The sequence below is a fragment of the Rhizobium sp. AP16 genome, assembly GCF_000281735.1.
Lineage (GTDB): Bacteria > Pseudomonadota > Alphaproteobacteria > Rhizobiales > Rhizobiaceae > Rhizobium > Rhizobium rhizogenes.
Genome location: NZ_AJVM01000063.1, coordinates 111,681 through 165,704, shown reverse-complemented (window position 1 = coordinate 165,704; position 54,024 = coordinate 111,681). Strand labels below are relative to the sequence as shown.

Genomic DNA, 54,024 nt, shown 5'->3' with positions numbered 1-54,024 from the left:
AAACGATTGGCCGGCACGAGGATCGCCTTTGACGGCTCGTCCATGCGGTGATTGGCGCGGCCGATGCGCTGTGCAAGGCGGCTTGCGCCCTTCGGTGCGCCGACATGGATGACGAGATCGACATCGCCCCAGTCGATACCGAGATCGAGCGTCGACGTGGCGACGACGGCGCGCAGCCTGTTGGCGGCCATGGCGGCCTCGACCTTGCGGCGCTGACCGACATCGAGCGAGCCGTGATGCAGTGCGATCGGCAGATTATCGTCATTGGCCGACCATAGCTCCTGAAACAGCATTTCCGCCTGCGAGCGCGTGTTGACGAAGAGCAGCGTGGTCCGATGCTCCTTCAGCTCACGATAGATATCGGGAATGGCGTATTTGGCGGAATGGCCGGACCAGGGGATGCGTTCGTCCGTCGCAAGGATCGAAATATCAGGCTTGGCACCGCCCTCGACCATCACCAGTCCGGCATGCCGCTCCGCCCCCTCCTGCTGCGCCACCAGCCATTTCTGCAGATCCATCGGCACTGCGACCGTGGCGGAAAGGCCGATGGTCTGCACGCGCGGGGCAAGCTCGCGGATGCGGGCAAGGCCAAGGGAGAGCATGTGGCCACGCTTCGACGTCACCAGCGAATGCAGCTCGTCGAGGACGATGTATTTCAGGTCCTTGAAGAAGCGCTCAGCCTCACGATTGGCGAGCAGCAGCGCCACCTGCTCCGGCGTCGTCAGCAGGATATCGGGCGGATTGAGCTTCTGGCGTTGCCGCTTGCTGCTCGGCGTATCGCCGGTCCGGTTTTCGACTGAGACCGGCAGGCCCATCTCGGTAACCGGCTTCATCAGGTTGCGCTCGATATCGACGGCGAGCGCCTTCAGCGGCGAGATGTAGAGCGTGTGGATGCCGGTGAAAGCGGAGCCCGGCGGGATTTTGCCCCGGCGTGTCAGGTCGGTGAGCGACGGCAAGAAGCCGGCCAGCGTCTTGCCGGCTCCCGTCGGCGCAATCAGCAAGGTGCTTTCGCCGGCCTCGGCGCGCGCCAGCAATTCCAACTGATGCGCGCGCGGCTGCCAGCCCTTTTCCGCGAACCAGCGGATAAAAGGGGCAGGCAAGGCAAGATGGCTCTCGGAATCGATCTGGTCCACGTTGCGAAAGTAGCGAGAAATCCACGAAAAAGAAGAGGTATTGACTCCTCAGATAATCGCGGATAAAAAATATCCACGATACAAAAAGGACAAACCAATGAAACTCGGCGAGGGCGTAGAGCAAGCCATACACAGCGTTGCAGTGCTGGCCGGACTGTCCGAAGGCGGTGTGCTTTCGGCGGCGGCGATTGCCGAGTTTCATGGTGTGTCGGTGAGCTATCTCCTGAAGCATCTGCAGGCGCTTTCCGGTGCCGGCATTCTCGACACCGTGCCCGGCCCCAAAGGCGGCTACCGGCTGGCACGACTGCCGAAGGACATCAGCCTGCTCGATATCGTGCTGGCGGTCGAAGGGCCGGCGCCCGCCTTTCGCTGTGCCGAGATCCGCCAGCGCGGGCCGAACCCGCTGCCGGGCAAATATTTCACGAAACCCTGCGGCATCAGCGCGGCGATGCTGGCCGCCGAAAGGGTCTACCGCGCCGAACTGGCGAAAACCGCCATCGCCGACATTTTGGCCGACCTCGCCGAAAGCGACGACGGCTCCATCGCGGCAAGAGGCTGCGCCTTCCTTGCCCTCAATGAACGCAGAACCAACCGATAGATCGAAAACCCAAGGAGAGAACCATGCAAGCTCGTTTCAATTTCGCAAAAGCATCGCCCGAAGCCTACAAGGCCGTTGCCGCCCTCGAGAACTATGTCCAGACCTCGGGCCTGGAACGCCGCTTCATCCACCTGATCAAGCTGCGCGCCTCGCAGATCAATGGCTGCGCCTATTGCGTCGACATGCATGTCAAGGAATCCCGCCACGACGGTCTGAGCGAGCAATGGATCAACCTGATGTGCGTCTGGCGAGAATCGCCGGTTTATGACGCCCGCGAACGCGCCCTGCTCGGCTGGGTTGATGCGGTGACGAAGATTGCCGAAACCGGCGCGCCGGATGCGGATTTCGAGGTGCTGAAGCAGCATTTCAGCGAGGAGGAGATCGTCAAGATCACCGTGGCGATCGGCACGATCAACGTCTGGAACCGGCTCGCCGTAGGTTTCCGCTCGCAGCATCCGATCGATGCGGCAAGCAAGGCGGCCTGAAGGCCTTCTTTCCGGTAAGCTCTCGGCTCGTTGTGTGTCTCCGCGTCCTCCTGAACTCCGTCATCCTCGGGCTTGACCCGAGGATCCAGGCACAGGCGCGTCAGCACGGCAAAAATGTAGCCGGCGAGCGTTGGCGAGAGTGCATCTTTTGAACGCTGCACCCGAAAACCTCTCGTATAGCCCGCAGCTTGGGCGTGGATCCTCGGGTCAAGCCCGAGGATGACGGAGTTTTGGGGGTGGCGGCATGAAGCAGACGAGAGTCTGGGCGATAGTCGCCATTGATGGCCTCAGAGCGAGCCCTAAATTAAAAAGGCGCGGGACCGAAATCCCGCGCCTTTTTTAGCTATCCGGATAAGCCGGCGACTGAAAACACTTAGGCTGCAGCCGAAGCGAAGCCTTCCGTCGGGACTTCCGAGATGGTCTTCAGAACCTGCGAAGCGATCTGGTAGGGGTCGCCCTGCGAGTTCGGACGACGATCTTCGAGGTAGCCCTTGTAGTCGTTCTTGACGAAGGAATGCGGAACGCGGATCGAAGCACCGCGGTCGGCAACGCCGTAGCTGAACTTGTTCCACGGAGCCGTTTCGTGCTTGCCGGTCAGACGCTTGTCGTTGTCCGGGCCGTAGACAGCGATGTGAGCGTCGAGGTTCTTGTCGAACTGAGCCATCAACGCTTCGAAATAGGCCTTGCCGCCAACTTCGCGCATGAACTTGGTCGAGAAGTTGCAGTGCATGCCCGAGCCGTTCCAGTCGGTGTCGCCGAGCGGCTTGCAATGGAACTCGATGTCGATGCCGTACTTTTCCGTCAGGCGCTGCAGCAGGTAGCGAGCCATCCAGATCTGGTCGGCGGCGCGCTTGGAGCCCTTGCCGAAAATCTGGAATTCCCACTGGCCCTTGGCCACTTCGGCGTTGATGCCTTCGTGGTTGATGCCGGCTTCGAGGCAAAGGTCAAGATGCTCTTCGACGATTTCGCGGGCAACGTCACCAACATTGCTGTAGCCGACGCCGGTGTAGTACGGACCCTGCGGAGCCGGGTAACCAGCTTCCGGGAAGCCGAGCGGACGGCCGTCCTTGTAGAAGAAGTATTCCTGCTCGAAGCCGAACCATGCGTCTTCATCGTCAAGGATGGTCGCGCGGCTGTTGGACGGATGCGGCGTAACGCCATCCGGCATCATGACTTCGCACATGACGAGTGCGCCGTTAGTGCGGGCCGGGTCCGGGTAAATGGCAACAGGCTTCAGCACGCAATCCGAGCTGCGGCCTTCGGCCTGCAGCGTCGACGAACCGTCGAAGCCCCAGAGCGGGAGCTGCTCGAGCGTCGGGAAATCGTTGAATTCCTTGATCTGCGTCTTGCCACGCAGGTTCGGTACTGGGGTGTACCCGTCGAGCCAGATATACTCGAGCTTAAATTTAGTCATTACGCACCTCATAGAGTTAATCAGGCGAAGCAGAAAAATTAGAAGGCGCGCCCGCCCAAAAACTTTCACTACAAACGGCTGACCAACACCATGCATGTGACATGCCAGATTCTGCTGGCGCGGCGCTCAATTCGAGAAAACGTGCAGTTCCGAGTCATATCGGGCCGACTTTCGACTGCTATGCGTCTGATTTTCTCAAAATCCTGAGCTATTTGCGGGCAAATCACTGACAACTTGTCGCAGCGCACCAGATTCGAAGCAGCGCAGCAATTCATCATCCAAACGCCGTGATTTACCGGCTCAAAACATCAAAATTGCCTATAATTTCAACCTTTTGCATTTTTTTTATGCAAACACCTGAAAAATGGGCTCCAACTCTGCTATATATAAGCTGTCTCTTGAAGCGCACCCGCTTGAGCATCAAAAGGGAGAGACATCGTAATGGCCATCAGTCCACTGCATGAAACGGCAAAGATTTTTCAGTTTCCCATCAAGGCCCGGACCATTCCCGCTGGTCAGCGTAGCCATGTGAACCTTAATCCGGACATTGGCCCGCGCGTCGCCGTGGTCGATTTCGATAGCTGGTATCACGAAGCCGCCATCGCGGACTCCGACACAACCCGCAAACAATAAGCCCACGCCGCCCTAAAAGGCGATGTAGCGATCCGACCGATGGTTGATCGCGACGAAGAGATTGAGCGCGACTGCGCCCAGCACCGAGCAGATGACCACGAACGGCGTGGTCACCGTAAAGGCGACTGCGAGCACGCACATGTCGACCGCAAGCTGGACAAGTCCGGCACGTATCCCGAAACGTTCCTGAAGATAGATGCCCAATATGCCGACGCCGCCCAGGCTGGCGCGGTGGCGATAGAGTGCGAGCAGCCCGAAGCCGAGCAGGACGCCGCCAAGCAGCGCCGACCAGAAGGCGTTGATATGGGCGATTTCGAACAGTTGCGGCTGCAGGTTCGTCAGCAGCGAGGTCAGCGCGATGGCGATGAAGGTCTTGATGGTGAAGGCGCGGCCAAGCTGCTTCCAGGACAGATAGAAGAACGGCAGGTTGACGACGAAGAAGGCCACGCCGAAATTCACGCCGATCGCGTAATGCAGCAGAAAGGCGATGCCCGCCGTGCTGCCCGTCAAGAGGCCGGCGCTCGACAGGCAAAATAGCCCGAGCGACGATATCAGGCTGCCGGACAATATCCCCTGGATATCCTCGACCAGCGAATGCCGCGTAGCGGAGGTGTTCCAGACGCCAAAAGCGCTCTTCAGGCTCGCCATGATACTTTCCCTTTGTTTTCGGGATTCTGCCAAAAAACGGAAACGACAATCAAGCGGAATATGTAAGGAATGCTGACCTATTTAAACTTTGCAAGATTCGATCCGTCAGGCGGTTTTCCGCGTAACGAACAGAATGCCATGCACCGGTTTTCCGCCATCCATGCGAATGACGCTGCGGGCCAGATTGTGGACGACAAAGCCATGGTCGGCCAGAAGCGCCCTGACATAGGCTTCCGAATGGGCGAAACGCAGCGAATCCCGCAAGAGATAGCCTTCCGCCTCCTGCGCATCCTCGACTGAAAAAGCAAAAACGGCTTCGGGAGCGGCCAGCTCCGCGACGATCGCCATGACGCCCTGGAGATTGCCGAGATACATCAGCACGTCGGCGGCGGTGATTAGGTCCGCGCGGGCCGGCACAAGCCCGTTATCGAACACGCCGGACAGGGATGGCGCCAGCGACAGGTCAGCCTGACCGAGATGGTCGTAGACGCCCTTTTCCGCTGCCTTGGTAAGCATGCCCTTCGACAGATCGAACCCCTCCAGCCGATCGACCCGCGCGCGGATTTCCGGGCCGAAGAGGCCAGTACCGCAACCGAGATCGACAGCAAGATAGAAGCGCGCCGGGATGTCGGCTGTGTCGGCGATCAGCGCCGCGAGCTTTTGCGGTACCGTGTAGCCAAGCTTCTCGACCAGCGATGTCTCGAACCGGTCGGCATAATCGTCAAACAGCCGCTCGACATAGCGGCTCGGCGGTTGTTCGGGCAACTCGGCAGCGCCCAGAACGGCAAGCTTCAGCCGCGCGCCGAAGACATCGCCTTCATCGAGCGTCAAAACCTCGTTCAGCGCCGCGACGGCGCCCTCAACATTGCCCGCCTTTTCGCGATAGATCGCGAGATTGAACCAGCCGGCGGCCCAGGACGGCGCCAGCTCCAGCGCCTGTTCCATCAGCTCGGCAGCGCTGGCCGGTTCGCCGCTTTCGGCAAGCATCTTCGCATAGTCGGCGCGACGGTCGGCAATGACGTCGCCGGAGGAAAGCTGGCTCGGCAGCATGATCAGGGTCCTGTTTGACCTCCGCCTTTGGACGTGGCCACAAAAAAACTCAAGTCCTATTTCAGGCAGGCACCTGTTTCAGGTGAGCGCTGCGGCAAAAGAGCTTGCGAGTCACGGGTCGCAGCCCTATCTCAGGACCGCTCTACAGGCATTATGGAGACGTCAGCATGTCCGATCAGATGAACAAGTTCCTCGGCGACTCGCCCGGCCGCACGCTGGTGAAGCTTATCATCGTGTCGCTGATCGTCGGCTTCACGATGAAGTTTTTCGGTTGGCGTCCGCTCGACTTCCTTTATGGCGTCCGCCGCTTCCTGCTGGATCTCTGGCACAGCGGCTTTGCAGCGCTCGGCGAGTTCGGCGATTACCTGGTGCTTGGCGCCACGCTCGTCATTCCACTCTTCATCCTCCTGCGCCTCTTCAATTACCGTCGTTGATATGATCTCCCCAAACACGTCTTTCGCGCGGCGCCATGCACTGCGTCTCACCGGCCTTGCGCTCGCCGCCATCGTCACGAGCTGCGCGACGGCGCCGAGCCATCTCTCCAACATACCGGCCAGCGACCAGACCGCCTCCGCGCTGCCGCTCGTCAATGCCCTGCGCGCCAAGAACGGACTACCGCCGTTGCAGATCGATACCGCCGCCAGCTCGGCAGCGATTTACCAGGCCAGGCGCATGGCGGATGCCGGCAAGATGGAGCATCTGATCGGCATCGGCGATAATTTCGGCACGCGCGTCAAATCAAGCGGCGTTAAGCTGCCGGCCGCCGAGAATATCGCCGAGGGACAGAAGAGTGTAGACGCCGCAGTAACCGCCTGGATCAACTCTCCGAAGCATTTGCACAACATGCTCGGCAAATATGATGGTCTTGGCGTCGCTCTCGCCTATACCCCCTCTTCCGGCGGCAGGCCTTATTGGTCCATGGTGCTCTCCTCGAACTGAGGAGAGGCCGACCGGAGATGGATCAACAAGCACGCGGCGGCAAAGTCCTGCCCTTTGACGTGACGCACCGGCTGGTGCTGTCCATCGCCCTTCCGATGACGCTCGGCTTCATCACGACACCATTGCTCGGCATTGTCGGCACCGCTGTCGTCGGGCAACTCGGCCAGCCGGACGCGTTGGCGGGCCTGGCGATCGGCGCCATGCTCTTCGATCTTATCTTCTCGAGCTTCAACTTCCTGCGTGCTTCGACCACCGGCCTCACGGCGCAGGCCTATGGCCGCCACGACCGGCACGAGCAGCAGGCGATTTTCTGGCGGGCGCTGCTCTCGGCGCTTGCATGCGGCATCCTGATCGTCCTGTTGTCGCCCGTCCTGCTCTGGCTCGGTATCAAGCTGATGGGGCCGGAGGGCGGCGTTGCCGAGGCGACACGCACCTATTTCTCGATCCGCATGCTGGCCGGCCCGATGGCACTCGCCAACTACGCCATTCTCGGTTTCGTGCTCGGGCGCGGCCAGGGCCGCATCGGCCTGCTGCTGCAGACGGTGATCAACGGCGTCAACATCGTCCTCGCCCTGGTGCTCGGCCTCTGGCTTAGCTGGGGTGTAGCAGGCGTTGCCTGGGGCACGCTGATCGGCGAGGCGGCCGGCACGCTTACTGGCCTTGCCATCGTACTCAAAAGCTTCTCGGGCGAGCCACGGCCCAGCCGCGCCGAGCTACTGTCGCCGGCCAAGCTCAAACAGCTCTTCGCGCTCAACCGCGATATCCTTATCCGCACCTTCGTGCTGCTCGGCGCCTTCACGCTGATGACCCGCATCGGCAACAGCTTTGGCGCGGTGACGCTTGCCGCCAATGCGGTGGTGATGAACTTCCTGTTGCTGTCCGCCTATTATCTTGACGGGCTCGCGAATGCCGCAGAGCAGATCACCGGGCGCTCGATCGGTGCCAACTATCGCCCCGCCTTCGAGCGCGGGCTGAAGCTGACCGGTCTCTGGTCCTTCGGACTGGCCCTTGCCGCCGCCCTGTTCTTCTTTGCGGCCGGCCCGGCGCTGATCCGCCTGCTAACCACGTCCGAAGACGTGCGCGCTGCCGCCGGAGCCTACCTGCCCTGGGCCGCCATATCTGGGCTGACGGGTGCGCTCGCCTTCCTGATGGACGGCGTGTACATCGGTGCCACCTGGTCGAGCGCGATGCGCAACCGCATGCTGCTATCCTTTGCCGGCTATCTGATTACCCTTGCTATCCTCGTGCCGACGCTGCGCAATCACGGCCTGTGGATGGCGATCAACGCCTTCCTGCTGTTCCGTGGCCTTCTCCTGATCATTGGTCTGAAAAAGCGGGTCGATCAGACCTTCCGGTCCGCCCAGTAATCGAGCCTGCTGTCACGCAACTCGCGGATCGAGGCGACGCGCTCGCGGTCGAGCAGTTTCGACAGGCCGGCAACGACGCGACCCGGCAGGCCCGGCCCCTCATAGACCATGCAGGAATAGAGCTGCACCAGATCGGCGCCCGCCCTGATCTTCTCCAGAGCGGTCTCCGCCGAGGAAACGCCACCGACGCCGATGATCGGCAGGGCGGCACCAACGCGGCGGCGCATCTTGGCAAGCACGACCGTTGACCTTTCGAACACCGGCTTGCCGGAGAGGCCGCCGGCTTCCTTCGCCTGCACCTGATCCTTCAACCCGTCGCGCGAAAGCGTGGTGTTGGAAACGATCAGCCCGTCGAGCGCATGCGCCAAAACTTCGGCCGCGATGTCGTCCATGCCCTCTTCGGTCAGGTCCGGTGCGATCTTCAGGAAGACCGGGATCTTCTTGCCAGCCTTGGCGGCTTCGTCGTCGCGCGCGGCAAGCACGGCCGAAAGCAGTGCCGACAGGCTTTCGCGTGCCTGCAGGTCGCGCAGGCCCGGCGTGTTGGGCGAGGAGATATTCGCGGTGAAATAGCGCGCCACGGAATAGAAGCGGCGGATGCCGGCGACATAATCGGCGATACGGTCGGCGCTATCCTTGTTGGCGCCGATATTGACGCCGATAATGCCATTCCCGCGGATCGGCTGGAGGCGCCGGAGTGCGGCTTCGTGGCCTTCATTGTTGAAGCCGAGGCGGTTGATGACGCCTTCATCCTCGACCAGGCGGAAGATGCGCGGACGCGGATTGCCGGGTTGCGGCTTCGGGGTCACCGTGCCGATCTCGGTAAAGCCGAAGCCGAGCTTCAAAAGCGCCTCGGGTACTTCGGCATTCTTGTCATAACCGGCGGCCATGCCGAGCGGATTGGCAAAATCCAGCCCGGCCACGATCTGACGCAAGCGGGGATCGTTGCTCACCCGGCATGTAGGCACTAGGCCAGACTTCAGAGCGGCAATCGACATGCCATGCGCCGTTTCCGGATCGAGAAGGAAGAGGCCACGCCGGCCAAGGTCTCGAAAAGAGCCGATCATTCTGAGATCTCCGGAAAGACATGTGCGCCATCGGGGCCAAGCGGCAGCGGCTTTGCCCAGAGCACGGCCGAAAGCGGCAGCGGCGCATAAAGATGCGGGAAGAGAGCACCGCCGCGCGAAGGTTCGAATACCAGCCTGTCGCCGAGCGCATCGCCGTCGATCGCTACCAGCAGCAGGCCTTGCTGGCCGGCAAAGTATCGCGCCGCCGTCTCTTTCGATTGCTTCGCCGTCGACAAATGGATGAAACCGTCGGTCAGGTCGATCGATGCGCCATGAAAAACGCCGGTTTGTCTGGCTTGCTGCCAGAGCGTATCCGGCACGATCTTGTAAACCACTGGCATAGCGGTCATCATCCCCGTGTAAACATGTCCTGATAGGGCTTTGCACGAAAACCGACGCCGATGTCCACGGTTTCCGTGGTGGATTTAGGGTTTTAACGCAGAAAATCCGGAGGATGACATGACGAAGGAAATCGTAACGGGCCTCACAGCCCTGCTCCTGCCCGCCACTCTTCTTCTTAGCGTACCAAGCCAGGCGGCCGAGCCGGACGCAACACGCTTCCAACTCGAGCGCAGCGGCGATCATTTCATCCGCCTCGACAAGCAGACGGGCGCGATGTCGATCTGCCAGGATCAAAGCGGCAATCTCGTCTGCCGTATGGCCGCAGACGAACGCGCCGCCTATGACGACGAACTCGACCGCCTATCCGACCGCGTCACCAAGCTGGAAAAGACCGCGAGCGCCGGCGGTGGATCGACCCTGCCCAGCGACGCTGATGTCGACCGCACGCTCGGCATCATGCAGAAATTCATGCGCGGCTTCATGGGCATGGCCAAGGAGTTCCAGAACGAGGAACCCGACAACAAGGCGCTGCCGCAGAAAACCTGACGCCTTGGGAACCAGGAGCGAAAGCAAGGGGATTAAAGGACCTTATTCCTACCCCGCCCTTTACTCGCAAAAAAGCCTCGGTTAACCTTTCCTTAAAGGTCAAACGCCGGATATCCGGCTTCCGGGTGCTGAGCGGCGATGCTGTCACATGAGCAGATATGGAGCGCGATCGACAAACTTGCCGAACGCTATGCCTTGACGCCATCGGGCCTTGCCCGGCGCGCCGGCCTCGATCCCACCTCCTTCAACAAGTCGAAGCGGCTGGGCCAGGACGGACGTCTGCGCTGGCCATCGACGGAATCGATCGCCAAGGTGTTGGGCGCGACCGGGGCCAGTATGGAGCAGTTTCTCGGCATCCTGCGTCCAGTGGAGAGAGGCGATGGCAATGCGGATCATGCCTCTTCACCACCCGCAAGCTCCATTCCGCTGCTTGGTTTCGCGCAAGCCGGCTCAGGCGGCTTTTTCGACGATGGCGGCTTTCCGGCCGGCCAGGGCTGGGACATGGTGGAGTTTCCCGCAGCACCAGGACAGAAGGGCGGCGTCTATGCGCTCGAGGTTCAGGGCGAAAGCATGCTGCCGCTCTATCGCGACGGCGACGTGCTGATCGTCGAGCCGGGCGCGCAGATCCGACGCAGCGACCGCGTGGTGGTCAAGACCCGCGAGGGCGAAGTCATGGCCAAGGTGCTGCTGCGGCAGAGCGCAAAGTCGATCGAACTGCTGTCGCTCAACCCAGAACATCCCAATCGCAGCTTCGATCTTGCGGATGTGGAATGGATCGCCCGGATCATCTGGGCCAGCCAATAGGAAAGTTTTCCCGCTATGCGTCGTAATGTTTGGCTTGCAGGTGTGGCAGGTGTCGTGGTCGGTTCATGGCTGACTTTGGTTGCGGTGCAGGTGAACGAACATGGTTTCCATCTGCCGGGTCGCGCAGCGAGCAAGGCCGAAGCTGAAAACCACTCGGCCACAGCGGCTGCGCCGATCGAGGTAGCGCAAGCCGATGTCGCGCCGGCGCAGACGCTTACCGATACAGCACCCAAAAAGACGTTGCCGATAACAGCCGGCACCGTCATTGCGGCAGCGACTGTCATGGCAGATAGCGCCACGGCGCAGACAACGGTCCCGGCCGCCACGAAGAGCGAGCCGCCCGCCGCAACCTTGACATCCGCGCCTGCCGTGGCGCCGGTCGTGGCAGCCGAAGATACCGCTAAAGACGCGGTCATAGTGCCGGCCGATCAAGACAAATCGTCCACAGCGAAGCCAGCGATGGAGTTGCAAGGCACATCGCCCGCCCAGCTAACACAGTCGGAAACGGCGCCGGCAACCGCACCAGAGGCTCAGCCTGCCCCAAAGAATACGACCGATGCCGACGGGACTAAGACCGAAGCGCCCGAGATAAAGAAGGCTGAACCGGAGCAGGCGGCACCGTTCCCCGCACCCGCCGACCAGGCCGACAGGGCAGCGGCGGCTGCAGCCCGCCGGACCGTGCCCATGACGCCATCCACTCAGCAGGCGTCGCCCGGCGACAGCCAGACGCCAAGCGACGACCAGAAGCAAGCTGGGGGGACGGAGCCCGTGGAGCTGGTGCGGCCGTCTTCCGACCGCGCCGGCATGCTGACCGTCGGCAACAGGAGCGTGCAGCTTTCCGGCATCATACCGACCGATATCGGCCGGATGTGCGCCGGGTCTGATGGCAAGAGCTGGCCGTGCGGGACAGCGGCACGTACCGCGTTCCGCATGTATCTGCGCGGCCGGATCATCGATTGCGACCTGCCGAGCGCGACCTGGCAGGGCACGATGACGGGACACTGCCGCTATGTTCGCATCGACCTTAGCGAATGGCTCGTCCGTTTCGGTTGGGCCGAGCCGGAGGCCGGATCGCCGCTGGAGGCCGCTGCGGAACAGGCGAAGCAACAGAAGCGCGGCATCTATGGCGACGACCCGCGCAAGGGCCGGAAATCGACGCTCGCGCCGGCTCCGGCCAAGGAAGATCCGCTTAATCCGATCTGACGCCACGCTTCCGCCACCGGCTCTTGTCATGAGAGACATGACTTTCTAGTCTGCCGCCAGTTTCAAAGGATTTTGTTTCGTTATGAATAAGCCGCTTTCCGCCCAAGAGGCCCTGATCTACGTCATGGTCATGGCATCCGCTGTCGACCGGACGATGAACGACCGCGAAATGACCCGGATCGGTGAACTCATCCATGCCCTGCCGGTCTTCAAGGGCTTCGATGACGAAAAGCTGATCGATGTTTCGCGCGACTGCGCCAGGCTTCTGGCCGGCAGCGAAGGGCTCGACATCGTGCTGGAAACCGTGCGCGACACCCTGCCACCACGGCTCTACGACACCGCCTATGCACTTGCCGTCGAGGTCGCTTCCGCCGACTTGTCGGTCAAGGCCGAGGAGCTGCGCCTGCTGAGCTTGCTGCGCGACCGCCTCGATCTCGGCAAGCTGACCTGCGCCGCCATCGAGCGCAGCGCCATTGCCCGTTACCGCAAGGGCTGAAAAGCCCGCTCAATACAATCCGTAAGGAAAATAGCGCAGATAGATTTCCTGCAGCCGGCCGTTGCGCGACAGGGTCGCCAGGGCATGGTTGATCGCGGCCGTCAGATCGGCATCCTGCTCGCGCAGCATGATGGTCATGCCTTCGCCGAGGAATTGCTGCGAGAGGTAGGGGCCGTCGAACAAGGCGCAGCACTTTTCCGCCGACGGCGACGACACCCAAAAAGAAAGCTGCAATCCGTCGGCAAAGCCGGCATCGACCTTACCGTCCTTCACGGCCGCCAGAAGCGCGTCCTTGTCGTCGAATGGCACCAGCTTGATCGCCGGGAAGAAGGCTGCCAGCATCGCCTCATGCGTTGTGCCCTTGACCACCCCTACCGAATGGCCGGCAAGGGCTGCCGCCGTCCGACCATCAATCGGCGCCTTGAGATTGCGCACGAAGCGAGCGGGCAACATCAGGAAGGGGCGCGAGAAGGCGAAACTCTTGCGTAGCTCCGGCGTCACCGCGACGCCGGCGATCACCGCATCCCCCTGCGACGCCGAAAGCGCGCCCTGCAATTCCTCGAAGGGCAGCGCCTGGATCTGGCACTTGTCCGATATGCCGAGCTCGTCGCAGATTTCGCGGGCGAGATCGACATGGAAGCCTGAGAGCTTGCCGTTCTGATCGGCGAAATTGAAGGGCGGGAAGTCGACGGAGGTCAGGAAGCGTAGCCTGACCAGAGTGGAAAGATCCGGCTTCGGCAGCCGTTCGCGCGCATCGAAGAGAACCGGCAGGCCGGACGGCGGCGCCTGCTGCGCGACGACAGGCATAGCGCAGGAGGCAGCCATCAACACTGCGCCTGTCAAGGATCTCGCCACGGATATCAACGACGAAAGACAAACGCGCATGACGATGACTAAGCCTCCTGTCAGGTGGTCAGCTTCCTGATTTCAGGATCGGTGTAACAGAGTCATGCCGAAGGGGGAATATCGCGCCGAGCCACGAACCGGAAACTCCCGGTCCGGCATAGCAACATGATCGAGCGCAAAGGCAGCGTTGCCTAACGACCTGCTATCCGTTTTGGGGGCGGAAGCAGTTCGAGTTTTGCAGGCCTGACGTCGCCCTGGTCCCCTCGCCGCCTGACCAGTTTCGCGGGGGCGCCGACATAGATGCCGTAGGGCACGGTCTTTCCCTTGACGACGGCATTGGCGCCGATGACGCAGCCCTTGGCGATATGGGAGCCGCCGAGAATCTTCGCTCCGGCGCCGATCCAGACATCGTCCTCGATAACGACAGGCTTCTTGGTCACACCCTGCATGCGGATCGGCTGCGTGACATCATCGAAATTGTGATCGAACGACACGACCATGGCATGGGCGGCGATCCGCACATCATTGCCGATGGTGATGCCGCCGCGTCCGAGCAAAATCGCATAGTCGTTGAGGGAGACGTGATCCCCGATCTCGATGCTGCCACGCTGCGCATCGATGACGACACCTCTGCGGATAAAGGCCCTCGCGCCGATACTGACGCGGCCATCCTTCCAGATGATCGTCGTGCCGCGCGGCACCTTCGTACGGCGGGAAATCCGCAGCACGCCGCGCGTGAAGATCGCCTTCAGTCTGTAAAATGACGCAAAGCTAAGCATCTGGTCCGTTCCGGTTAGGGACGACTTTCTGTCATGCTTGTCTGTCAGCAGCCTGAACAAACAAAGGTTTTATTGCGGCAATGTCCGATACTGATGCGCGCGGCTCTGCTCAAGGAGTTGAAATCGGACGTTCCCTGCCTGGCATGAGCATGGAGCGAAGGAAAAGTGGAGCGGGTGAAGGGAATCGAACCCTCGTATTCAGCTTGGGAAGCTGCTGCTCTACCATTGAGCTACACCCGCCTGATATCCGGAGATGTCCAACAGTTGCCGGCCTCTGTCAAGGCCGGAAGCTGAGTGATCAAAGCCGGAAATGCTTCGACAGCTTTAGGCCTTGCGCCTGATAGTTCGAGCCGAGGCCGGAGCCGTAGAGGCTCGTGGGTTGCTCCAGCATGTGTTCATAGACCAGGCGGCCGACGATCTGGCCGTCTTCGAGGATAAAGGGCACTTCATGACTGCGCACCTCCAGCACGGCGCGGCTGCCGCGGCCGCCGGCGGGGGCATGGCCGAAGCCTGGGTCGAAGAAGCCGGCATAGTGGACGCGGAATTCACCGACCAAGGGATCGAAAGGCGTCATCTCGGCAGCATAGTGCGGCGGTACGTGCACGGCTTCGCGCGAAACGAGGATATAGAACTCGTCCGGATCGAGGATCAGCTCGGTGCGGCCACGGCTATAGAGCGGCTCCCAGAAATCGTAGATATCGTGCTGCGCCTTCTTGTCGACATCGACGACGGCGGTGTGGTGCTTGCCGCGATAGCCGATCAGGCCCTCCTTGTCGCCGGCAAGATCGATCGACAGCGCGATGCCGCCGCCATTGACGTTCGGCTGCTTGCTCGCGACCAGCGTTTCGTTGGCATGCAGCGCCATCAGTTCCGGCTCGTTCAGCAGTGCCTGGCCAACACGAAAACGGATCTGCGACAGGCGCGAGCCGCGGCGAACGACGATCGGGAAGGTGCGCGGGCTGATCTCCAGATAGAGCGGACCGGAATAGCCGGCCGGGATCTTGTCGAACTCCTGCGCCCGGTCGGTGATGACGCGGGTGAAGATGTCCAGGCGACCGGTCGAGCTTTTCGGATTGGCCGAGGCCGACATGTCGGCCGGCAGGTCGAGGCGCTCCATCAAGGGCACGATGTAGACGCAGCCGGTTTCCAGCACGGCACCTTCGGAAAGGTCGATCACATGCAGCTTCAGCCGATCGAGCTTGTCGGCGACGAGATGCGACGGGCCTGGCATGAAGCTGGCGCGGACGCGGAAAGCATGCGCGCCGAGGCGAAGGTCAAGGCTCGCCGGCTGGATCTGATCGTCGTCCAGTTCCCGTTCGCTCGTCAGCCGCCCCGCTTCGAAGAGCGTGGCAATGGCGCGATCGGCCAAAATTCCAGTGTTGCGAGCCATTCTGCCTTTTCCATAATTTGCCGCAGACAAAACCAAACTCAGGGAATTGACGCAAGCGGTCAACAGCAGTATTGCAACTTATCCCGTGGTGATTTGGCCGGTCGGCTTGCAGCCACGTTAAATAAGTGGCTAAAAAGACCGGGTTGAAAACCGGTCTGCAATTGCGGCCGGTTTTTTTGTTTTGAAAGTGGTGATGGCATGAGCAAGACTTGGCGCCCCGCAACCCAACTCGTTCACAGCGGAACGCTCCGCTCGCAATTCGGCGAAACATCCGAAGCGATCTATCTGACCCAGGGCTTCGTCTACGACACATCGGAAGCCGCCGAGGCGCGCTTCAAGGGCGAGACCGACGGGTTCATCTATGCCCGTTACGGCAGCCCGACCAATGACATGTTCGAAAAGCGCATGTGCGCGCTGGAAGGCGCGGAAGATGCTCGCGCCACGGCATCGGGCATGGCCGCCGTCACCGCCGCAATCCTTTGCCAGCTGACGGCCGGCGATCACATCGTTGCCGCCCGCGCGCTCTTCGGCTCCTGCCGCTGGGTCGTCGAGACGCTGGCGCCGAAATACGGCATCGAATGCACGCTGGTCGACGGCCGCTTCGCCGAGAACTGGGAAAAGGCCATCCGGCCGACAACCAAGGTCTTCTTCCTGGAAAGCCCGACCAATCCGACGCTGGAAGTGGTGGATATCGCCGCCGTTGCCAAGCTCGCCAACCAGATCGGCGCCAAGGTCGTGGTCGACAACGTCTTCGCGACGCCGCTCTTCCAGAAGCCTCTCGAACTCGGCGCCCATATCGTCGTCTATTCCGCCACTAAGCATATCGACGGCCAGGGCCGCTCGCTCGGTGGCGTCATTCTCTCCGACAAACAGTGGATCGACGAGAACCTGCAGGATTATTTCCGTCACACCGGCCCGGCCATGTCGCCGTTTACCGCCTGGACGTTGTTGAAGGGCATCGAGACGCTGCCGCTGCGCGTGGCGCAGCAGACGGCGAACGCCGCCAAGATCGCCGATTTCCTCGCCGAGCAGGGCAAGGTCGCCAAGGTGATCTATCCCGGCCGCAAGGACCACCCGCAGGCCGACATCATCGCAAAGCAGATGACCGGCGGCTCGACGCTGGTGGCCTTCGAGCTGAAGGGCGGCAAGGAAGCGGCCTTCAAGCTGCAGAACGCGCTGGAGATCGTCAGGATTTCCAACAATCTCGGCGACTCGAAGAGCCTGATCACCCATCCGGCCACCACCACGCACAAGAACCTCACCGACGAGGCTCGCGCCGAACTCGGCATTTCGCCGGGCACCGTGCGCTTCTCCGCCGGCATCGAGGATGGCGACGATCTGGTCGAGGATTTCGCCCGCGCGCTGGCGCAGGTTTCGGCCTGAGTTTTGTCATGCAAACCCGCCCGGATCTTGTTCGGGCGGGACGGCTCGCCTTGACAACAGGCGCGCCGGATAGCTTCAGCCAAGGCGATTGCCCCTTGGAACTAGCCTTAGTCCCTGAAAAGCCGTATGATTTACCCGCTATAGGGGTTTTCACCAATCCGTTCCTTGACGGGGCAGGTTGTGTATAGGATACCGCTAGATGTCCCGCTTTCGTGGGATCATGGAAAGCGGAGCAGATGCCCTAGACTTAAAATGCTGGAGCGTCCGGTGTGCGTTTATTGGAACGCACGACGTTTCGGAGTAATGACCAAGGTGTCAGGCATGTATCGCGCTCTAACACGGGATATCGAAGTCGTCGTCGAACCTTTTTATCTGGAGGAGCAATCCGACCCGGATGACGACCGCTATGTCTGGGGTTATCGCATTATCATTTCCAACCATTCCACCCTCAATGTCCGGCTGGTGACGCGCTATTGGCACATCACCGATCAGAACGGGCTGGTGGACGAGGTGACCGGGCCTGGCGTCGTCGGCGAGCAGCCGCGGCTTGGCCCCGGCGACACCTACGAATATTCGTCAGGCTGCCCGCTCGATACGCCATCGGGCATGATGTTCGGCCATTATCAGATGGAGACGGACGACGGGGAGCTCTTTCACGTCAAGATCCCCGCCTTTTCTCTCGATACGCCCAATCTGCTGCGGACGCTGAACTGAGCCCGATCAGGCGTCCCTTACCTCGGAGACTTCGAAGCGGTAGGTGGTCGAGCAGAACTCGCAGGTGACGGCGATTTCGCCATTCTCCTGGCTCACCTCGATTTCCTCGGCGGAAAAGCCCTGCAATACGCCCTTCAGCTTGTCGCGCGAACAGGTGCAACGGTCGAAGACTGCCTTCGGCTCATAGACGCGCACGCCACGCTCGTGGAAGAGACGGAACAGCAAACGTTCCGTTCCGACCTGCGGATCGGTCAGCTCGTCGGCATCGATCGTCTCGACCAGTGACCGGGCTTCCTCCCAGGCGTCGTCCTCGACATGATGACGCGGGTTGCTATCGCCATCACCGCCATGGAGATCCGGCTGGCGCATGCGCTCCAGTGCTTCCGGCAGGAACTGTGCGATCAACCCGCCCGCCCGCCAGCGATGGCGCGGCTTGCCGGCCTCGTCGCGGTCGAACAGTTCGGCAGCGCCCAGACGAACGCGGGTCGGGATCTGCTCCGACTGGCGGAAATAGGTCCCCGCGATCTCTTCGAGCGAGGCACCGTCGAGCGCCACGATACCCTGATAGGGCTGGCTGTAGCGACCCTGATCGATGGTGAAGGCGAGCACGCCCTTGCCGAGCAACTGTTCCGGCTCGGTCTCGCCGGCGGCCACGGCCTTTGCCAGCGCCTCTTCATCGAAGCGGGCATAGGCGCGGACATTTTCCGGCGTCGCGAAATCGGCGACCAGAAGATCGACCGGTCCGTCGCCCTTGGTCTGCACGGTGAACTTGCCCTCGAACTTCAGCGAGGTGCCGAGCAACACGGTCAGCACCACGGCCTCGGCCAACAGCCGGGCAACGGGGGCCGGATAATTGTGCCGGGCGAGAATTGTGTCCAGCAGAGGTCCGAGCTGCACGGCGCGGCCGCGCACATCAAGACCTTCGACCTGGAAGGGAACGACATGATCGTCGCCGGCAAAATCGAATTGACCCAGCGAGGCTGCACTTTCCGCCATTGCTTTACTCCTACTGCGCCCGCGGCATCAAACGCGCGGTTCTATATCCTCAGATCGCGCCCAGGCACCAAGCAAGAATCGACTTTTGCGCATGAAGGCGGTTTTCCGCCTCATCGAAAACAACGGATTGCGGACCATCGATCACTTCGTCCGTCACTTCCTCCCCGCGATGGGCGGGCAGGCAATGCATGAACAAGGCGTCCTTGCCGGCCTGTGCCATCAAAGCCTGATTGACCTGATAGGGCTGGAAGACGTTGTGACCGCGGGCCCGGTGTTCCTGATTCATGGAAACCCAGGTATCGGTTACCACGCAATCAACGCCAGCGACCGCACGGTCGGCATCATGCGAGAGCATGATTTCGGCGCCCTGATTACGGGCCCAGTTCAAATAGTGATCCTTTGGCTCGGAACCAAGGGGTACGGCCATGTTCATGCGGTAGTCGAAGCGTGCGGCCCCTTCGATCAGCGAATGCAGCACATTGTTGCCGTCGCCGGTCCAAGCAATCGTCTTGCCCTTGATCGGGCCGCGATGCTCCTCGAAGGTCATGATGTCGGCCATGATCTGGCAGGGGTGCGTGTCGTCGGTCAGCGCATTGATGACCGGCACGGTCGCGTGTTCGGCGAGCTCCAGCAGGCGCGAATGCTCCGTCGTGCGGATCATGATGGCGTCGACATAGCGCGACAGCACTTTCGCCGTATCGCCGATCGTCTCGGCGCGGCCGAGCTGCATCTCGGTGCCCGACAGGAACAGCGTCTCGCCGCCAAGCTGGCGCATGCCGACATCGAAGGAGACGCGGGTTCGGGTGGAGGGCTTCTCGAAGATCATCGCCAGCATCTTGCCGGCAAGCGGCTTGTCGGCCGTACCGGCCTTCAGCGCCCGCTTGCGCACGATGGCGTCGTCGATGATGCTGCGCAGATCGGCAGCAGCAACAGCCGAGAGATCGAGAAAGTGTTTCGGAGAAGCCATGTTCCTACCTGTACTCTAGAAAACAATAACGCCCGCGTGGGGCGCGCATAACCCCTTAAATCGGACCCGATTTAAGGGGTTATGCGCCATTCTAAGTGTTACTGCGCTGACAGCGGGCGCTGAATTCAAGCCGACTTCTTGATGCGAGCCGCACGCACGCTTTCGGCGGCGCGTTCGATGCGGGCAATACCTTCGCGCGCTTCCTCGGCGGTCACCACCAGCGGCGGCAGCAGACGGATGACGTTGTCGCCAGCCGGCACGCCCAGAAGATACTCGGCGCGGATCGCCTGCAACAGCTCCGCCTGCGGAATGGCGGCCTTGATGCCGAGCATCAGGCCCTCGCCGCGAATATCCTCGATGATATCGGGGAAACGATCCTGAAGCGAAGCAAGGCCCTGGCGGAAGACTAGGGCGATATCGCGCACATGATCGAGGAAACCGTCTGCCAGCACGATATCGAGCACGGCATTGCCGACTGCCATGGCGAGCGGATTGCCGCCATAGGTCGAGCCATGCGTACCGGCCTTCATGCCCGAAGCGGCTTCCGCCGTCGCAAGGCACGCGCCAAGCGGGAAGCCGCCGCCGATACCCTTGGCCACGGCCATGATGTCGGGCGTGACGCCGGACCATTCATGAGCAAAGAGCTTGCCGGTACGGCCGACGCCGCACTGGACCTCGTCAAGGATCAGAAGAAGGCCGTGCTCGTCGCAGATCTGGCGCAGGCCGCGCAGGAACTCGTTGGTCGCAGGCCGAATGCCGCCCTCGCCCTGCACGGGCTCGATGAGAATCCCGGCCGTCGCATCGGTAACGGCGGCGCGCACGGCATCGAGATCGCCGAAGGGTACCTGGTCGAAGCCCGGCGCCTTGGGGCCGAAACCTTCGAGATACTTTTCCTGGCCGCCGGCGGCGATCGTCGCGATCGTGCGGCCGTGGAAGGCGCCTTCAAAGGTGATGATATGGAACTTCTCGGGATGGCCCTTGGAGAACTGGTAGCGCCGCGCCGTCTTGATCGCACATTCCAGCGCCTCAGCGCCGGAATTGGTGAAGAACACCTTGTCGGCAAAGGTGGCTTCCGTCAGGCGCTTCGACAGCTTCTCCTGGCCCGGCACCTCATAAAGGTTCGACAGGTGCCAGACCTTGTCGGCCTGCGCCTTCAGTTCCGCGACCAGATGGGGATGTGCATGGCCAAGCGAATTCACTGCAACACCGGCGGCGAAATCGAGATAGCGCTCGCCTGTCTCCGTGAACAGCCATACGCCCTCTCCTCGCTCAAACCGCAGCGGGGCACGCATATAGGTGTCGTAAAGCGGCGCGGTTTCAGCCATGGCCCGTATCTCCTCGATCACAACCTTTAGGGCCAATCGTTTCCTTCAAGTGAAACGGGCCCGGAAAAATCAAAAATGCCGCCTTGCGGCGGCTGAGGCACTATTGATGTTTTGCACCGCAATGTCAACAAAACAGGCGATTTAGCAGGCGCGGCAGAGCATCTCGCGACGAGAGGTATGTCTTCAGTTGCTAATATTGCAAAAATGCCACGCTTGGACAAGCAAGTTGGGGAAAACCCCGAAATCGATTCCCCAGGAATCATGCGACTCTTGTCACGGAGTCAGCCTCACACTAGGTTAAACCTCAATTACTAGACTGCATGCGGCGGAACTAGTCACCACAATTTTTAAGCGTTTCGCGCCTCGCCCTAATGCGAGGCAATGGTGAAGGATTCTGCCATCGGAAACGCGACAGCGGAGACAGGGCATGAATTGGACAGACGAACGCGTCGAGAAGCTGAAAAAGCTGTGGTCCGAGGGTTTGAGCGCGAGCCAGATCGCGGCGCAGCTCGGTGGTGTCAGTCGTAATGCCGTCATCGGCAAGGTGCATCGCTTGAGCCTGCCGGGCCGAGCGAAGGCCGGCGGCACGGCGACGGCCGCCCGAGCACAGAAGCGCAACACTTCGGCGCCGCGCGCACCGAACTACGCCTCGCGCGTTGCAACCCGCACGGTTACCCGTCAGCAGGGCGCGACGATGCTCAAGGAAGAAGTCGAGATCGATACGGTCAACGAGATCGAATATCGTCCGGCCGCCAATGTGGTCGTTCCGATTTCGCGTCGCCTCGGCCTGACGGAACTCACCGAGCGCACCTGCAAATGGCCGGTCGGCGATCCGCTGAAGGATGACTTCCACTTCTGCGGCAATGACAGCCCGGATGCATCGCCCTATTGCGGCTACCATCAGCGCCTGGCCTACCAGCCGGTGCATGAACGACGCCGGCCGGCGGCTCAACCGCGCGGCTGAGATGCCCCATAGCTGAATGAAAGAAACGGGCCGAAAGGCCCGTTTTCTGTTTCCGCCGCTATGTTGGGTGACTGACCGGTTTCCCGATCAGGCTTCCATGGAATAACCCGCGCCGCGAACGGTGCGGATGACATCCTGCATATTGGAGAAGTTCAGCGCCTTGCGCAGACGTCCGACATGGACGTCGACGGTGCGTTCGTCGACATAGATGTCATGTCCCCAGACACCGTCGAGGAGCTGCGACCGCGAGAAGACGCGGCTCGGCGAAGCCATCAGGAATTCCAGCAGGCGGAATTCCGTCGGTCCCAACCGCACTTCACGGCTCTTGCGGTGAACGCGATGGGTCTCGCGGTCCAGTTCGATGTCGCCACAGCGCAGCACGGTGGAGAGAACCTCCGGACGGGCACGGCGCAGCATCGCCTTGACGCGAGCCATCAGCTCCGGCGTCGAGAACGGCTTGACGACATAATCGTCCGCGCCGGTGGAAAGGCCGCGCACGCGCTCGCTTTCCTCGCCGCGGGCGGTGAGCATGATGATCGGCAGGCGTTCGGTCTCCGGCCGCATGCGCAGCCGGCGGCAGAGTTCGATGCCGGACACGCCGGGGAGCATCCAATCGAGGATCAGAAGATCGGGAATGCGCTCCTGGAGGCGAAGCTCTGCTTCATCGCCTCTCAGAATGGTGTCGACCTCGAAGCCTTCAGCCTCGAGATTATAGCGCAGCAGAACGCTGAGCGCTTCTTCGTCTTCTACAACAGCAACTCTCGGAACCATGCGTCTCTGGTCTCCTTTTCCTGGCGTCTTCGTTATTCCGTCACCGCACCGACGGTGTTGGCGGTATCGTCTTTCGGGCGCTCGCCTTCGGGCTGGCTACCGGTCGCCATGTAATAGATCGTCTCGGCGATGTTGGTGGCATGGTCGCCGATGCGCTCGATATTCTTGGCGCAAAAGAGAAGATGCGTGCAGGTGGTGATGTTGCGCGGATCTTCCATCATGTAGGTCAGCATCTCGCGGAAGAGCGAGGTGTACATCGCGTCGATTTCCTCGTCGCGCTCACGGATCGAGACGGCCTTGTCGGGCGAACGGGTCGTATAGACGTCGAGCACTTCCTTGAGCTGGCTGAGCGCCAGTTCGGAAAGATGCTCGATGCCGCGCGCCAGGCGGCGCGGAACGCCGTGGCCCTGCACGGCGATGACGCGCTTGGCGGTATTCTTGCCAAGGTCGCCAACGCGCTCCAGATCGGCGGCGATGCGAATGGAACCCATGATTTCGCGCAGGTCGGCGGCCATCGGCTGGCGGCGAGCGATGGTGACGATCGCCTTGTCGCCGACTTCGCGTTCGGCGTGGTCGAGAACGACGTCGTCGGAGATGACCTTCTGTGCAAGGGCGGCATCGCCGTGCACCAGTGCACGAACGCTGTCGCTGACCATCTGCTCCGCCAGACCGCCCATTTCAGCAATGCGGCGCGTCAGGAACTTCAGGTCTTCGTCATAGGCAGAGAGAATGTGAGTGGAGACCATTTTTCTATCCTCAGGGTGAAACGTGTGAAGGGAGCCGCGCGCGGGATATCATCAACCAAAACGGCCCATGATGTAATCCTGCGTGCGGAAATCGTCGGGATTGGTGAACATCTTATCGGTATCGTTCTCCTCGACCAAATGGCCGAGATGAAACATTGCGGTGCGTTGGGAAACGCGGGCGGCCTGCTGCATGGAATGCGTCACGATGACGATCGTGAAGTTTTCCCGCAGCTCATGAATCAGTTCCTCGACCTTGGCCGTGGCGATGGGATCGAGCGCCGAGCACGGCTCGTCCATGAGAATGACTTCCGGGCTGACGGCAACGGCGCGGGCGATGCAGAGGCGCTGCTGCTGGCCGCCCGACAGGCTGGTGCCGGCTTCCAGCAGCCGATCCTTCACCTCGCCCCAGAGACCGGCCTTCTGCAGGCTGGTTTCGACAATATGGTCGAGATCGGCCTTGGAGCGATGCAGCCCGTGAATACGCGGGCCATAGGCGACGTTCTCGTAGATCGACTTCGGGAAGGGATTGGGCTTCTGGAACACCATGCCGACGCGGGCACGCAGCTCCACGACATCGATGGCGCTGTCATAGACATCCTGATCGTCGAGCGTGATCTTGCCGGTGACGCGGCAGGTGTCGATCGTATCGTTCATGCGGTTTAGGCAGCGCAGAAAGGTGGACTTGCCACAGCCTGAAGGACCGATCAACGCCGTGACCGTATTGACACGGATGTTCAGGTCCACACCGAACAGGGCGCGCTTGTCACCATAATAGACCGAGACGTCCTGGCCGATCATCTTGTAGGGGATCGTCGTCATCTTCCTGGCCAGTGCCTTCTCGCCTGCGGCTTCCGTCATCATGTTCATTCCGTCTTCTCCCTCTACCAACGCCGCTCGAAGCGACGGCGCAGCAGGATGGCCCCGATGTTCATCGCAACAAGGAAGAAGAGCAGGACGATAATGGCCCCGGAGGTTCGCTCGACAAAGGCACGCTCGGCTTCGCTCGCCCACATGTAAATCTGCACCGGCAGGGCGGTCGCGGGATCGAGTGGCGACGTCGGATAATTGGCGACGAAGGCGACCATGCCGATCAACAGCAGCGGCGCGGTCTCGCCGAGCGCATGCGCCAGCCCGAGGATCGTACCGGTCAGGATGCCCGGCATGGCGAGCGGCAGGACATGGTGGAACACCACCTGCATCCGCGAGGCACCAAGACCAAGCGCAGCGCTTCGGATCGACGGCGGCACCGCCCGCAGCGCCGAGCGCGTGGCGATGATGATCATCGGCAGCGTCATCAGGCTGAGCACCAGCCCGCCGACCAGCGAGGCCGAGCGCGGCAGGCCCATGACATTGATGAAGACGGAGAGGCCAAGCAGGCCGTAGACGATCGACGGCACGGCGGCGAGATTGTTGATGTTGACTTCGATCAGGTCCGTCAGCCGGTTCTTCGGCGCGAATTCCTCGAGATAGATCGAGGCGGCGACGCCGACCGGTAATGCCAGAACCAGCACGGTCAGCATCAGATAAAGCGAACCGATCAGCGCGACGCCGAGGCCTGCGGCTTCCGGACGGCTGGAATTGCCCGACAGGAACAGGCCGCTGTTGAACGCCTTGTGGAGCGCGCCGCTGGCGGCAAGCTGCCTCATCCAGCCGAGCTGTCGGTCGGAGACCTTGCGGTCCGCCTCATTCGCCGTCAGATCGATCTGCCCCTTGTTGGCGGAATCGATATTGGCGCCGGCAAGCAGCGTGATCTTCACCGTTTTCCCGATGATGGAGGGGTCGGCCATGACCTTGTCGCGCAGCATGCTTCGCGCACTGTCCGAGACCATCGCCGTCGCCTCACGCACAAGCGCGCGATCGGCGGGATCGATGCCCAGCGCCTTTACCAGGGCATCGCGGACGAGAAGAGGATAATTGGCCGCGATCAGCACCTTCGGATCGCTGGCACGCTTGCCAGTGGGATCGATTACCTTCTCGGCAAACTCGATCGGCAGGGTGATCGAGGTCTGCACGAAGGCGGTATAGCCATGACGCACCACCGACGAGACCAGAGCGATGAGGAAGACAAGGCCGAAGGTGACGGCGGCGATGCCATAGGCGCGGAACCGGCGCTCGGCGGCGTAACGGCGCTTGATGCCGATATCGCGCCGCGCCGGTGCGCCGGGCGTCAGCCCGCGCGGGATCGGCGGCTTTGCGGAGAATACGAGATCGCTCATTCGTATTGCTCCCTATAGCGACGGACGATGTAGAGCGCGTAGACGTTAAGGCAGAGCGTCAAGCAGAAGAGCGTGATGCCAAGCGCAAAGGCGACCAATGTCTGCGGCGAGGTGAATTCGAGATCGCCGGTCAACTGGTTGACGATCTTCACGGTGACCGTCGTCATCGGCTCGAAGGGATCGAACTGCATGCGGGCGGCGACGCCGGCGGCCAGCACGACGATCATCGTCTCGCCGAGCGCCCGGGAAGCCGTCATCAGCAGCGCACCGACAATGCCCGGAAGGGCTGCCGGCAAGAGGACGCGCTTGACCGTTTCCGATCGCGTCGCGCCAAGGCCGAGCGAGCCGTCGCGCAGCGAGCGCGGCACCGCCATGATGATATCGTCGGAAAGCGAGGAGACGTAGGGGATCAGCATGACGCCCATGACGAAGCCGGCGGTCAGGACGCTCTGCGCCTCGACGAAGCTCGCATAATTGCCCGTCAGCAGGCCGTTGATATCAGCGGAGATGTCACGCAGAAAAGGCCCGACGGTCACAAGCGCGAAGAAGCCGTAGACGATGGTCGGAATGCCGGCCAGCACTTCGAGCATCGGCTTGGCGAGGGAGCGCACGCGGGCCGAGGCATATTCGGCCATGTAGATGGCGGCGAAAAGCCCGACGGGAACCGCGACAAGCATGGCGACAAAGCTGATATAGAGCGTGCCGGCCAGGAGCGGGATAAGGCCAAAGGTGCCAGACGTTTGCGCGCCGGCGCCGGTAAAGCGCGGATCCCAGACGGTGCCGAAGAAGAATTCGGCGGCAGGCACCATGTTGAAGAAACGGGCAGCCTCCGACAGCATCGAGGCCGCAATGCCGAGCGTCGTCAGCACGGCAATCGACGAGGCGACGATCAGGCCACCGAGAACGACCTGCTCCACCCGATTGCGGGCGCGAAAACGTGGCGCGATGGCGCGCAGTCCATGAATGGCGCACAGAACAGAGAGGATGATGGCCGCGGCCGACATGACGACACGGCTCACATGGCGCATGCCGTTATATTTGTTGGCGGCGTCGACCATGTAGCCGGTCGGCCGGACCGCGAGCGGCACGCCCTTCTGCGCCAGCATCAGCTGGAGATCGACCGAGCCGACGGCGACGGCGGCAAGTTCCTGATTGTCGAGCAGGCGCATGCCGTGGGCGATGCTGCGCACCACACCGTAGCTGAGGTTAAGTTCGGCTTCCGGCAAGGTTTTCACTTCCTCGGGAAAGGATTTGACCACGAGGTCGTCGATCACCTGCGGGCTGATCACGAGCCAGGCGCAGATCAGCGCCAGCGCCGGCAAGACCGCCCATATGGCGACATAAGCACCGTGATAACCGAGCCGCGAATGCAGGACCGAGGACCTGCCGCCCGACAGCGCAGCCGCTCTCGTCCGCCCCAGCACGAAGGCGGAGGCGCCGATGATCGACAGGCATGACAGCAGCAGTGACACACTCATTCCCATTCCCTGGCCCATTTCCCGGCCTATTTCCCGACAAACGCCGGCGCGAGTGACCGCGCCGGCGGGCAGTCTCTTATGCGATCACATGATCTTCCCGTCCGCGACGTCCTTGCGGATCTGGTCGCGCTCGGCATCCGGCGCCGGCACCAGGCCATATTCGGCCAAGGGGCTGTCCGGTCCGATCATCTGATCGCTGGTGAAGAAGTCGACATATTCCTTCAGGCCTGGAATGACGCCGAGATGCGCCTTCTTGACGTAGAAGAACAGCGGCCGCGACACTGGATAGGTGCCGTCGGCAATGGTCTGACCCGACGGCACGATGCCACCAACGGTCGCGACCTTCAGCTTGTCGGCATTATTCTGATAGAAATAGAGGCCGAAGACGCCGACGCCATGCTTGTTGGCATTGATGCGGGCGAGCGTCTCAGGATAGTCGCCATCGATATCGACCGCGGCGCCATCCTTGCGCACCGCGATGCATTTTTCAGCCTGCTTGCCGGCATCCGGCACCGCCGCCTTGATGACATCGAGCGCCCCGGAGTCCTTACAGCCGGCGGCGAGCACCTTTTCTTCAAAGACCTCGCGTGTGCCGTGCTTTTCGCCCGGAATATATGCGGCGATCTCGAAATCCGGCAGGGCCGGATTGATCTCGGACCACTTCTTATAGGGATTGGCAACCAGCTTGCCGTTGACGACGACTTCGGCGGCGAGCGCCTTGTAGAGGTCGGTCGGCACGAATCTGATGTCGGGATTGCTCTTATCGTAAGCGAAGACGATACCGTCGTAACCGATCTTGACCTGCTGGATATCGGCGACGCCCGCCGCCTTGCAGGCGTCGACCTCGCTGCCCTTGATCGGGCGCGAGGAATTGGCAATGTCGATGGAGTCGGGACCGACGCCCTTGCAGAACTCCTTCAGGCCGGCGCCGGAACCGCCGGATTCGACGACGGGCGTCTTGTAGTTCGTAAAGGTCTCGCCGAAGGTCTCGGCAACGATCTTGGCATAGGGGAACACCGTGGAAGAACCGGAAATCTGAATCTGATCGCGGGCCATGGCGGCCCCGGCGAAGGCGACCGAAGCAACCAACGCTGCGATAGACAATTTCAACGCATTCATGGTGAATCCTCCCTGACGGACTTTGAAGAGCGCGACGGCGAACGGAACGTCCGCCTGTTTCAGCATCTCTTTTTTAGCTGTCAAAGCACCGCCCTTTTATGTCAGGCGAGTGAAACAATTATGACAGTATAATCCCTTGAAATTTATAGGTTATACTGCGGTCAAAATTGTCGGTTCACAGAGGCTTTCAGAAGCGGACGGTAAAGTCCGTTCCTTTTCCGACTTCGGACTTGACGATCAGCCGCGCACGATGACGGGTCAGAATGTGCTTGACGATGGCAAGCCCGAGACCGGTGCCTTTTTTCGAGCGGCTGTCCTCGACATTGACGCGATAGAAGCGCTCGGTCAGGCGCGGCACATGTTCGGCCGGAATGCCCGGCCCCCTGTCGGAGACGATGACCTCGACGGCCTGGCCCGGCTCGTTCAAGAGCGAGACCTCGACCACCTTGCCTTCCTGACCGTATTTGCAGGCGTTCTCGATCAAGTTTTCGAAGACCTGCACCAGCTCGTCGCGATCGCCCAGCACCTCCACCTTGCCGGGCGGCAGATGCAGGTTGATGGTGACGTCGAGATCGCCGGCGAGCGGCAGCAGCGCATCGCGGACATGGCCGAGCAAGGGCACGAGATCAACCTTCTGGTCCGGCGCGATATGGGATTTCAGCTCCAGCCGCGACAAAGACAGGAGATCGTCGACCAGCCGGCTCATACGCGTCGTCTGGTCGAACATGATGCCGAGGAAGCGCTGCTGCGCCTTCAGATCCGCCTTGGCCGGACCCTGGATGGTCTCGATGAAACCGCGAAGCGAAGCGAGCGGCGTGCGCAGCTCGTGGCTGGCATTGGCGACGAAGTCGGAGCGCATGCGGTCAATATGGCGAAGCTCCGAAATATCGCGGAAGGACAACACGAAGAACGTGCCCGGCTCGATCTCGGTCTCCGGCAGGTCGATCGGGGCGATGCGGACGATATAGACGCGTTCGGACGGCAGCCGCTCGGAATGTTCGATCTGGTTCGGCGCATTGGTAGCGATCGTCTCGCGCACCATGTCGAGCACGCCGGGGGAGCGCAGCTTGGCGGAGATATGGGCGTTGAGCGGAAAGGCGCCGAACGCCTTATCGGCGGCGGAATTCTGCGCCACGACGGAGGCCTCGCGGTCGACGATCAGCACCGGCATGTCGAGCGCGGAAAGACCGGCGGAGACCATGCTCAGCAGGGCATCCGGATCGGTCGGCGCCGGCCCGGCAGGCGATTGCGGCTCAATCTTCTCGATCAGCGGCGCGCGGGTCAACGCCACGATCACGGCAATCATCCAGATCCAAAAGACGACGGCGGTGTTGATGCCCTCGATGAGTGCCAGAATAGCGATCAGCGTCGCCAAAATCAGGATGGCGGCCTCCTGCCGCAGCCGCGCCGCCAGCTTTCTGAGGAATGACCATTCGTCTTGCAAGTGCGCCTGTCCCTTTGCCTGCCATCATGGAAACCAAGACTCTGCGTCTTAGCGGGGATTCATGACAGAAGTTTACGGCTCTATCCACAGAAGCCGGCAGCTTACGATAATAAATGTAGCCGGCGAAGGAGGCCATCGGCAAAAGGCTTGAAAAGGCTGGATAAATGCCCCACCTTGCCCATGAGGTTTTTTGCCGTGCCGGCAAGTACGGCTCAGGCGATGTCAATTGCGGAGGAGCGGAACGCATGGCAGAGGAAGTGGAAAGCCGCGCGGTGGAATTGGACGTCCACGGCAAGATGCGCATCTTCGACGTCGACGACCCCGTCCTGCCAGCCTGGATCGAAGACGAGGCGCTTGGCTCCGACGGCTATCCCTACAAGAAGAAGCTGAAGGACGAAGAGTATCTGGAAGAGCTTGAGAAGCTGCAGATAGAGCTCATCAAGGTGCAATTCTGGCTACAGTCGACCGGCAAGCGGGTGATGGCGCTGTTCGAGGGGCGCGACGCTGCCGGCAAGGGTGGCTCGATCGCGGCGACCTCGGCGCATATGAACCCTCGCCTTGCGCGCGTCGTGGCGCTGACCAAACCGACCGACCGCGAGGCGGGCCAATGGTATTTCCAGCGCTATGTCGCCCAGTTCCCGACGGCGGGCGAGTTCGTCCTCTTCGACCGCTCCTGGTACAACCGTGCCGGGGTAGAGCCGGTTATGGGCTTCTGCACGCCGAAGCAATACGAGCAGTTCCTGAAGCAGGCACCGCGGATGGAGAGGCTGATCGTTCAGGACGGCATCCTGTTCTTCAAATTCTATCTCGATATCGGCCGGGAAATGCAGCTCAAGCGCTTTCACGACCGGCGCCACGACCCGCGCGCGGTCTGGAAGCTTTCCTCCATGGACATCGCCGCCCTGACGAAATGGAAAGACTACAGCGAAAAGCGCGACCGCATGCTGAAGGACACGCATACGGACTATGCGCCCTGGACGGTCATCCGCGCCAACGACAAGCGCCGCGCCCGCCTCAACCTCATCCGTTATATCCTGCTGACGCTCGACTATGACGGCAAGGACGCAAAGGCGATCGGCGAGATCGACGGCAAGATCCTCGGCTCTGGCGCGCAGGTCCTCAAATAGAGGATCGCGGCACTTATTGTCCCGGAAGGACTCGGATCGCGTAGACGTTGACGCCGCGCGCCTTGCCGTCGAGATCGCTGTTGATGATCAGATGGCCTGATGCCGTGGGCGCCAGCGACCGGTCGTAACGAACCTGGAACAGAGCATCGGTCTTCTGCCGGGTGACGTTGAAGCGATGACGTCCGCAATTGCCGAGCGAGCCGAAGTCGCATTCGACGGTGATCTGCGTCGGCGTGTCGGAGGTCGATTGCAGCGTCAGCGCGACGGTCGACGACTTGCCGGCCAATTGCTGCAACACGCTGGCCGGCACCTCGACGGTGACATCACCGTCCGAGCCATTGCTCGCGGAGGTCAGCCGCACTGCCGGGCCTTCATTTTCCGAGACGTTCTCAGCCTTGGCCTGCGCGCCGCTGACGACTTTCGCCGCGTCGGTCGGCTTCAGGATCTCGATCCACTCCTCGGAGAAGCTGTTCTGCGGATCGATCACCGCCAGGCCCGGATTGACGGGGCCGCTATTGTCATCGTCGCTGGACGCGTCCTCGTCATTGCTGCTGCCGTCGAAATCCTGGGAATCGACATGTGCCGGCGGATTGCGGACGCTGGTATCGCGCTGCGCCGCCGTCATGAAGACGCCCGAGGTCTTGACCCACCAGGCGCCGACGCCGAGGCAGGCGAGCAGGATGCAGAAGACCAGCAGGCGCGAGAAGAACTTGCGCGGCTTGCGGCGAACGGCGGCGCGCTCCGGCTTGAAATTCATCGACCGTGTTGTCGCTGGCGCGGGTGCTGCCTGCCGCGCATCGCTGTCGGCGCCGAGATGATCGGCCGGGCCTGCACCCATGTCACCAAAATCGCCTTCGGGCGCGCGGGGTTCAGCGGCAACGGGGGCCGGCGCGGCAACCGGATGATGATCGCGCGTGTCGCCACGCACGCTCATCGCAGGCTCCTGCTGCATCGGCTGTTGCTGGGCATGCTGCGGCGACGTCACTGAGGGGATGTGGGGTGCTTCCGGCTCGATCGGCGCCGGCGTCTGCGGCGGGTGGGCGCGCTCCTCGCTCTCGATCGCCCGGATCGTCTCCTCCAGGCGCTGGCGCTGAGCCGAAATGACGTTGATGTCAGTAATATCCTGCTTGCGAAGCCCGGCTTCCAGCGCCTGTCGCGCCGACTGATAGACACGGGCCCGAGTTTCCGGATTGGCGCGATCGGATCGCTCCAAGGCGTTTCTGATAGCCGCTTCTAGTCCGCTCACATCCGGTCCTTTACTCTCACTCGCGATACGCCCGCATACTCTACTGGCAAGACGACCATTCTCTTTACCATTGGCTAACCAGAATCGGTAACGCCCCGCTTGGCAATGTGCAAGTCTCCGCAAATCACCCGCGGACACTCCGGCGGGGATAAATGGCAAAGACGACACAAATGGGGTGGCGGTAGGCAGTAGAGGGGAAACTATTGCCCACTGCCTCCCGGCATCTTTCCCTCCAACCGGACATCTGTTATCTGTTTGACGTTTTCGTAAACGTCAAAGATGGATGATGTTCATGGCTCTTCCTGCAATCCTGACCGAGCGCCTGCGGCTGCCGGTCGTGGCCTCACCCCTCTTCATCATCTCGCATCCGGCGCTGACGCTGGCGCAATGCAAGGCCGGCGTCGTCGGCGCGTTTCCGGCGCTGAATGCGCGGCCGGAAAGCCAGCTCGACGAATGGCTGGCGATGATCACCGAGGATCTCGCCGCCCATGACGCCGCCCATCCGGAGCGGCCATCTGCGCCTTTCGCAGTCAACCAGATCGTCCACACGTCCAACAAGCGGCTGGAGCACGATCTGATGCTCTGCGTGAAATACAAGGTGCCGATCGTCATCTCGTCGCTTGGCGCGGTGCCGGAGGTCAATGCGGCCGTGCATTCCTATGGCGGCGTCGTGCTGCATGACATCATCAACAACCGCCATGCCAATTCGGCGATCCGCAAGGGTGCGGACGGGCTGATCGCGGTGGCGACCGGCGCCGGCGGCCATGCCGGTCAGCTCTCGCCCTTCGCGCTCGTCCAGGAAATCCGCGAATGGTTCGACGGGCCGCTGCTGCTTGCCGGCGCCATCGCCAATGGCGGCGCGATCCTGGCGGCGCAGGCGATGGGCGCTGACATGGCCTATATCGGCTCGCCCTTCATCGCCACCGAAGAGGCCCGCGCGGCGGACGCCTACAAGCAGGCAATCGTCGAAAGTGCCGCCGCCGACATCGTCTATTCCAACTTCTTCACCGGCATACACGGCAATTATCTCAAGCCCTCGATCCTCGCCGCCGGCATGGATCCCGACAACCTGCCCGAGGCCGATCCCTCGAAAATGGATTTCGAAACGGCAACGACCGGCGCCAAGGCCTGGAAGGACATCTGGGGCTCCGGCCAGGGCATCGGCGCGGTCAAGGCCGTCGAACCGGTGGCAGCACTCGTCGACCGGCTGGAGGCCGAATATCGCCAGGCACGCATCCGACTGGCACTCTGAGATCATCACGAATGCGGCCGGCTTTTCACAGGCCGTCCGCATTTTTTGCCAATCGGCAATTTGAGCGCTTGAAATCTGATCGCATTGACTGTATCAGCGCCATGCAAATCGCGGGGCCGAACCGAACGCCCCTTGAATGCCGCTTTAGCTCAGGTGGTAGAGCACATCATTCGTAATGATGGGGTCGCAGGTTCGAGTCCTGCAAGCGGCACCATTTTTTCTAATATTATCAATCAGATAACCTGACGATCACCCACCAATATAAATTGGCATTGCCCTGCGGAACCATGGCGGAACCGCGCGATGCGGAACGCGACATGTTCTGCGCGAACGTTGCTAGCGGAAAGGGCCTCCTGCACCACGTAACGCTAATCGTCCAATGCCTCCTCAAATGGATGAAACCTTAAAACACCTCCGAGTGCCCCTGCCGCCTTATGGATGGCCTTGAAGTTGGGGTATTTGGTCCGGTAGCCGCGTGTCTGAAAGTAGCGTCCAGTTTTGCTCGCTTCATCAAGCTCTCTCATCACCATATTTGAATCGTAGCAATAGGAGCGGAGTTGGTCATTCGCCACGATGCCAGTTCTCTTATAAGGCTTCTTTTTCCGATAGTATTTATACCGGTTGGCGGCAGCCCGTATGTTGACCAGCTCTACGCCTGGGAATGCGGCATACAGTTCTTCATGGGTCGCTTCAGGATACATTTTTCGAAGCTTCTGCTTCTTCAAAGGCCCCCACTCGTGCCGCTTTCGAGCAAATCCCAGTTTCCGACAGCGAGCCTGGATTGCAGAAGGGGAGCGGTGCGGCAACATATGCCGCAGCGCAAACTGATCGGAATGAAGAAGACGGCAGAGTTCGTCTTCGAGTGGTGTCCAGAGCCGATGGCCGCCGGGCGTAAAGCCCGACCGCTCCATCCTGGCTCTCATTCGCTGGGCCGCCGCTGCCTGTTTTGCGAAATATGCGAGCGTCAACTGTCCAATCCGCTAGGCCTTCTTCACTTTCATCGTCCGGTAGGTATTGAAAGTCCCGGCCTTGTCGGTGAAAGCGTCAATGACGGCATTAGGAAGCGCGCCCAATTCTCTGAGTTTGTACGCAAGTTCTGCGAATTCAAATTTCAGTCTGTCAACTTCACCCACCATGACTTCCTGAATTCTCGCCTCGAGCTCAGCTTTTTGCCTAAGAAGATCATCAAGTTCTGACATTCGCTTTTCCTTCGAAAGGGGCCGACTTCGGCCGATGAACGGGCCGATAAGGTTCTAAAGCGATGCCGCGGAATCTGTCCAATCGCGACGGCGTTTAGGCTTTCGGATTTTCTAACAGGTGCCACTCTTGGATGATTTTGATCCAGGGACCTTCACGAGGAAGCCATATGACGGGAAGCATTGCCGATCTTGTCCAGGACTGGAAACGCTCCAAGGACGCACTTCAAGATCAAGTAAATCTAATGGACCGGGATCCAGTCTTTCCCGACGCTACGCTTTCCCCTGCTCAGCGAAATAGTCTTCGAAGTGAGATCGAACTAATCATCCACCGTTACGATCAACTCATATTGCAACACAGTCGTCATTAAGCTGACAGCCGCAAATTTGGCTTTCTGTAACCCATAGGCGAATTCTCGCCATCGACATTCGCGCGATTCCCCATGATTATATCTTAGTGACGCACACCCGCGAGGATACGATGGCTTTAAAGCTCACGCTAACAGGCGCCGTAGTTAACGAAGATGCTTCTAATATTAAGCTCGTCGGAGTTGATGAAGTCGGAGAGGTCACCGAGATAGAGTTTTCTCCGGATAATGGCGAGCAGCTTCTAGCAGCGTTGGTTAGCGTGCTTGGTCAAAGCGCCCGCCAACGCACGGGAGATAAGACCCTAAAGAAGGTCTTGCCTGTGGAATGGTGGGAGATAAATCCAAGTCCTGACAAGGCTTCAGTTCTGTTTTCATTTCGTATGCCTGGTGGAATGGAAGTGACGTTTGGCCTGCCAGTCGAGGCGTCCCGGCGGCTTTCAGAAGTCTTGCTGGTGGTACTTGGAATTGCACCCAGCCAGTCTCACAAGGGCTCAATCCAATAGTTTTGGGAAACATATTAGGTATCTCACTCTGTTGCTGATTAAGCCGCCTTCGCCATCCGCATATACCGCAGGACCATACCAGTCCGGTACCCACTGGTCTTTCAGGTCAGTGTAAGCGAGCAGCGGTAAGGTTGGGTTGTGCGAATACTCGCGCCCCAAAACCGAGGTTCGCACAGGGAGGTCCTTTCAATGGGCCTTTGCAGCTCTGCCTCAACGCCCCGAGGCAGGGCTGTTTCAATTTGCCACCCGCATGCAGCTTGATAAGATCCTATGACGCCGGAACCCGAGGCAACCCCTCAGGTATTTATTTGTCGATCTGCCGATGCGATAGTCGGAAAAACAGTAGCGTGAGGGATGTTATGCAGGAAGGCTGGAAAACTGTCGCATCAAAATCGCTGGTGAAAGATCGCTGGATTGATCTTCGCGCTGATCAATGCGTCACGCCGAATGGTCAGGAAATCAGTCCGTATTACGTCCTTACATATTCGGATTGGATCAATGTTGTAGCGATCACGCCCGACGAACAAGTATTGCTGACAAGGCAATATCGACATGCTGCGGGCCAGGCATTCTGGGAGATTCCCGGCGGTGGCATCGACCCTAATGATCCTGACCCGTGTTCAGCCGCTGGCCGGGAGCTTGAGGAAGAGACCGGCTACCGCGCCGAAAAAATCGAACTCGTCACGACCCTTTTCCCTAACCCTGCCTCGCATACCAACCGACTCCATACGTTCCTTGCGAGCAACGTAACTCCAATTGGAACGCAGCAGCTTGAGGTCGGCGAAGAGGGGCTGACGGTACACAAGATGCCAATTCGGGAGCTTGTTGAACGACTTCACGATGGTTTTCTTGGCCAAGCCCTCCATACGTCGTCCGTCCTTATGGCCCTTCTGGTGTCAGGCCGGATAAAAGCGGCGCTTCCCTGAAATGGAACTGAACCGTTCCGTAGCAGGATGACCGCATCGGGCGGAAAGATGTTTTAGTCGCGAGGGGGAAAGACCATCTTCCAAGGAGGATTGCGGCAATCCGTTTGAGCGCACCTGCAAAGGATACCGCAAGCGCCATGCCACCGAATCCGATTACGTCGAGGGCTCCTGCATGGTAAACAGGGTATCCGGGCCTTCTCCAAGATCGAGAGGACGAGAGCGGCGTTACGGCCGCCCTGCTGCGTGTCACTTGCAACCCTTTGCCTTCATCGTGTTCTGGATTGCGAGTACCTTGCCCTTCGACACCGAAATCACGCCTTCTTTGTCACCACCTGTCAGACTGGACGCCGGCACGCCGATGAGGAAAACGCCGACGGCGTCGCCTGTCGCTGCACTGTTCTGCTGCTTTGAGAGCGACGCGAGATTATTTTGTTCTTTCAGGAGCTCGGTTGTCAGCTCGGGACAATTGAGGTTGCTATAAGCAGCCATTGGAATATCCGTCGGCACGATGGCATCAGGACGCTTGGCGCATGCGGCTAGCGGTAGCAGCACGATGGCCGCAAGAATTTTTCGATTCATGGTTGTTCCCCAATATTTTACGCTATGAAAATAGTCTCAACTACGGCGGTAGTGGAAGTGGCAGAAAAGCAACCATCCTTGTTTGTTGGCAACCCAACTTTACAAAGAGCCGCTTCGCGTTGCCTTGCAGTTAGTGTGACGGTCGCGCGTGGCCGGATGATCGGCGTTCGGAAAATCGTGTTGTCTGGCTTGCCCTGCCCTGCCCTGCCTGTCGTCGAGCTTTGAGCTCAACGCCTGAAGCGGCGGGATCAATCAGAGAAACAGGATCTGGCTAGCAGATTGGCTGCCGTTACACCACGCTTACGGAAAACTGAGGCATCGATAAAAAGAAGTGATGCCAAACACTTAATAAAAGTAACAGAATTTTAATATTTCTTTCATTGACCATTAACGATTACCTATCATATTGACAGGCAGGAACCTATCGATATGATAGGCGTTATGAAGCAAGAAGATACGTCCAAATCCGTCTCCAGCTTTCGCCTCACGCCACGGGTTGCCGAGACCAGAATACACATGGCAGCTGCCGATTCAGCAAATGTAATCTTTGGCAATCACGTTTTGGAGCGGATGGACGAGCGGGGAATACCTGATGTCCAAGTGCTGGACATTCTTCGAACCGGCTACGTGAATGCAACCCCTGAGAGGACTGAAAATGATGAGTGGAAATGCAAAATTGTTAAGGAGATTCGCGGACGCCGCCAAGCTGGTGTCGTGACAATAATCCTGAATAACGGGCGACTGTTCTTGATGACGGTCGAGTGGGAAGACGTAAAATGACCAACAAAACAACCATATGGCGGCACCATGGAGAAACGAATAAAGACATAATCAAATACATTGGCTGTGGGTTGGATGATATTTATCTGGCAAGCGGCTATGAAGTACATAAGACACCCTACGGTGAAGGGGTCTCCATACGAAATCTGGATAAGCTGCATAAGCAAATTGGGCTGCACCTGACTAAGTTCCGAAAGGCGCTATCCGGGAAAGAAATCCGTTTCCTGCGGCATCAAATGGATCTTACGCAGTCTGAGCTGGCCCGCTTTTTTGGCTGCAACGTCCAGCAAGTTGCACGTTATGAAAAAGGGGAAAATAGGCTTACTGGGCCTGCGGATAGACTCCTCCGTCTTTTGTATGAGGAACACATTCGAAAGACGGGCTCTGTGCGGGAGTTACTAGAGTCTATTGATTCCATGGACGATGCATCTGACGAACAAATCATATTTGAAGACGTAAACGGCGAATGGCGTCATGCTTGTTAATCCTGCTTTGGGGCGCCTACGGGCGCCTTTTTTTTACAGAGAGCACGAGTGACGGCGGCCGGGACGGTTCAGGATCATTTCATTTGAACCTAATCCACCCTTCCAAATGCTCCCCTCAGAGCAGGAACCTGCCGTCGCTACTTGCCAATGATCACCAGCGCGAGTCGTTTTAAAGAGTCGGCAAATGATACCCCGAGCGCCATGCCGGCAATGCCGATCATGCCAAGCGCGGCGAGCCCCATCAGCTTCCATCTTCTGACATCATCGGCGTGGCCGCACATCACTTTTGCGGATGTATCCAGGCTATGATTTTCAGCACGTTTTCATAGAACGACACAGCGCCGACCATGATGGCAAGGAAGCCAAGAATAACCCAACGCATGAAGCGCCCCACGGTCTTCGTCGAGCGCACAAGCTCGAGCCCGTCCTTCAGCAATTCGATATCATCCTCCCGAAGCTGAGAGAGGAATTCCTGTGTTTCGGAGGGCAGCTCATTGAAACGATTGGCGGGAAGTGCTGTCGGGTCCATAGTCGTCATCTCGTTTCTTTCAGTGGGGAATAGACATCAGGCCGGCGGTGATCGCGCATACAAGCGTGCCGGCCAGGAGCAGGAAGAGAGTGAAGAGGACGCGCTGGCTCATTGGGGCTTCACCAGTCGGCTGTCGCGATCGGCGTAGAAGTCCCGCAAAGCGGTCTTGCTGCGCCGGCATTCAATAAGTGCCTTGCGGTCATCGATCCAGAAGCCTTCCGTCTGCTCCTGCGTCAGGGCTTTATCGCCGATATCGACCGGCCGATCGCAATCTTTGATCAACGCCGAATCCGGCTGGGCCAATCGGGGCGCTGGCGGCGGGTTAACGTACCTTGTTGACGCGCTGCACGCTGGGAGCACGAAGAGCAGGCTTACCAGCATCGGGATCTTGATGAGCCTCATTCCTGAGTTCCTTGATTTGATCTTGTAGGGATTGGTTGTCTGCCTGCATCGCAGCGATGCGTTGGGCCTCTGTGGCCTTGGCAGCGTTGTTCGCGGTGTCCTGGCGCTCGATCTCGTCGGCGCGCGCCTGTGCGGCGTCTGCCTTCATGCATCAAGCTCGTGCCAGCCACCACAGACGCGACAATAACGCTGCTTCATTGCTGCGGCTCCCCTGGCTGCTGTGCGGCCATGTTCCATGGCTTGCTGATGCTGGATGGCGGTGCGCTGCATTTCCTGCGCATGCTGCTGATCGGCCATTTGCTGCTGGCGTTGCATCTCGGTCATGGCCTGTTGGTGTTCAAGACCGGCCTGCACGACGCTGAGCTGAGCCTTTTTCTGCTCGGCCTGCGCCTTGACCTGTGTCGTCTGAAGCTTGATCTGCTCATCAGGCGACGGTTGCGGCGGTGGCTTGGGGGCCATGACCTGCTGTGAAACCGTGCCGATTGAGCGAGACGAAGTTCGCCGGGCCACTGACAGACGGCGTCATCCGCAATGTGTCGGCCATCTCGATAATCCGCCCCTCGATGGCCTTCCAAGTCCAAGCCTCGTATTTCACGATCTTGATGCTCCTTCTGTTAGAACAGCTTTTCAATGAGTGTTGGGAGGAGGCCAATGACCAGCGAGACGAGCGCAATCCAGGTTGGAAGTCTCAGCATCGGATCCTTCGCTTGCAGCAAATAGCGAAGTTGCCCAAGCGCATTAGCTTTCGTCAGCTCAAATTCCTCTGTGACGCCTTTCTCCAAATCGAATGCCTGTCTGTGATCGAAGTCTAATTCGATCTTTCCTGGATTGCCGTCACGCCCAAGCACAACAACAAAGCGACTTCTTCCTCGACACGACAGCTTCACAACTGTCCAACGCGGAAATTTCGTATGATCCCGATCATTTCGATGAATCCTTACGAGGTCGGATCGTCCGTCATCCGAGCTCAGTCCGCTTACCAAAAGACGCATCTTCATGCAGCTTCCCCTATCATTTCCAACAAATCCCCCTGCACGGGTCGGTAGAACTTTATGCCAATCAGCACACGGAGGACATGGGTTGTCGGGATAGTCGATCTCCGGCAGGCCGAGATAGGGCCGCGCAGAGGCGCTGTAGAGATCGGCGGGCACCTTCATGCCGATCGCCTCATGTGGCCTCTCGCGATTGAATTCGCTGACAAATTCATCGAAGCGTACCTGTTGCTGAAGAAGCGTCCGTCCGGGTGGTCGGGTCGCTTCCTTCTTGAGTGTCAGATGCATGCGCTCATGCCGGCCGTTCTGCTGCGGATGCCCAGGCTTGATGCGCTCGATGGCAATGCCGAGCCTCAGCCAGAAGACCGACAGCTTCGACAGATTGTAGAGCCCGTTTGGCGAAGCAAAGGGCAGGCCGTTGTCGGAGCGGATTGCCTTGGGCAGCCCATGCTCGGCAAAGAGCCGGCGGAAGGCTTCGAGCACGGCCTGCTCCCGCGTCGATTCGAAGGCCTCGCAGGCGAGCAGATAGCGCGAGGCTTGGTCTGTCACCGTCAGGGGGTAGCAGTAACGGCCATTGCCCAGCTTGAATTCGCCCTTGAAGTCGGCGCACCACAGGTCGTTCGGGTCAAGCGCCTGCGAGAGTGTCGTCCCCATGGCCTTGTTCGCCCGGTTCCTCTTGCGGGCCTGGCTCACAAGGCCGTGCCGATCCAGAACCGCATGCACCGTGCTTCTGGCTGGAAGACGCACGTCGCCCGCAAGCTTGCGCACCAGAAGCTCCCGGATCTTGCGTGCACCCCAATGCGGCTTCTCCTTCTTGAGCCGCACGATCATTGCTTCGACAGGATCTGGCAACTGGTTGGCATAGCGCACCGGCCGGCGTGACCGGTCCGTCAGGGCTTCAAGCCCTTCGTCCTTGTAGCGGTTGAAGATCTTGTAGCCGGTCTTGCGCGATATGCCGAAGTCTCGGCACACCGCACTCATGCCTTCGCCCTCCAGAAGCCGGGCGACAAAACGCAGACGTTCCTCCATCACCGAAGTCTCTCTCCACGGCATCAACACCTCCCGCAAAGCGAAAAGTGTTACCCGTCTCTCCGGTACAAAACGTCACCTTTCTCTCAGGTCGGACATTCACTTAGCACTGAATGACCCGCTCTGCCCTTCCCGGTACGTTTAGGGGCGCTCTTTTTAGCCACGCGAAGCTATTAGCTGAAGCGCCGTCTCTCAATCGCGACGCAGGTAACTCTTCTTGCCACTGTCGGTGATACAGAAATGGCCGCCGCGCGGACCGACACAATATTTGGCCGCTCTGCATGAGCATTCACCAGACGGAGTGGGGGTCATTTCCACGGAATTTGAATCCGCAAGACCTGCGGCACCATTGAGACGACCGGTATATGCCTGACACGACCTCTTACTGGCGCTGACAGATCCATCATTGCAGATGAAGGTATCGCCTTGGCAATGATCGATACCGCCTTTGCTACCACTGCATGGTGTATTCTGCGACCAAGAATGAATTGGCGCGAGCAAAAGCCACGCCGCAAAGACGATAGCCCAAAATCGCATTATGTCCCCCGACTATCAGGAGAGAGTGCGCCCTTTGGTCTGGATAGGCAATATCGTGAGGTAGTCGATTGAATCATAACAGATGGTTCGCGGTAACCTCTCGCCGGAATCCCGCTCCGCAAAAATGAAGCCGGGTGCTCGGCTTCTGCTATTTTATGATATTCCTCAAAATCGGTCGCGGAGTCGGCCCCATCTGGCATTATTATTGCGCCAGCATCACCCAATTCATCCAAGGGAAACACCATGATCCACGTTCTCGCCATCCTCACCGCCAAGCCCGGCAAGCGCGCCGAAGTGCTCGAAGCCTTTCAGGCGAATGTTCCGGCCGTGCATGCCGAAGACGGCTGCATCGAGTATACCGCGGTGGTGGATGTTGAGGGTGCCGATCCGGCTTTTGGGCCGGACACCTTCGTCGTCGTTGAAAAATGGGAAAGCCTGGCGGCGCTGAAGGCGCATGCGGCTGCGGCGCATATGGCTGCCTATGGCGAGCAGGTGAAGGACCTGATGGCCGCGCGCGCGGTGCATGTGCTGAACCCGGCCTGATCGCCGATCTCAGCGAACAATCACACCTCAACGGCGCCCTCCGGCGCCGTTTTTCATATCATCCTTCCCGCTCGCTGCGCCGGCGATCCGCCCGCGCAATCAATCCCACGGGTCGTAATAGCGATCGCGCCAATAGTGGCGGTGCCAACGACGGTATTCCCAGTCATCGCCGCGCCAGTAGCGGTCGCGGTAATAATAGCGATGACCATAGCTCGGACCGACATAGACGCCGAAGAAGCCGGGCGCGATCATCACGCTGGGGCCGTGGCGATGATGCCAGTGATGATAATGGCGGCGATGCGCGTCGGCATTGGTCACCGGCAGAGCGAGGATACCCAGCGCCAGCAGCGCCGTTGCGATAATCCTCATGACACGTCTCCTCAAACGCAAGCCGCCAGGCCGGCGACACCGCGCCGACCCGAGGATTGCATCATTTCCCGCATTCACGCGGGCAGAAGAATAACGCTTGAGGCGAAGGCATGGTTCCAGATCACCAACGGGGCAGCCGGATGGCGATGCCATTTAAAGAGCATCGGGCAGATTTCATTCCGCTACCAGTTCCCGCACCGCTTGCCGGATCAGCCGGCAGGCATCGATCGAGGCCTTTCGGCCGTTATGGGCAAGGTAATAGGACAGCGGCAGCACCTCATCCGGATCGACGATGCGGACCTTGTCGGCGATCGGCATGGCACTGACGCGGCCGAGGAAGGACACGTAGCCGTGATTAGCAACGAGATCGACGATGACGGGCAGCGAGTCGGCCGAGGTGATGTCGCGGCCGCGAAACCGGCGGCGGTCGCCGCTGTCATAGCCAAACGCCATGGCCGCGTTGCCGATGCCGGTGCGCGGGCTCGGCACGCAGAGCGGATGATTGTCCACCAGCGCCGCCACCGTCCGTTCCGTGCTGCCGGGCGGCGCGATCGCCACCATATCGGTCGCCAGCAGTTCCATATGATCGAAAGCGTCGAGGCCGAAGACGGAATCGACGATGGCGACATCGATGCGGCCGGATCTCAGCGCCTCGCGCAGGTCGTCGGCGGTCATCAGCATCAGGGACAGCATGTTGCGATTGCCGCTGCTGTTCCAGCGCGCCACAAGGCTGGCAAGCGAGCGGGCCACCCAGCTTTCCGAGCCGGTCGGGATGATCGAGCCGATGCGAACGGCGCGCGCCACCCGCTGGAACCGCTCGTCCGAGGTCGCCTTCATCTCGTCCCAGGCCTCGGCAATACCGGCGAGAATGGCTTGGACCTCGCGGCCCGCCTCCGTCAGCATCGAGCCCTGCGCCTGCCGCTCGAACAGACGGCAGCCGAACAGATCTTCCAAATTGGCGATCTGCAATGACAGCTGAGGCTGACCGAGGCGCAGGCGGCGGGCGGCGCGATTGATACTGCCCTGATCGGCGACTTCGAGGAAACGCTCGATAGTGGCGATCTTCAGCGGCAGGCGGGCGGCCCATTGGGCATAGTCCTCCGGCGTCGGCGGCTCCTTCGTCAGGGCCGAGAGCGCCCGCATGCCGGCAAGGATCGGCTGCAACCCCTTCTTCACCTTCGCGCTGGCGAGCAAGGTGGCAAGCTCTCCGGAGGCACGCTCGACGAGTTTTATCGCCAGATCCGTCTCCAGCCGCCTGAGCGCCCCCGATACGGTCGAGGCCGAAAGGGACAGCCGGCGGGCAGTCTCCCGGACCGAGCCGATCGAGAAGACCGTGTCGGCGATGAACAATGCCCCGAGATACAAGCCGCACTCCTTTCAGACCGGCCCATGTGCACGATCAAGATGGCACGACGATATGATGTGTTCTTAAAAAAAGATATCCCAAAGCTAGGGGGTAGCGGCTATCGTCGGCGAGTTGTCCAACCGGTCCCACAATCAAAAGGAGATCGGAACAGCGTCAAACGGGTAAGGGGAACAAAAACAAACGCGCTTACCCCCGAAAAAAGAAATCAATTTTCGCGCTTATGCCGAGCACCCTCGTCATAATCGCGCCGCGACTGCAGGTGGAGGACTGGCGTGGCATCGATTTTTCGATGGCGAGCGCTATTTCCCGAACGCAGATAGGACTTCGCCTGCGGTTCTTCGGCCCGCAGCTACAGATTGCGTGTCCGAGACCGGCCCTGAGACCGAGCGGATGCGCGCAATAATGGTTCAACGGGGTACAAAGGGAAGCATCATGTTCAAGAAGCTCGCACTCGCCGCCACGCTCGCGGCTCTCCTTGCCAGCGGCGCCAGCGCCGCCGACGTCGTGGTCTCGTCGAAGATCGACACGGAAGGCACGCTGCTCGGCAACATCATCCTGGCAGCACTCAATGCCAATGGCATCAAGGCGCAGGACCGCATCGCGCTCGGCACCACGCCGGTCGTACGCAAGGCGATCACCGCCGGCGAGATCGACATCTATGCCGAATATACCGGCAATGCCGGCTTCTTCTTCAACAAGGCCGACGATGCCGCCTGGAAGGACCTGCAAAAGGGCTACGATCTCGCCAAGAAGCTGGACTATGACGCCAACAAGATCGTCTGGCTGACGCCATCGCCCGCCAACAACACCTGGGCGATTGCCGTTCGCAACGACGTTGCCGGCCCGGCCAAGCTCAAGACCATGTCCGATTTCGGCAAGTGGGTTGCCGGCGGCGGTCCCGTCAAGCTTGCGGCCTCCTCCGAGTTCGTCAACTCGCCGGCAGCGCTCCCGGCCTTCCAGACGACCTATAGCTTCCAGATCAAGCCGGACCAGGAAGTCGTTCTCTCCGGCGGCGACACGGCGGCGACGATCAAGGCGGCGGCCGACCAGACCAACGGCGTCAACACCGCCATGGTCTACGGCACCGACGGCGCGATCGAGGCGGCCGAGCTGACGGTTCTCGAAGACGACAAGAGCGTGCAGCCGGTCTACGCACCGACGCCGATCGTCCGCGAAGCCGTCTTGAAGGCTAATCCGAAGATCGAGGAGGTTCTCGCCCCGATCTTCAAGGGCCTGACCGCCGACGTGCTGCGCAAGCTCAATGGCCGCATCCAGGTGGATGGCGAGCCGGCCAAAGCGGTTGCCGAATCCTACCTCAAGGACGGTGGCTTCCTGAAGTAAGAGCTTACGCAGACTACCCAGGCGGCTCCGCTTTGATAGAGTGGAGCCGCAGTTCTTTTTGTGACTTGCGACGGAGCTTGCCTGATGGAAGATGCGCTCGCGGCCCGCAGGGTGGACCGTCTCGGAGTTGTATTGGTGGCCGGTGGCGCGCTGGCCGCGACCTTGATGCCGTTCATCATCGTCAAGGCGAACCGTATCGCCGCCGGCAAGCCGCAATTGCTGATACAGCTCCTCGCCCAGCCGAGCGCATTGGCGCTCCTGGCCCTTCTCGTCGCCACCGCCCTCGCCGCGCTTTTCCTGCGCAACCAGCTTGCCCGCCTCGGCATCGCCACACTGACCATCGCCTTCCTCATCATCACGCTTGGCCTCGTCTCGACGGCGGCGACGCCCGCTGGCAGCACCGTGGCGCGCATTACGCCGGGCGGCGCCTTCTGGGTGCTGCTCGCCGTCATCGGCCTGGTGATCTCGGATGCGCTGGTGAAGCTGCGGCTGTCGCCATGGCTCCGCGTCGGGTCGCTTGCCCTCTATGCGGCGCTCCTCGGCGTCATCTTCAAATCCGGACTGCTCGACAATCTGTCGATCATGAAGGAATATGCCAACAATACCGACAAGTTCTGGAACGAGGGGCTGGGTCATGTCTTCCTGGCGCTCGGCTCCGTCGCCATCGCCATTATCCTCGCCCTGCCGCTTGGCATCTTCTGCTATTGGCAGCCGAGGCTTCGCGCCGTCGTGCTGCGGGCTCTCAGCCTTGTGCAAACCATTCCCAGCCTGGCGCTGTTCGGCATTCTGATGCTGCCGCTCGGCTATATCGCCGCCCATGTCCCCTTTGCCGCCACCATCGGCGTGAAGGGCATTGGCACCGCGCCGGCGCTGGTGGCGCTGGTGATCTATTCGCTGCTGCCGATCGTCGCCAATACCGTCGTCGGCCTTGCCGGCGTCGATCCCTCGGTGCGCGACGCCGCCGCCGGCATGGGACTGACGCGTCGCCAGATTCTCACCCGTATCGACCTGCCGCTCGCCTTTCCTGTCATCCTCACTGGCATCCGCATCGTGCTGGTGCAGGCGATCGGTCTCGTCACCGTCGCGGCGCTGATCGGCGGCGGCGGCTTCGGCATCTTCATCTTCCAGGGCATCGGTCAGACGGCCAATGACCTCGTGCTGCTCGGCGCCGTGCCGACGGTCTTTCTCGCCTTCTCATCGGCCGTCATCCTCGATGCGGTCATCGACAGCATCCGGGGACAACGCGCATGACCGCCATGATCGAGCTTAAGGGCGTGACCAAGCGCTACGGCAACGCCACCGTGGTCGACAATGTCAGCATGAGCATGGAAAAGGGCACGATCACCGTCATCGTCGGCACCTCCGGCTCCGGCAAATCGACGCTGATGCGGATGATCAACAGGCTGGTGCCGATCTCTGACGGCCATATCTCCGTCGGCGGCCAGGATGTGATGGACGTGCCCGCGACCGAGCTTCGCCGCCGTATCGGCTACGCCATTCAGGGCCATGGGCTATTTCCGCATCGCACGGTAGCGCAGAATATCGCCACCGTCCCCGAGCTGCTCGGTTGGGACAGGGCGCGGATCAATGGCCGCGTCGAGGAACTGCTCAATCTCTTCCATCTCGACCCCGGCATCTTCGCCGCCAAATATCCGAGCCAGCTCTCCGGCGGCCAGCAACAGCGCGTCGGCGTCGCCCGTGCGCTTGCGGCCGAACCGGAACTGCTGCTGATGGACGAGCCTTTCGGCGCGCTCGATCCGGTGATCCGCGGCAAGGCGCAGGACGATCTGCTGGCGATCCAGAAGCAGTTCGGCACGACCGTTATCCTCGTCACCCACGACATGGACGAAGCCTTCCATCTCGGCGACCAGATCGCGGTCATGAGCAACGGCAAGCTTTTGCAATGTTCGGAGCCGGAAAAGATCCTGACGGAGCCGGCCGATCCCTTCGTGCAGCAATTGACCGGCACCTCCGACCGGGCGCTGAAGCTGATGTCGCTGCTGCCGCTGAAAGGAAGCATGCAGCCGCCACGGCCCGGCCTCGGCTATAGCCTGCCGCAAACGCTCAACCTGCGCGACGCGCTGGCTGAGATGATTTGGCAAGGTGCCGACGAGGCAGCCGTCGAGGATGACAGCAAGGTGCTGGTCGGCTCGATCTCGATGCAACATCTGATCGAGCTGGGTCGCAAGGCATGAGGTTCCTCGCCACCAACCTCTTCCGCCTTCTGGCGCTGGCGCTGCTTCTGGTCCTGCTGTTTCGGCCGGAATGGCTGATCCCGATCCTGGCGCCGCTCACCAAATTCGGCGCGTCGCCGATCTACACGCAGAACAGCCTGCCGTCCCTCGCCCTCAGCCATATGGAGCTGATCCTGATCTCGATTGCGGCCAGCGGCATCCTCGCCGTGCTCGGCGGCATCTTCGTCACTCGCAAGAGCGGCGCCGACTTCCTGCCACTGTCGCGGGCGATCGCCAATGCCGGCCAAACCTTTCCGCCCGTCGCCGTGCTGGCGCTTGCCATCTCCACCACCGGCTTTGGCGCGGTGCCGACGCTGATCGCGCTGTTCCTCTACGCGTTGCTGCCGATCTTCGAGAATACCGTCGCCGGCCTGCAGCAGGTGCCCGCCACCGTCCTCGACGCCGCCGATGGCATGGGCATGAACGGTTGGCAGCGGCTGTTTCGCGTCGAGCTGCCGCTCGCCCTGCCGCTGATCATCGAAGGATTGAAGATCGCCACCGTCATCAATATCGGCACCGCAACAATCGGCTCGACCGTCGCTGCCAAGGGGCTGGGCGAAGTCATCATCGCCGGCCTGATCAACGACAACACCGCCTTCATCCTGCAGGGCGGCCTGATCGTCGGTCTAATGGCGGTGCTGATCTATGATGGCATGGAATTGATCGAGCATACCGTGACGCGGAAGATCGGTGTGCAGGGGCAGTAAAGGCAATGGCGATTGGCGTTTCGCGCGGCGGCTGACGATACGCAGAGCCTTGTTAACCGCCCTCTCCCGAACTCAGCGTCGCTCCAGGCAGATAAAGCGAGATCGGCCTGATTTCATAGACGGCGGTCGGATTGACGCGGCGCAAGTCGCGCGCCGCCGCGACCGCGGCATCGAGCGTTGGAAAATCAACCACGTAGAATCCCAGCAATTGCTCCTTGGTTTCCGCGAACGGGCCGTCAATGACCAGCCCCGCCCCCTTCCCTCGCAAGGTGACCGCACCCTGGGGCGGACCGAGGCGTGCCGCCGGTCCGAGCGACTTCTCCGCCACCAGGCGGTCATTGACCTCCAGCAGTTCGGTCATGAGTGCCGCATCCTCCTCCTTGCTCCAGGATTCGACAACGCCTTCTTCATGATAGGCCAGGATTGCGTAGTACATGGATTTCCTCCCCAGGAACCTCCGTCGACGCCCGCCGGTTGGGCCGGTTGCCAAGATACCCGGAAGTCTACGCAGATGAATCGAGATTCAGAAGCCCTGAAGTGACTTTTCGAATGACGATATACGATGGGCTCACTGCTTGCCTTGCCCGACAACGGATGGCATTGGCTTTAGTGCGATATTCAGATGACCAATGGAGGTGCCGATGGCCAAGATGATCCATTCGATGATCCGTGTTCTCGACGAGGCGCGCTCGATCGATTTCTATGGCAAGGCCTTCGGGCTCGCGGTCGTCGACCGCATCGTCTTCCCGACATTCACGCTTATCTATCTGAGCAATGCCGAGACCGGCTTCGAGCTGGAGCTGACAGTCAATCAAGGCCGGGTCGAACCCTACCCGCTCGGTGAGGGCTATGGCCATCTCGCCGTTTCCGTCGACGAGCTGCGGGACGAACATGCCCTATTTTCCTCGCTTGGGCTAAACCCCGGCAAGATCACCGAACTCAATCGCGATGGAAAACTCTTCGGCCTGTTCTTCTTCGTCACCGATCCCGATGGTTACAAGATCGAAGTGGTGCAAAGGCACGGGCGATTTCAATAGGGCCAGACATACCAAAAAACCCGCGCAAGCAGGGCCTGTCCGGGCTGACTATCTCGAAGCCTACATCCAGTAGGGCGGCACGCCGAAATAGTCGTGGCTCTTATGGCCGTGATCCTTGTGGGCGAGGATATCGTCCTTGCCCAGGAAACGGCAGGCTTTCTCGACGTCGCTTTTGGTCATGTTAATGCGATAACCATCGATATAGGCATCGTAGCGCAGCTTTTCCCACGGCAGCCGGTAGTGTTCCTGACCAATGCCGAAGAAGCCGCCGAAGCTCAAGATGATGAACGCGATACGTCCATCGCTTTTTTCCAGCATCAGGCGCTCGATATGACCGATCTGCTTGCCATCCGAACCGAACACCTTGGACCCCTCGACCCGGTCGCAGGCGACCAGCATCGACATATCCTTGACGTAGAGGTCACGGCTCATGGTATCGGCACTCTCTTTATGCATGCGCGCACCTCCCTTTGGATACGCTTCACATATGTTGGAGCGTCCGATCCGCCGCCCTTTTTTCAAGGCGACACGATGCTCCGATGGGTTTTCGCCCACGGCCCATTAACGCGCTCTTCCCGCAAAAGTTCCAGTCCTTTTTTAAAAATTGTGAAAAAAGGATTAACGCCTCGCGATTGTTGACGTTTACGTCAAAGTTAGTATAACTTTTGTTGTCGCTCTCAGCCTATGGGTGAGAGGAAAGGCTGTGACGGTGCGAAAAGCGGGAGACTTTTCAGCCGGACAGTGACACGCTAGAAAGCCGCCGTTCGCCGACGGTGGGGCGTTGGATGCGTCAGGGAGGAAGTACGCATGAATTCAGTTTCCGCTCCTTCGGATGGACCGGTGGTCAACAAGATTTGGCTCACCTCCTATCCCGACATGGTGCCGGCCGATTTGCCGCCACTGGAGCATGCATCGCTCGCCGAACTTCTGGAGGAAAGCTGCGCGCGCTATGCCGACCGGCCGGCCTTCACCAGCATGGGCAAGTCGATCACCTATCGCGATCTCGACATTCAAACGCGCAAGATCGGTGCCTGGCTGCAAAGCCTCGGCCTGCAAAAGGGCGATCGCGTCGCCGTCATGATGCCGAACGTGCTGCAGAACCCGATCGCCGTCTACGGCATCCTCCGCGCCGGCTTCGTCGTGGTCAACGTCAATCCGCTCTACACGCCGCGCGAACTCGAACACCAGTTGCGCGATTGCGGCGCCAAGGCGATCTTTGTGCTGGAAAACTTCGCACACACGGTCGAGCAGGTGTTGACGCATACGGATGTGCGCCACGTCGTCGTCACCGCGCTCGGCGACATGCTGGGGCTGAAGGGCCATATCGTCAATTTCATCGTGCGCAAGGTGAAGAAGCTGGTGCCAGCCTGGTCCATCCCCGGCCATCATAGCTTTGCGGCCGTGCTTGCAGCAGGCGCACGACTGTCGCTGAAGCCGGCCGAACTCACGCACAGCGATATCGCCTTCCTGCAATATACCGGCGGCACGACCGGCGTGGCCAAGGGCGCGATCCTCACTCACGCCAATCTGCTTGCCAACCAACTGCAATTGCAGCTTTGGCTGGCGACCGCCTACATTGCCAAGAAGCGGCCCGAGCAGTTGAACTTCGTCTGCGCGCTGCCGCTCTACCATATCTTCGCGCTGACGGTGAACTCGCTAATGGGCGTATCGATCGGCGCGCATAATGTGCTGATCGCCAATCCGCGCGACATTCCGGCCTTCATCAAGGAGCTTGGCAAATACAAGTTCGACATGTTCCCCGGCCTCAACACGCTGTTCAACGCGCTGATGAACAATCCGGAATTCCCCAAGCTCGACCTGTCACAGACCGGGACGCTGGCGGGTGGCATGGCGGTGCAGCGGCCGGTGGCCGAGCGCTGGCAGAAGATGACGGGCGCCTGGATTACCGAGGGCTACGGCCTCTCGGAGACATCGCCGGTCGCCAGCGCCAACCGCTTCGACAGCTCGGACTTTACCGGCACGATCGGCCTGCCGCTCAGCGGCACCGATTTCGACATTCGCGACGAGAATGGCAATTCCCTGCCGCCCGGCGAGGTCGGCGAAATCTGCATTCGGGGACCGCAGGTCATGGCCGGCTATTGGAAGCAGCCGGCTGAGACCGCGAGGGTAATGACGCCGGACGGCTTCTTCCGGAGCGGCGACATGGGCTTCATGAATGAACGCGGCTATACCAAGATCGTCGACCGCAAGAAGGATATGATCCTGGTCTCGGGCTTCAACGTCTATCCGAACGAGATCGAGGAAGTCGCCGCCATGCATCCGGGCATCCTAGAAGCAGCGGCGGTCGGCGTGCCGGACGAGCATTCCGGCGAGGCCGTCAAGCTCTTCGTCGTCAAGAAGGACCCGGCGCTGACCGAGGCCGACGTCAAGGCGCATTGCGCCGCCAACCTCACCAACTACAAGCGGCCGCGCTTCATTGAATTCCGCACCGAACTGCCGAAATCGAATGTCGGCAAGATCCTGCGCAAGGAATTGCGCGGCTGACATAATTTCATGTCATTCGGAAAGCCGTTCGCCTTCATCCGCGAGCGGCTTTTTTCGTTTTGCCGGATAGGTGAACTTGATTTACGCCCTAGATAAAGAATAGTTTCCGCGACCAAACACCAGAGTGCCCTGCCCTCCTCAGACGGCAAGCGGCGCGAACCGCAAGGAGCCCCCATGAACGCCCTCGTCGACCAACTGAAGAGCACCGCAGCGGCCAGCAAGGCCACCGATATCCGCGCCGCCTTCGCCGCCGACCCCAAACGCTTCTCCCGCTTCAGCGCCTCGTTCGACGACCTGCTGATGGACTATTCGAAGACCGCGGTGAACGACGAGATCCTGACGCTTCTCGAAAAGCTCGCGACCGAGGGCGGCGTCGCTGCCAAGCGCGAGGAGATGTTCTCCGGCGTTGCCATCAACTTCACCGAAGACCGCGCCGTTCTGCACACGGCCCTGCGTAACCGCTCCAACACCCCGGTGCTCGTCGACGGCAAGGACGTCATGCCGGATGTCAACGGCGTGCTCGCCGCCATGGGCAAGTTCGCCGACGGCATCCGCTCCGGCACGCTGAAGGGCGCCACCGGCAAGGCGATCACCGACGTCATCAACATCGGCATTGGCGGCTCCGATCTCGGCCCGGTCATGGCAACACTGGCGCTCGCGCCTTTCCATGACGGCCCGCGTTCGTACTTCGTCTCCAATATCGACGGGGCCCATATCGCCGACATCCTCAAGCTCGTCTCGCCGGAAACGACGCTGTTCATCATCGCGTCCAAGACCTTCACCACCATCGAGACGATGACCAACGCCCAGACGGCGCGCAACTTCATCGCCAAGGCGCTCGGCGAAGCGGCCGTTCAGCATCACTTTGCCGCCGTTTCGACGGCGCTCGACAAGGTCGCTGCCTTCGGCATCGACAGCGCGCGCGTCTTCGGCTTCTGGGATTGGGTCGGCGGCCGCTACTCGATCTGGTCGGCCATCGGCCTGCCGCTGATGATCGCCGTCGGTCCGGAGAACTTCGGCAAGTTCCTCGACGGCGCGCATGCGATGGACAACCATTTCCGCAAGGCGCCGTTTAAGGAAAACCTGCCGATGCTGCTCGGCCTCATCGGCTTCTACCATCGCAACGTCCTCGGCTATACGACGCGCGCCATCCTGCCCTACGACCAGCGCCTGTCGCGCTTCCCGGCCTATCTGCAGCAACTCGACATGGAATCGAACGGTAAGGGCGTCACCATCGACGGCACGCCGGTTGAGGGCAATTCCGGCCCGGTCGTCTGGGGCGAGCCCGGCACCAACGGCCAGCACGCCTTCTACCAGCTCATCCACCAGGGCACGAGCATCATCCCGGCCGAATTCATGATCGCCGCCAACGGTTTCGAACCGGACCTGCGTCACCAGCACGAGCTGCTGATCGCCAACTGCCTGGCACAGTCGGAAGCGCTGATGAAGGGCCGCACCTTCGAGGAAGCTAAGGCCCAGCTCACCTCCAAGGGTATGGACGACAAGAAGGCCGACTTTATCGCGCCGCACCGCGTCTTCACCGGCAACCGCCCGTCGATCACCTTCGTCTACGACAAGCTGACGCCATTTGCCCTCGGTCGCCTGATCGCGCTCTATGAACACCGCGTCTTCGTCGAAGGCGTGCTCTTCCGCATCAACTCTTTCGACCAGTGGGGTGTCGAACTCGGCAAGGAGCTGGCAACCGGCCTACTGCCGGTCGTCGAAGGCAAGGAAAGCGCTGCCGGTCACGATTCCTCAACGCAGGGATTGGTCGCCGCGCTGTCGAAGCTGGAGAAGTAAGGTTTGGGCGATGGGGCGGATATGGTTCTGCTCCATCTCACCGCCTGAGTATGCGGAGAGTGCTGCCCCCCTCTGTCAGCTTCGCTGACATCTCCCCCACAAGGGGGGAGATCGGTACTGCGTGGCGCGCTCTCGAACCAAACAAATATCGCATCTGTTGAGACTGAGCTTATGGCGCCTAAAGGGGATGCCGCAAACTCCCAACGATCTCCCCCCTTGTGGGGGAGATGTCACGAAGTGACAGAGGGGGGTACGACCCCTCCAAGCTTTCAAAGTCGATGAAAGATTAAAGCCCAATCTCACTCGCCCAA

Annotated in this window: 62 protein-coding genes, 2 tRNA genes, 1 pseudogene and 1 riboswitch (2 of these 66 running past the window's edge); of the genes and pseudogenes, 28 read left to right on the top strand and 37 right to left on the bottom strand. The window is 60.5% G+C overall.

Annotated features, from left to right (window positions below):
- Positions 1-1,133 carry the start of a ligase-associated DNA damage response DEXH box helicase gene (locus tag PMI03_RS17310; RefSeq protein WP_007695630.1) on the bottom strand. 1,378 nt of this gene lie to the left of the window's left edge, so only the first 1,133 of its 2,511 coding nucleotides appear in the window; its start codon is at positions 1,131-1,133; its stop codon lies off the left edge, out of view.
- Between the two features lie 97 nt (positions 1,134-1,230).
- Here PMI03_RS17310 and PMI03_RS17305 point away from each other — a divergent pair, with 97 nt between their 5' ends.
- Together PMI03_RS17305 and PMI03_RS17300 are read left to right on the top strand one after the other, a co-directional pair.
- Positions 1,231-1,731 (top strand): Rrf2 family transcriptional regulator, encoded by a 501-nt coding sequence (locus PMI03_RS17305; RefSeq protein WP_007695628.1) that lies wholly within the window; start codon positions 1,231-1,233, stop codon positions 1,729-1,731.
- 23 nt (positions 1,732-1,754) lie between these two features.
- Positions 1,755-2,216 (top strand): carboxymuconolactone decarboxylase family protein, encoded by a 462-nt coding sequence (locus PMI03_RS17300; RefSeq protein WP_007695626.1) that lies wholly within the window; start codon positions 1,755-1,757, stop codon positions 2,214-2,216.
- A 373-nt stretch (positions 2,217-2,589) separates the two neighbouring features.
- On the opposite strand, the gene PMI03_RS17295 is transcribed toward PMI03_RS17300, so the two are convergent.
- Positions 2,590-3,630: a glutamine synthetase beta-grasp domain-containing protein gene (locus PMI03_RS17295; protein ID WP_007695624.1), complete on the bottom strand. Its 1,041-nt coding sequence runs from the start codon at positions 3,628-3,630 to the stop codon at positions 2,590-2,592.
- 441 nt (positions 3,631-4,071) lie between these two features.
- Here PMI03_RS17295 and PMI03_RS17290 point away from each other — a divergent pair, with 441 nt between their 5' ends.
- The gene (locus tag PMI03_RS17290; RefSeq protein WP_007695622.1) at positions 4,072-4,263 is read left to right on the top strand and encodes a DUF2735 domain-containing protein; all 192 of its coding nucleotides are present in this window, start codon (positions 4,072-4,074) and stop codon (positions 4,261-4,263) included.
- Positions 4,264-4,275: 12 nt separating this feature from the next.
- Here PMI03_RS17290 and PMI03_RS17285 read toward each other — a convergent pair whose 3' ends face one another.
- A complete protein-coding gene (locus PMI03_RS17285; protein WP_007695620.1) occupies positions 4,276-4,911 on the bottom strand; it encodes a YitT family protein in 636 nt (211 codons plus the stop codon).
- Between the two features lie 105 nt (positions 4,912-5,016).
- Positions 5,017-5,961, bottom strand: a complete 945-nt coding sequence (locus PMI03_RS17280; protein ID WP_007695619.1) for a class I SAM-dependent methyltransferase — start codon at positions 5,959-5,961, stop codon at positions 5,017-5,019.
- A gap of 167 nt (positions 5,962-6,128) precedes the next feature.
- Between PMI03_RS17280 and PMI03_RS17275 the strand changes: the two genes are divergently transcribed.
- The 3 genes from PMI03_RS17275 to PMI03_RS17265 are packed head-to-tail and all read left to right on the top strand — an operon-like array spanning position 6,129 to position 8,267.
- Entirely contained in the window at positions 6,129-6,395 is a 267-nt protein-coding gene (locus PMI03_RS17275; protein ID WP_007695617.1) for a DUF6460 domain-containing protein, read from the top strand.
- A 1-nt stretch (position 6,396) separates the two neighbouring features.
- The gene (locus PMI03_RS17270) at positions 6,397-6,900 is read left to right on the top strand and encodes a CAP domain-containing protein (protein ID WP_007695614.1); all 504 of its coding nucleotides are present in this window, start codon (positions 6,397-6,399) and stop codon (positions 6,898-6,900) included.
- Positions 6,901-6,917: 17 nt separating this feature from the next.
- The gene (locus tag PMI03_RS17265; protein WP_007695612.1) at positions 6,918-8,267 is read left to right on the top strand and encodes an MATE family efflux transporter; all 1,350 of its coding nucleotides are present in this window, start codon (positions 6,918-6,920) and stop codon (positions 8,265-8,267) included.
- Here the strand turns inward: PMI03_RS17265 and PMI03_RS17260 are convergent.
- Positions 8,243-9,331, bottom strand: coding sequence for a quinone-dependent dihydroorotate dehydrogenase (locus PMI03_RS17260; RefSeq protein ID WP_007695610.1), 1,089 nt, complete (start codon positions 9,329-9,331; stop codon positions 8,243-8,245). The two genes, PMI03_RS17265 and PMI03_RS17260, sit on opposite strands and share 25 nt — an antisense overlap.
- Positions 9,328-9,684 carry a DUF952 domain-containing protein gene (locus tag PMI03_RS17255; protein ID WP_012650919.1) on the bottom strand — a complete coding sequence of 119 codons (357 nt, stop codon included), beginning with the start codon at positions 9,682-9,684 and terminating at the stop codon, positions 9,328-9,330. Before PMI03_RS17255 ends, PMI03_RS17260 begins: the two co-directional genes overlap by 4 nt.
- Positions 9,685-9,790: 106 nt before the next feature.
- On the opposite strand from PMI03_RS17255, the gene PMI03_RS17250 reads away from it, so the two are divergent.
- The 4 genes from PMI03_RS17250 to PMI03_RS17235 all read left to right on the top strand — a co-directional run bounded on the left by PMI03_RS17250 (position 9,791) and on the right by PMI03_RS17235 (position 12,722).
- Complete coding sequence (locus tag PMI03_RS17250; protein WP_007695606.1) at positions 9,791-10,219, top strand: hypothetical protein; 429 nt, start codon at positions 9,791-9,793, stop codon at positions 10,217-10,219.
- A 138-nt stretch (positions 10,220-10,357) separates the two neighbouring features.
- A complete protein-coding gene (locus PMI03_RS17245) occupies positions 10,358-11,023 on the top strand; it encodes a helix-turn-helix transcriptional regulator (protein WP_007695604.1) in 666 nt (221 codons plus the stop codon).
- Between the two features lie 15 nt (positions 11,024-11,038).
- Complete coding sequence (locus PMI03_RS17240) at positions 11,039-12,226, top strand: thermonuclease family protein (protein WP_007695602.1); 1,188 nt, start codon at positions 11,039-11,041, stop codon at positions 12,224-12,226.
- Positions 12,227-12,308: 82 nt separating this feature from the next.
- The gene (locus PMI03_RS17235) at positions 12,309-12,722 is read left to right on the top strand and encodes a tellurite resistance TerB family protein (protein WP_007695601.1); all 414 of its coding nucleotides are present in this window, start codon (positions 12,309-12,311) and stop codon (positions 12,720-12,722) included.
- A gap of 9 nt (positions 12,723-12,731) precedes the next feature.
- Here the strand turns inward: PMI03_RS17235 and PMI03_RS17230 are convergent, their stop codons facing one another.
- The 4 genes from PMI03_RS17230 to PMI03_RS17215 all read right to left on the bottom strand — a co-directional run bounded on the left by PMI03_RS17230 (position 12,732) and on the right by PMI03_RS17215 (position 15,737).
- Complete coding sequence (locus tag PMI03_RS17230; RefSeq protein ID WP_007695589.1) at positions 12,732-13,547, bottom strand: transporter substrate-binding domain-containing protein; 816 nt, start codon at positions 13,545-13,547, stop codon at positions 12,732-12,734.
- Between the two features lie 212 nt (positions 13,548-13,759).
- On the bottom strand, positions 13,760-14,347 hold the full coding sequence (locus PMI03_RS17225) for an acyltransferase (RefSeq protein ID WP_007695587.1): 588 nt from the start codon (positions 14,345-14,347) through the stop codon (positions 13,760-13,762).
- A gap of 166 nt (positions 14,348-14,513) precedes the next feature.
- Positions 14,514-14,587, bottom strand: a tRNA-Gly gene (locus PMI03_RS17220).
- A gap of 58 nt (positions 14,588-14,645) precedes the next feature.
- The gene (locus tag PMI03_RS17215; RefSeq protein ID WP_007695584.1) at positions 14,646-15,737 is read right to left on the bottom strand and encodes a 2'-deoxycytidine 5'-triphosphate deaminase; all 1,092 of its coding nucleotides are present in this window, start codon (positions 15,735-15,737) and stop codon (positions 14,646-14,648) included.
- A gap of 75 nt (positions 15,738-15,812) precedes the next feature.
- Positions 15,813-15,891, top strand: a riboswitch (SAM riboswitch).
- Positions 15,892-15,935: 44 nt separating this feature from the next.
- Here PMI03_RS17215 and PMI03_RS17210 point away from each other — a divergent pair.
- Both PMI03_RS17210 and apaG read left to right on the top strand, forming a co-directional pair.
- Positions 15,936-17,120 carry an O-succinylhomoserine sulfhydrylase gene (locus PMI03_RS17210; RefSeq protein WP_007695582.1) on the top strand — a complete coding sequence of 395 codons (1,185 nt, stop codon included), beginning with the start codon at positions 15,936-15,938 and terminating at the stop codon, positions 17,118-17,120.
- Positions 17,121-17,441: 321 nt separating this feature from the next.
- A complete protein-coding gene (apaG, locus tag PMI03_RS17205) occupies positions 17,442-17,834 on the top strand; it encodes a Co2+/Mg2+ efflux protein ApaG (RefSeq protein ID WP_007695580.1) in 393 nt (130 codons plus the stop codon).
- A gap of 6 nt (positions 17,835-17,840) precedes the next feature.
- Here apaG and PMI03_RS17200 read toward each other — a convergent pair whose 3' ends face one another.
- The 3 genes from PMI03_RS17200 to PMI03_RS17190 form a co-directional block, all read right to left on the bottom strand.
- Complete coding sequence (locus PMI03_RS17200) at positions 17,841-18,830, bottom strand: Hsp33 family molecular chaperone (RefSeq protein WP_007695578.1); 990 nt, start codon at positions 18,828-18,830, stop codon at positions 17,841-17,843.
- 49 nt (positions 18,831-18,879) lie between these two features.
- The gene (gene argF, locus PMI03_RS17195; protein ID WP_007695576.1) at positions 18,880-19,797 is read right to left on the bottom strand and encodes an ornithine carbamoyltransferase; all 918 of its coding nucleotides are present in this window, start codon (positions 19,795-19,797) and stop codon (positions 18,880-18,882) included.
- 125 nt (positions 19,798-19,922) lie between these two features.
- On the bottom strand, positions 19,923-21,122 hold the full coding sequence (locus PMI03_RS17190) for an aspartate aminotransferase family protein (RefSeq protein WP_007695574.1): 1,200 nt from the start codon (positions 21,120-21,122) through the stop codon (positions 19,923-19,925).
- A 427-nt stretch (positions 21,123-21,549) separates the two neighbouring features.
- On the opposite strand from PMI03_RS17190, the gene PMI03_RS17185 reads away from it, so the two are divergent.
- Complete coding sequence (locus PMI03_RS17185; RefSeq protein WP_007695572.1) at positions 21,550-22,086, top strand: GcrA family cell cycle regulator; 537 nt, start codon at positions 21,550-21,552, stop codon at positions 22,084-22,086.
- Between the two features lie 87 nt (positions 22,087-22,173).
- On the opposite strand, the gene phoB is transcribed toward PMI03_RS17185, so the two are convergent.
- The 7 genes from phoB to phoR all read right to left on the bottom strand — a co-directional run bounded on the left by phoB (position 22,174) and on the right by phoR (position 29,860).
- On the bottom strand, positions 22,174-22,857 hold the full coding sequence (phoB, locus tag PMI03_RS17180; RefSeq protein ID WP_007695571.1) for a phosphate regulon transcriptional regulator PhoB: 684 nt from the start codon (positions 22,855-22,857) through the stop codon (positions 22,174-22,176).
- Positions 22,858-22,889: 32 nt separating this feature from the next.
- On the bottom strand, positions 22,890-23,603 hold the full coding sequence (gene phoU / locus PMI03_RS17175; protein ID WP_007695568.1) for a phosphate signaling complex protein PhoU: 714 nt from the start codon (positions 23,601-23,603) through the stop codon (positions 22,890-22,892).
- Positions 23,604-23,654: 51 nt separating this feature from the next.
- The gene (gene pstB, locus PMI03_RS17170) at positions 23,655-24,470 is read right to left on the bottom strand and encodes a phosphate ABC transporter ATP-binding protein PstB (protein ID WP_007695566.1); all 816 of its coding nucleotides are present in this window, start codon (positions 24,468-24,470) and stop codon (positions 23,655-23,657) included.
- A gap of 14 nt (positions 24,471-24,484) precedes the next feature.
- The gene (gene pstA / locus PMI03_RS17165) at positions 24,485-25,819 is read right to left on the bottom strand and encodes a phosphate ABC transporter permease PstA (protein WP_007695564.1); all 1,335 of its coding nucleotides are present in this window, start codon (positions 25,817-25,819) and stop codon (positions 24,485-24,487) included.
- The gene (gene pstC, locus PMI03_RS17160; protein WP_039974247.1) at positions 25,816-27,297 is read right to left on the bottom strand and encodes a phosphate ABC transporter permease subunit PstC; all 1,482 of its coding nucleotides are present in this window, start codon (positions 27,295-27,297) and stop codon (positions 25,816-25,818) included. Before pstC ends, pstA begins: the two co-directional genes overlap by 4 nt.
- Positions 27,298-27,381: 84 nt before the next feature.
- A complete protein-coding gene (locus tag PMI03_RS17155; protein ID WP_007695560.1) occupies positions 27,382-28,416 on the bottom strand; it encodes a substrate-binding domain-containing protein in 1,035 nt (344 codons plus the stop codon).
- A gap of 187 nt (positions 28,417-28,603) precedes the next feature.
- A complete protein-coding gene (gene phoR / locus PMI03_RS17150; RefSeq protein WP_007695558.1) occupies positions 28,604-29,860 on the bottom strand; it encodes a phosphate regulon sensor histidine kinase PhoR in 1,257 nt (418 codons plus the stop codon).
- A 245-nt stretch (positions 29,861-30,105) separates the two neighbouring features.
- Here phoR and ppk2 point away from each other — a divergent pair, with 245 nt between their 5' ends.
- Positions 30,106-30,987 carry a polyphosphate kinase 2 gene (gene ppk2, locus PMI03_RS17145; protein ID WP_007695557.1) on the top strand — a complete coding sequence of 294 codons (882 nt, stop codon included), beginning with the start codon at positions 30,106-30,108 and terminating at the stop codon, positions 30,985-30,987.
- 13 nt (positions 30,988-31,000) lie between these two features.
- Here ppk2 and PMI03_RS17140 read toward each other — a convergent pair whose 3' ends face one another.
- A complete protein-coding gene (locus PMI03_RS17140; protein ID WP_007695556.1) occupies positions 31,001-32,233 on the bottom strand; it encodes a hypothetical protein in 1,233 nt (410 codons plus the stop codon).
- 292 nt (positions 32,234-32,525) lie between these two features.
- Between PMI03_RS17140 and PMI03_RS17135 the strand changes: the two genes are divergently transcribed.
- A complete protein-coding gene (locus PMI03_RS17135; protein WP_007695555.1) occupies positions 32,526-33,485 on the top strand; it encodes a nitronate monooxygenase family protein in 960 nt (319 codons plus the stop codon).
- Between the two features lie 138 nt (positions 33,486-33,623).
- Positions 33,624-33,699, top strand: a tRNA-Thr gene (locus PMI03_RS17130).
- A gap of 154 nt (positions 33,700-33,853) precedes the next feature.
- Here the strand turns inward: PMI03_RS17130 and PMI03_RS17125 are convergent.
- Both PMI03_RS17125 and PMI03_RS17120 read right to left on the bottom strand, forming a co-directional pair.
- Entirely contained in the window at positions 33,854-34,453 is a 600-nt protein-coding gene (locus tag PMI03_RS17125) for a hypothetical protein (protein WP_039974245.1), read from the bottom strand.
- Positions 34,454-34,465: 12 nt separating this feature from the next.
- Complete coding sequence (locus PMI03_RS17120; RefSeq protein WP_007695553.1) at positions 34,466-34,684, bottom strand: hypothetical protein; 219 nt, start codon at positions 34,682-34,684, stop codon at positions 34,466-34,468.
- A 478-nt stretch (positions 34,685-35,162) separates the two neighbouring features.
- Here PMI03_RS17120 and PMI03_RS17115 point away from each other — a divergent pair, with 478 nt between their 5' ends.
- Both PMI03_RS17115 and PMI03_RS17110 read left to right on the top strand, forming a co-directional pair.
- Positions 35,163-35,552 (top strand): hypothetical protein, encoded by a 390-nt coding sequence (locus PMI03_RS17115; protein ID WP_007695552.1) that lies wholly within the window; start codon positions 35,163-35,165, stop codon positions 35,550-35,552.
- Between the two features lie 359 nt (positions 35,553-35,911).
- Positions 35,912-36,478 (top strand): NUDIX hydrolase, encoded by a 567-nt coding sequence (locus PMI03_RS17110; protein WP_039974243.1) that lies wholly within the window; start codon positions 35,912-35,914, stop codon positions 36,476-36,478.
- Here the strand turns inward: PMI03_RS17110 and PMI03_RS31795 are convergent.
- Both PMI03_RS31795 and PMI03_RS17105 read right to left on the bottom strand, forming a co-directional pair.
- Complete coding sequence (locus tag PMI03_RS31795) at positions 36,432-36,728, bottom strand: DUF1515 family protein (protein ID WP_269156201.1); 297 nt, start codon at positions 36,726-36,728, stop codon at positions 36,432-36,434. The genes PMI03_RS17110 and PMI03_RS31795 overlap by 47 nt on opposite strands.
- Positions 36,725-37,057: a hypothetical protein gene (locus PMI03_RS17105; protein ID WP_007695550.1), complete on the bottom strand. Its 333-nt coding sequence runs from the start codon at positions 37,055-37,057 to the stop codon at positions 36,725-36,727. The genes PMI03_RS31795 and PMI03_RS17105 overlap by 4 nt, the downstream gene beginning before the upstream one ends.
- Before the next feature lie 441 nt (positions 37,058-37,498).
- Between PMI03_RS17105 and PMI03_RS17100 the strand changes: the two genes are divergently transcribed.
- Positions 37,499-37,837: a DUF4258 domain-containing protein gene (locus tag PMI03_RS17100; protein WP_174043649.1), complete on the top strand. Its 339-nt coding sequence runs from the start codon at positions 37,499-37,501 to the stop codon at positions 37,835-37,837.
- On the top strand, positions 37,834-38,322 hold the full coding sequence (locus tag PMI03_RS17095; protein WP_007695546.1) for a DNA-binding transcriptional regulator: 489 nt from the start codon (positions 37,834-37,836) through the stop codon (positions 38,320-38,322). The genes PMI03_RS17100 and PMI03_RS17095 overlap by 4 nt, the downstream gene beginning before the upstream one ends.
- 137 nt (positions 38,323-38,459) lie before the next feature.
- On the opposite strand, the gene PMI03_RS31150 is transcribed toward PMI03_RS17095, so the two are convergent.
- From PMI03_RS31150 to PMI03_RS17070, 7 genes and pseudogenes are all read right to left on the bottom strand, one after another.
- The gene (locus PMI03_RS31150) at positions 38,460-38,603 is read right to left on the bottom strand and encodes a DUF1515 family protein (protein ID WP_007695544.1); all 144 of its coding nucleotides are present in this window, start codon (positions 38,601-38,603) and stop codon (positions 38,460-38,462) included.
- Positions 38,603-38,860, bottom strand: coding sequence for a hypothetical protein (locus PMI03_RS17090; protein WP_374191900.1), 258 nt, complete (start codon positions 38,858-38,860; stop codon positions 38,603-38,605). The genes PMI03_RS31150 and PMI03_RS17090 overlap by 1 nt, the downstream gene beginning before the upstream one ends.
- Before the next feature lie 99 nt (positions 38,861-38,959).
- Entirely contained in the window at positions 38,960-39,154 is a 195-nt protein-coding gene (locus PMI03_RS17085; RefSeq protein ID WP_234907694.1) for an anaerobic dehydrogenase, read from the bottom strand.
- 19 nt (positions 39,155-39,173) lie between these two features.
- The gene (locus tag PMI03_RS31790) at positions 39,174-39,401 is read right to left on the bottom strand and encodes a hypothetical protein (protein ID WP_174043626.1); all 228 of its coding nucleotides are present in this window, start codon (positions 39,399-39,401) and stop codon (positions 39,174-39,176) included.
- A complete protein-coding gene (locus PMI03_RS31145; protein WP_309574407.1) occupies positions 39,398-39,712 on the bottom strand; it encodes a hypothetical protein in 315 nt (104 codons plus the stop codon). Before PMI03_RS31145 ends, PMI03_RS31790 begins: the two co-directional genes overlap by 4 nt.
- Positions 39,678-39,848: a hypothetical protein gene (locus PMI03_RS31785; protein ID WP_007695539.1), complete on the bottom strand. Its 171-nt coding sequence runs from the start codon at positions 39,846-39,848 to the stop codon at positions 39,678-39,680. The genes PMI03_RS31145 and PMI03_RS31785 overlap by 35 nt, the downstream gene beginning before the upstream one ends.
- 490 nt (positions 39,849-40,338) lie before the next feature.
- Positions 40,339-41,298: pseudogene (locus PMI03_RS17070) on the bottom strand (IS481 family transposase); the annotation flags it as partial.
- Positions 41,299-42,054: 756 nt separating this feature from the next.
- Here PMI03_RS17070 and PMI03_RS17065 point away from each other — a divergent pair.
- Positions 42,055-42,354, top strand: coding sequence for a putative quinol monooxygenase (locus tag PMI03_RS17065; RefSeq protein ID WP_007695537.1), 300 nt, complete (start codon positions 42,055-42,057; stop codon positions 42,352-42,354).
- A gap of 99 nt (positions 42,355-42,453) precedes the next feature.
- On the opposite strand, the gene PMI03_RS17060 is transcribed toward PMI03_RS17065, so the two are convergent.
- Positions 42,454-42,723 (bottom strand): hypothetical protein, encoded by a 270-nt coding sequence (locus PMI03_RS17060; RefSeq protein ID WP_007695535.1) that lies wholly within the window; start codon positions 42,721-42,723, stop codon positions 42,454-42,456.
- A 174-nt stretch (positions 42,724-42,897) separates the two neighbouring features.
- Positions 42,898-44,088 (bottom strand): LysR family transcriptional regulator, encoded by a 1,191-nt coding sequence (locus tag PMI03_RS17055; protein WP_007695532.1) that lies wholly within the window; start codon positions 44,086-44,088, stop codon positions 42,898-42,900.
- Between the two features lie 433 nt (positions 44,089-44,521).
- Here PMI03_RS17055 and PMI03_RS17050 point away from each other — a divergent pair, with 433 nt between their 5' ends.
- The 4 genes from PMI03_RS17050 to PMI03_RS17035 all read left to right on the top strand — a co-directional run bounded on the left by PMI03_RS17050 (position 44,522) and on the right by PMI03_RS17035 (position 48,371).
- Positions 44,522-45,430 (top strand): ABC transporter substrate-binding protein, encoded by a 909-nt coding sequence (locus PMI03_RS17050; RefSeq protein WP_007695531.1) that lies wholly within the window; start codon positions 44,522-44,524, stop codon positions 45,428-45,430.
- A gap of 84 nt (positions 45,431-45,514) precedes the next feature.
- Positions 45,515-46,681 carry an ABC transporter permease gene (locus tag PMI03_RS17045; RefSeq protein WP_007695530.1) on the top strand — a complete coding sequence of 389 codons (1,167 nt, stop codon included), beginning with the start codon at positions 45,515-45,517 and terminating at the stop codon, positions 46,679-46,681.
- The gene (locus tag PMI03_RS17040) at positions 46,678-47,625 is read left to right on the top strand and encodes an ABC transporter ATP-binding protein (protein WP_007695529.1); all 948 of its coding nucleotides are present in this window, start codon (positions 46,678-46,680) and stop codon (positions 47,623-47,625) included. The genes PMI03_RS17045 and PMI03_RS17040 overlap by 4 nt, the downstream gene beginning before the upstream one ends.
- On the top strand, positions 47,622-48,371 hold the full coding sequence (locus PMI03_RS17035) for an ABC transporter permease (RefSeq protein ID WP_007695528.1): 750 nt from the start codon (positions 47,622-47,624) through the stop codon (positions 48,369-48,371). Before PMI03_RS17040 ends, PMI03_RS17035 begins: the two co-directional genes overlap by 4 nt.
- A gap of 52 nt (positions 48,372-48,423) precedes the next feature.
- Here the strand turns inward: PMI03_RS17035 and PMI03_RS17030 are convergent, their stop codons facing one another.
- A complete protein-coding gene (locus PMI03_RS17030) occupies positions 48,424-48,807 on the bottom strand; it encodes a YciI family protein (protein ID WP_007695527.1) in 384 nt (127 codons plus the stop codon).
- Positions 48,808-49,012: 205 nt separating this feature from the next.
- Here PMI03_RS17030 and PMI03_RS17025 point away from each other — a divergent pair, with 205 nt between their 5' ends.
- A complete protein-coding gene (locus tag PMI03_RS17025; protein ID WP_007695526.1) occupies positions 49,013-49,408 on the top strand; it encodes a VOC family protein in 396 nt (131 codons plus the stop codon).
- 60 nt (positions 49,409-49,468) lie between these two features.
- On the opposite strand, the gene PMI03_RS17020 is transcribed toward PMI03_RS17025, so the two are convergent.
- Positions 49,469-49,864: a PRC-barrel domain-containing protein gene (locus tag PMI03_RS17020; protein ID WP_007695525.1), complete on the bottom strand. Its 396-nt coding sequence runs from the start codon at positions 49,862-49,864 to the stop codon at positions 49,469-49,471.
- A gap of 351 nt (positions 49,865-50,215) precedes the next feature.
- Here PMI03_RS17020 and PMI03_RS17015 point away from each other — a divergent pair, with 351 nt between their 5' ends.
- The gene (locus PMI03_RS17015) at positions 50,216-51,913 is read left to right on the top strand and encodes a long-chain fatty acid--CoA ligase (RefSeq protein WP_007695523.1); all 1,698 of its coding nucleotides are present in this window, start codon (positions 50,216-50,218) and stop codon (positions 51,911-51,913) included.
- Between the two features lie 174 nt (positions 51,914-52,087).
- Positions 52,088-53,713, top strand: coding sequence for a glucose-6-phosphate isomerase (pgi, locus tag PMI03_RS17010; RefSeq protein ID WP_007695522.1), 1,626 nt, complete (start codon positions 52,088-52,090; stop codon positions 53,711-53,713).
- A 286-nt stretch (positions 53,714-53,999) separates the two neighbouring features.
- Here the strand turns inward: pgi and PMI03_RS17005 are convergent, their stop codons facing one another.
- A protein-coding gene (locus PMI03_RS17005; RefSeq protein ID WP_007695521.1) for a carbohydrate kinase crosses the window boundary here: on the bottom strand, positions 54,000-54,024 show its final stretch. Its footprint extends 902 nt past the window's final position; 25 of the gene's 927 nt are visible here — the last part of the coding sequence; its start codon lies off the right edge, out of view; it ends in the stop codon at positions 54,000-54,002.

Bases quoted from the DNA above. Each gene is read 5' to 3' on its own strand.
- PMI03_RS17305 (WP_007695628.1), top strand. From the start codon at position 1,231: ATGAAACTCGGCGAGGGCGTAGAGCAAGCCATACACAGCGTTGCAGTG.
- PMI03_RS17300 (WP_007695626.1), top strand. From the start codon at position 1,755: ATGCAAGCTCGTTTCAATTTCGCAAAAGCATCGCCCGAAGCCTACAAG.
- PMI03_RS17295 (WP_007695624.1), bottom strand. From the start codon at position 3,630: ATGACTAAATTTAAGCTCGAGTATATCTGGCTCGACGGGTACACCCCA.
- PMI03_RS17290 (WP_007695622.1), top strand. From the start codon at position 4,072: ATGGCCATCAGTCCACTGCATGAAACGGCAAAGATTTTTCAGTTTCCC.
- PMI03_RS17285 (WP_007695620.1), bottom strand. From the start codon at position 4,911: ATGGCGAGCCTGAAGAGCGCTTTTGGCGTCTGGAACACCTCCGCTACG.
- PMI03_RS17280 (WP_007695619.1), bottom strand. From the start codon at position 5,961: ATGCTGCCGAGCCAGCTTTCCTCCGGCGACGTCATTGCCGACCGTCGC.
- PMI03_RS17275 (WP_007695617.1), top strand. From the start codon at position 6,129: ATGTCCGATCAGATGAACAAGTTCCTCGGCGACTCGCCCGGCCGCACG.
- PMI03_RS17270 (WP_007695614.1), top strand. From the start codon at position 6,397: ATGATCTCCCCAAACACGTCTTTCGCGCGGCGCCATGCACTGCGTCTC.
- PMI03_RS17265 (WP_007695612.1), top strand. From the start codon at position 6,918: ATGGATCAACAAGCACGCGGCGGCAAAGTCCTGCCCTTTGACGTGACG.
- PMI03_RS17260 (WP_007695610.1), bottom strand. From the start codon at position 9,331: ATGATCGGCTCTTTTCGAGACCTTGGCCGGCGTGGCCTCTTCCTTCTC.
- PMI03_RS17255 (WP_012650919.1), bottom strand. From the start codon at position 9,684: ATGATGACCGCTATGCCAGTGGTTTACAAGATCGTGCCGGATACGCTC.
- PMI03_RS17250 (WP_007695606.1), top strand. From the start codon at position 9,791: ATGACGAAGGAAATCGTAACGGGCCTCACAGCCCTGCTCCTGCCCGCC.
- PMI03_RS17245 (WP_007695604.1), top strand. From the start codon at position 10,358: ATGCTGTCACATGAGCAGATATGGAGCGCGATCGACAAACTTGCCGAA.
- PMI03_RS17240 (WP_007695602.1), top strand. From the start codon at position 11,039: ATGCGTCGTAATGTTTGGCTTGCAGGTGTGGCAGGTGTCGTGGTCGGT.
- PMI03_RS17235 (WP_007695601.1), top strand. From the start codon at position 12,309: ATGAATAAGCCGCTTTCCGCCCAAGAGGCCCTGATCTACGTCATGGTC.
- PMI03_RS17230 (WP_007695589.1), bottom strand. From the start codon at position 13,547: ATGGCTGCCTCCTGCGCTATGCCTGTCGTCGCGCAGCAGGCGCCGCCG.
- PMI03_RS17225 (WP_007695587.1), bottom strand. From the start codon at position 14,347: ATGCTTAGCTTTGCGTCATTTTACAGACTGAAGGCGATCTTCACGCGC.
- PMI03_RS17215 (WP_007695584.1), bottom strand. From the start codon at position 15,737: ATGGCTCGCAACACTGGAATTTTGGCCGATCGCGCCATTGCCACGCTC.
- PMI03_RS17210 (WP_007695582.1), top strand. From the start codon at position 15,936: ATGAGCAAGACTTGGCGCCCCGCAACCCAACTCGTTCACAGCGGAACG.
- apaG (WP_007695580.1), top strand. From the start codon at position 17,442: ATGTATCGCGCTCTAACACGGGATATCGAAGTCGTCGTCGAACCTTTT.
- PMI03_RS17200 (WP_007695578.1), bottom strand. From the start codon at position 18,830: ATGGCGGAAAGTGCAGCCTCGCTGGGTCAATTCGATTTTGCCGGCGAC.
- argF (WP_007695576.1), bottom strand. From the start codon at position 19,797: ATGGCTTCTCCGAAACACTTTCTCGATCTCTCGGCTGTTGCTGCTGCC.
- PMI03_RS17190 (WP_007695574.1), bottom strand. From the start codon at position 21,122: ATGGCTGAAACCGCGCCGCTTTACGACACCTATATGCGTGCCCCGCTG.
- PMI03_RS17185 (WP_007695572.1), top strand. From the start codon at position 21,550: ATGAATTGGACAGACGAACGCGTCGAGAAGCTGAAAAAGCTGTGGTCC.
- phoB (WP_007695571.1), bottom strand. From the start codon at position 22,857: ATGGTTCCGAGAGTTGCTGTTGTAGAAGACGAAGAAGCGCTCAGCGTT.
- phoU (WP_007695568.1), bottom strand. From the start codon at position 23,603: ATGGTCTCCACTCACATTCTCTCTGCCTATGACGAAGACCTGAAGTTC.
- pstB (WP_007695566.1), bottom strand. From the start codon at position 24,470: ATGAACATGATGACGGAAGCCGCAGGCGAGAAGGCACTGGCCAGGAAG.
- pstA (WP_007695564.1), bottom strand. From the start codon at position 25,819: ATGAGCGATCTCGTATTCTCCGCAAAGCCGCCGATCCCGCGCGGGCTG.
- pstC (WP_039974247.1), bottom strand. From the start codon at position 27,297: ATGAGTGTGTCACTGCTGCTGTCATGCCTGTCGATCATCGGCGCCTCC.
- PMI03_RS17155 (WP_007695560.1), bottom strand. From the start codon at position 28,416: ATGAATGCGTTGAAATTGTCTATCGCAGCGTTGGTTGCTTCGGTCGCC.
- ppk2 (WP_007695557.1), top strand. From the start codon at position 30,106: ATGGCAGAGGAAGTGGAAAGCCGCGCGGTGGAATTGGACGTCCACGGC.
- PMI03_RS17135 (WP_007695555.1), top strand. From the start codon at position 32,526: ATGGCTCTTCCTGCAATCCTGACCGAGCGCCTGCGGCTGCCGGTCGTG.
- PMI03_RS17120 (WP_007695553.1), bottom strand. From the start codon at position 34,684: ATGTCAGAACTTGATGATCTTCTTAGGCAAAAAGCTGAGCTCGAGGCG.
- PMI03_RS17115 (WP_007695552.1), top strand. From the start codon at position 35,163: ATGGCTTTAAAGCTCACGCTAACAGGCGCCGTAGTTAACGAAGATGCT.
- PMI03_RS17110 (WP_039974243.1), top strand. From the start codon at position 35,912: ATGCAGGAAGGCTGGAAAACTGTCGCATCAAAATCGCTGGTGAAAGAT.
- PMI03_RS17105 (WP_007695550.1), bottom strand. From the start codon at position 37,057: ATGAATCGAAAAATTCTTGCGGCCATCGTGCTGCTACCGCTAGCCGCA.
- PMI03_RS17100 (WP_174043649.1), top strand. From the start codon at position 37,499: ATGAAGCAAGAAGATACGTCCAAATCCGTCTCCAGCTTTCGCCTCACG.
- PMI03_RS17095 (WP_007695546.1), top strand. From the start codon at position 37,834: ATGACCAACAAAACAACCATATGGCGGCACCATGGAGAAACGAATAAA.
- PMI03_RS31150 (WP_007695544.1), bottom strand. From the start codon at position 38,603: ATGTGCGGCCACGCCGATGATGTCAGAAGATGGAAGCTGATGGGGCTC.
- PMI03_RS17090 (WP_374191900.1), bottom strand. From the start codon at position 38,860: ATGACGACTATGGACCCGACAGCACTTCCCGCCAATCGTTTCAATGAG.
- PMI03_RS31790 (WP_174043626.1), bottom strand. From the start codon at position 39,401: ATGAAGGCAGACGCCGCACAGGCGCGCGCCGACGAGATCGAGCGCCAG.
- PMI03_RS31145 (WP_309574407.1), bottom strand. From the start codon at position 39,712: ATGGCCCCCAAGCCACCGCCGCAACCGTCGCCTGATGAGCAGATCAAG.
- PMI03_RS17065 (WP_007695537.1), top strand. From the start codon at position 42,055: ATGATCCACGTTCTCGCCATCCTCACCGCCAAGCCCGGCAAGCGCGCC.
- PMI03_RS17060 (WP_007695535.1), bottom strand. From the start codon at position 42,723: ATGAGGATTATCGCAACGGCGCTGCTGGCGCTGGGTATCCTCGCTCTG.
- PMI03_RS17050 (WP_007695531.1), top strand. From the start codon at position 44,522: ATGTTCAAGAAGCTCGCACTCGCCGCCACGCTCGCGGCTCTCCTTGCC.
- PMI03_RS17045 (WP_007695530.1), top strand. From the start codon at position 45,515: ATGGAAGATGCGCTCGCGGCCCGCAGGGTGGACCGTCTCGGAGTTGTA.
- PMI03_RS17040 (WP_007695529.1), top strand. From the start codon at position 46,678: ATGACCGCCATGATCGAGCTTAAGGGCGTGACCAAGCGCTACGGCAAC.
- PMI03_RS17035 (WP_007695528.1), top strand. From the start codon at position 47,622: ATGAGGTTCCTCGCCACCAACCTCTTCCGCCTTCTGGCGCTGGCGCTG.
- PMI03_RS17030 (WP_007695527.1), bottom strand. From the start codon at position 48,807: ATGTACTACGCAATCCTGGCCTATCATGAAGAAGGCGTTGTCGAATCC.
- PMI03_RS17025 (WP_007695526.1), top strand. From the start codon at position 49,013: ATGGCCAAGATGATCCATTCGATGATCCGTGTTCTCGACGAGGCGCGC.
- PMI03_RS17020 (WP_007695525.1), bottom strand. From the start codon at position 49,864: ATGCATAAAGAGAGTGCCGATACCATGAGCCGTGACCTCTACGTCAAG.
- PMI03_RS17015 (WP_007695523.1), top strand. From the start codon at position 50,216: ATGAATTCAGTTTCCGCTCCTTCGGATGGACCGGTGGTCAACAAGATT.
- pgi (WP_007695522.1), top strand. From the start codon at position 52,088: ATGAACGCCCTCGTCGACCAACTGAAGAGCACCGCAGCGGCCAGCAAG.